The following is a 56190-nucleotide window of genomic DNA, read 5'->3' as shown; positions in this document are numbered from 1 at the left end:
TTACGCCATCAAGACCGACAAGGCGCCGTGGAACAACCCTGAACTGCGCAACGCCATCTCGATGGCGATCGACCGCGACTTCATCGCCGAAAAGGTCTGGCAGAACTCGATGCTGCCCGGCTATTCGATGGTGCCTCCCGGCATCGAGGGCTACACGCCCGCAATGGCCAAATATGCCGAGATGCCGCAGATAGACCGCGAGGACGCGGCCAAGAAAATCCTTGAGAAACTCGGCTACACGCCCGAACATCCGCTGAAGATGGAAATCCGCTACAACACCTCGGAAAATCACAAGAACACCGCGGTCGCCATCCAGGAGCAGCTGAAGCCGCTTGGCGTCGACGTCACGCTGCTCAACACCGACACCAAGACGCACTACTCCTTCCTCGAGCAGAAGGGCGACTATGACGTGGCGCGTGCCGCCTGGATCGCCGACTACAAGGATCCGGAAACCTTCCTTGGCATCTCGCGCAAGGCGAGCGGCAACAACTACTCGAACTACAACAGCCCGGCCTATGAAGCAGCGATGGACAAGGCAGCCGCCGCCGGAGGCAAGCCCGAGGAGCGCATGAAGGAACTCTCCGAGGCCGAACGCATTCTCGTCGACGATGTCGGCCAGATCCCGCTGCTCTACTACAGCTACCACGACATCGTGTCCTCGAAGCTGCATGGCTTCGTCGACAATGTGATGGATGTCCATCCGTCGCGTTTCGTCAGCAAGGACTGATCCCTGGCCAAGCCGCCGCGCACTTCGTGCGCGGCGGTGCTGGTTTGCCATCGCATCGGCCGGGACGCGCAATCGATTTTCGGAAAATCCGGTGCGAAAATTTGAAGGCTGGAGCACAATGGTCCAATCGGACAGGCGTGTTCCGGATCAAGTGGGGCACCGATGCTGCGATACGTATTCCGGCGGCTTTTGACCGCCATACCGACGCTGTTCGTCATTGTGACGATGGCGTTCTTCCTGATGCGCGTCGCGCCAGGCGGGCCATTCAACCAGGAGCGGGGGCTGAGCCCCGAGATCAAAGCCAACCTTGAAGCCCAGTTCGGCCTCAACGATCCGCTCTGGCTGCAATATGTCCACTATCTCGGCAATCTCTTACGCGGCAATTTCGGCCCGAGCTACAACATGCCGGATTTCACCGTCACCGAACTGTTCGCCAAGGGCCTGCCCATTTCGGTGCAACTCGGCGCCTCGGCCCTGATCCTGGCGCTGCTGCTCGGTTCCGTGCTCGGCTCCATCGCCGCGCTCAACCAGAACAAGCTTGGCGACTATACGGTGATTGCGCTGGCCACGGCCGGCAGCACCATCCCCACCTTTGTCATCGCGCCGGTGATCCAGCTTCTCTTCGGCCTGACCTGGAAACTTCTGCCGATCGGCGGCTGGGGCGATGGCGCCTTCATCAACAAGGTCGGCCCGGTGCTGACGCTTGCCTTGCCGCAGATCGCCATCGTCGCCCGCCTGATGCGCGGCTCGATGATCGAATCGCTGCGATCCCATCACATCCGCACCGCCCGCGCGCTCGGCCTTTCCGACTGGTCGGTTGTGGTCAAACACGCCTTGCGCGGCGCCATCCTGCCGATCGTTTCCTTCACCGGCCCGGCGGCGGCGGCCCTTTTGACCGGCTCCGTCATAGTCGAGACGATCTTCTCCATTCCCGGCGTCGGCCGCTACTTCGTCGATGCCGCGCTCAACCGCGATTACACGCTGGTGATGGGAACGGTGGTGGTGATCGCCATCTTCACCATCGTCTTCAACCTGATCGTCGACGTCATGTACGCGGTCGTCGACCCGAGGGTGCGCTATGACTGACATCGCAGCCACTGCTCCCGCTATCGTCGGCCGCTCGCTGTGGGGCGATGCCTGGGCGCGTCTCAAGGCCAACCGCGCCGCCATGTTCAGCCTCTACTACCTCGCCTTGATCGGGCTCGTCAGCGTGTTTGGCCCCTGGTTCGTGCCGCATCAGTACACGACCATCTATGCCGACTATGTGCGCATGCCGCCAAGCCTGACAGCCTATCCGAAGCCCGACATGATCGAGTCCGCGCTCAATGATGCGATCAAGCGCATGCGGGTCGATATCAAGGAATGGCACCAGGAGGGCAATCAGGTCTTCGTCACGGTCAAGTCGACCAAGCCGATCGATGACCGCAACATCCGCTACCTCGACCGCTCCGATGCCTTTGACGACACCAAGATCGAGAGCAAGTCGCCCGACGGTCTGGAAGTGACGATGAGCGCGTCGGTCAAGCAGCAATATTTTCTGTTCGGCACCGACAACACCGGCCGCGATCTGCTCTCGCGCACGCTGATGGCCGGTCGCATCTCACTGGCCATCGGCCTGCTCGCCGGCGTCGTCGCGGTGGTGATCGGGGTGGTCTATGGCGCCGCCGCGGGTTTCTCCGGCGGCAGGATCGACGAGGTGATGATGCGCATCGTCGATGTGCTCTATTCCTTGCCGTTCATCTTCTTCGTCATCATGCTGGTGGTGTTCTTCGGCCGCAACTTCGTGCTGATGTTCCTGGCGGTTGGCGCGGTGCTGTGGCTCGACATGGCGCGCATCGTGCGCGGCCAGGCGCTGTCGATCCGCCGCCAGGAATATGTCCAGGCGGCGGAAGCCATGGGCGTCGGCCAGCGCGGCATCCTGCTGCGCCACGTCATCCCCAATCTGCTCGGCCCGGTCGTCATCTACATGACCTTGCTGGTGCCGCAGGTCATCATCCTGGAGAGTTTCCTGTCGTTCCTCGGCCTTGGCGTGCAGGAGCCGATGACCAGCTGGGGCGTGCTGATTTCGGTCGGCGCCAAGAACATCGGCACCGCCAACTGGCTGCTCCTGTTTCCTGCTTTCTTCCTCGTCTCGACGCTGTTTGCGCTGAACTTCGTCGGCGATGGCCTGCGCGACGCGCTCGACCCGAGAGATCGATAAAGATGGGCACCGCTGACATGGCCACTCCCGAAACGATCCTCAGCGTCAAGGACCTGCGTGTCCGCTTCCGCACGCTCGACGGCGCGGTCGAAGCGGTGAAGGGCATCAACATCCACGTCAATGCCGGCGAGACCGTCGCCGTGGTCGGCGAGTCCGGCTCCGGCAAGAGCCAGACCATGATGGCGGCGATGAGCCTGCTCGCCTCGAACGGCGAGGCCACGGGCAGCGTCGACTATCGCGGCCGCAACCTGCTGACGCTGAGTAAATCCGACCTGAACAAGGTGCGTGGCGCCAAGATCAGCATGATCTTCCAGGAGCCGATGACCTCGCTCGATCCGCTCTATTCGATCGGCAATCAGCTGATCGAACCGATCCGCCGGCATCGCGGCCTGAATGCCGCCGAGGCGCGCGAAGAGGCGCTCAAGCTCTTGCGGCTGGTGCACATTCCCGATCCCGAACGGCGGATGAAATCCTACCCGCACGAAATGTCCGGCGGCCAGCGCCAGCGTGTGATGATCGCCATGGCGCTCGCCAACGATCCCGACATCCTGATCGCCGACGAGCCGACCACGGCGCTCGACGTGACCATCCAGGCGCAGATCCTGATGCTGCTCGCCGAATTGCAGCGCAAGCTCGGCATGGCCATCGTCTTCATCACCCACGATCTCGGCATCGTCCGGCGCTTCGCCGATCGGGTCTATGTCATGCGCCAGGGCGAGGTGGTCGAGGAGGGCGAGGCGGGAGCGATCTTCGCCAACCCGCAGCACGCCTATACCAAGATGCTGCTGGCGGCAGAGCCGACGGGAAGCAAGGCGCCCCCGCCCGCCAATGCACCCGTGGTGCTCGAAGGCAGGCATGTCGAGGTCACATTCAGGATCGGCGGCGGGTTTCTGGCCGGCGAGCCGCTGATGCTGCGCGCCGTCGACGACATTTCGATCCGGCTGCAGCGTAACCAGACCATCGGCATTGTCGGCGAGTCCGGCTCGGGAAAATCGACGCTTGGCCGCGCTCTGCTGCGGCTGCTGCCGAGCGATGGCTTGATTCGTTTTGGCGATCGCGACATTTCGACAGCCGACCGCCAGGCGATGCGGCCGCTGCGGCGCCAGATGCAACTCGTCTTCCAGGATCCTTTCGGCTCGCTGTCGCCGCGCATGACCGTCGGCCAGGTCATCACCGAAGGGCTGCTGGTGCATGAGCCCAATCTTTCGGGCAAGCAGCGCGACCAGCGCGCGGTCGAGGCCTTGCGTGAAGTCGGCCTCGATCCCAACGCCCGCAACCGCTACCCGCACGAATTCTCCGGCGGCCAGCGGCAGCGCATCGCCATTGCCCGCGCCATGATCCTGAAACCAAAGATGGTCGTGCTGGACGAACCGACCTCGGCGCTCGACCGCTCGGTGCAGAAACAGATCGTCGAACTCCTGCGCAAGCTGCAGGCGGACCATGAACTGTCCTACCTGTTCATCAGCCACGACCTCGCCGTGGTGCGCGCCATGGCCGACTACATCATCGTCATGAAACAGGGCAAGATCGTCGAGGAGGGGCCTACAGAGGCAATCTTCAGCAACCCGCAGCACGTCTACACGCAGACGCTGATGGCGGCGGCGATCGATGTCACCCGATTCCGGCTAAGCGCCTGAGACGTTTCAGGTAAGGCAATCATCTTGGCGGCGTCCGTTCGCTCAGCCCGCTGACTTGGGACAATTGCGCGCGCGCGCAGCGGCGATGGCGTCCTGCTGCTGTTTCAGCCGGTCGATCCGGGCAGTCTCACGGTTGGCGACAGCGGTCTTCACGCGCGAAACACCAAGCAGCCAACGCGGAACACTGGTGTTGACGACCTTGCCCCGGGTGATGGCGGTCTGTGAGATTTCGGTGGCCTTTTCGCCTAGCGCGCTGTTGAGTTCGGTGCAGCTCATTCTATCGTACGTCGCCGGATCGGCGGTCCTGCCGATCGACGAGCAGCCGGTAACGAGAAGCGCCGCAATCACAAGAACCGGTGTCGAGGTCGTCGTCGCGATCAAATTCATGTCCACACCGGCTCACCGTTTCACTGGCTTCATCATATCCACCGAACTATCTGGAGCCGACGATTATTTCGTCAAAGATTGGGCTCGCGAAAGAGCCCTACGGGCATGGACCACAGAGGCCAGCCGATATGGGAACGTTCCCGGTCCCTCGAAGTTGGTGTCCGTCGCGTGTCTTGATGCAATCACTGGAAACGAAGAGGGGCCGCCTCGGCTGATGCCGGGGCGGCCTTCCGTCGATTCTTGGCCGACGGTGCGACCTCGGCGGCTCGCGCTGGTTGTGGCGCCCAGCCTTCGTGCCGCCGTTCGTTCAGCCTGCCTGAAATTCAGGCTGCTTCGGCGATGAATGCGGTGGGAGCGCAACCGTCCAGCACTGCCTGGGCGATGCCGGTCTCATTTTCATCGACATGCGCCGTCACCAAGACGATGCCCTCGGCAACGCTGCGATCATCCGACCTTGCCGCTGTGGTCATGAAGGCACCGAGCAGCCTGCCGGCACCGCCGCCACAGACCGCGCAAACCAGTGCTGTTGCCGGCAGTCCGGCCGGAGGAGAACTGACGCCGTAGACCGCGAGGGCGCTCACGCAAGCCAATGCCGCACCGACGGCACAAAGGATGACGCTTGGAGACCTTAGGACTGTTAGTTCGTCCTGGTAGGGCCCGATAATGGCAATCTGAACGCGCGGAACACCGACCGCCACCAGCTCTCCAGCAACCCGGGCGGCTTCGGCGTGGGAATCAAAAAGCTTGCTGATTGTCCGCATGGTTTCAGAGCGTTTTCTCGTCCAGGAATGTGTCCGCAACGAAGGACGCGGCGATCAAATCGTCGCCATCAATGCTGCCTCGTCCGCCGACCATCATGGCCGCGACTTTTTGGAAGGTCTTCATTTCGCTCATGGTAATCCGGGCCTGCCGCATTCTGGCCTCGAGGTCAGCTACGCGCACCCCTAAGACATCGGATTGTATGGCCTCGCTGTTAGACATGGTGACGTTCATCCAGTTTCGCTTCCTCGTTTGATCGTCCCCGCGCCCAACCACTCGAAACTGAGCCGCAGCGAAAACGTTCCCTGGCTGGGCTTCGGTCCGGCGGAGCGCCGGACCTTGGTCTGGCCGCAAAATGCAATGGTCCTGCCTGTGGTGCTGCTCGGAACGGCCACCGTTCGTAGCCGTTGTCGCCTACACGTTCGGGAGGAAGCTGATGGACAACAGTGTTCGCCAGGCACGCTGGTTGCTTGCAGTGATCTTCGCCATGCCCATCACCTTCATGGCGATTGGAATAGCCTTTGGCTGACCATCCGACGAGTACGAATATTTGGCAGATTGGCGCAGCTACGTCCCTTCCTGCGCCGATAGGGTTCGTCCGCTGCGCTGGCGTGGTGGGCGAACCCAAATGTCTGCAGGCGCCGTAGCCGGCATTCCAGCCTACAAGGCGAGATTTCGCGAGGCCGAATGGCATTCTAATCGCGCGGCCGTTCGTCGATGATGCCTTGTGCCGGCACGCAGATCGCCCAGCGGCATTTCAGATTTCATGCAGAAGGCCCGGCTGTAACGAGCCGGGCCTTAGGGCCGATCAATAGTCGTTGTTTTGGATCACCACGGGGCGACGGTGATGGTGCTTGGAGACCGAGCTCGTGACAATGACGGCATCTGGACGATGGTGCCGGCGGCCATGATCGTAGAACGCTACCGTACCGTGGTGGCGGTGATGCAGGCGCTGGCCGTACTCGTTGATGATCTTGACGTTGCTGTGGTGGCGATGGTGAGTCCTGATGATGACGTCGGCTTCGGCCGCCGAAGCGACAGCCGGCAATCCGATGGAAAGCGCCAAGGCGCACATGATAATTGATTTCATTGCAATTTCTCCATTACCTTGATTAGCCCTTCGTTGGATAACTGCCGCTAGGCCCTTTGGTTCCGGGGTGTCCCAGGACAGTCGGACCGCCTCCGGCAAACCGAATGGGCCAGCCGTAGGGCTAAGGCTGAGAGGGGGCCGCCTCTCGCTGGCGGTACTTGCAAAGAACGAAGTGGCTCGATGCATCGGACGCGCTCGCGACGGGCAGCACGACGATCTGTGCCCAAAAATCGCAATACCTGGCTATCGCTTCCGGCACCTCTTTGGCGGTGACGCCGGCGATGGTGGCGATGTCGCCGTCTCTGCAGTTGGTCTTCCCGGAAAGCAGGGTTGCGGCTGCCATGATCTGGCATGACCGCTCATCGTCCGCCTGAGAAGGCGCGCAATGGCAGGCAAATGCAAACACCACCGCTGCGAAAACCAGTCTTTTCATATTGGCTCCGATGCCACCGGCATTCTGGCATTCCTCGGGAAAACATGCCGACGAGCTGTGAGCTTTCAGGAGGTTGTCCCTTCGGACCGGACCAAGGAGACTGGAGTTACCAGGCTTCAGCACTCATCGGAGGGTCCGAATGAACATCCACAAGAATGCCCGTCTCACGCCGCTGCGTCGAGAGGAGATGGCGATTCGGACATGCGTTCCATCGAGCACGATCGTGTCGCCGTCCAGAACGACCGGCCAATTGGCGAGCAGCATCGTAGGGAGCAGGAAGGACATAGGGCTACGCTCCCGCTGCGCGTAAAACGCGATCCCAAACCGTGGGCATCGGGAGAACAGATATTTAAGTATCTGTTTTTTCTGGTCGGAGTGGCAGGATTTGAACCTGCGACCCCCTCGTCCCGAACGAGGTGCGCTACCAGGCTGCGCTACACTCCGTGACCAGACGGCGGGCTTATAGCCGCCACACTTCATTCCTGCAAGCGGCAATGGCAGCGCTTCTGTCGCATTTCAGCAGCTTTCGCCGCGCAGGCCGCTGGCGCCCCAGTCGAACGCGTGCGCCCAGTCGGCAAAACCGTGCCACCGCACCTCGGGAAATTGCCTGCGCAAGGCCGCGATATCGACAGCGTAGCCGACCCGGTCGAACCATTCGAACATCAGTGCCGCGTCGTCGCTCTGCTGTTGTCTGGAGCAAAATTAGGCTCTATCTCGTTGATAATTGCCTATAATTGGAAAAAATTGTCCCACAAATAAATACAATGATCGATCTCAACGATGTCGTCGTGTTTGCCCGCGTCGTCGAAGCCGGCAGCTTCACCGCTGCCGCGCGCCTGCTGGCTATGCCCAAGACGACCGTCAGCCGCCGTGTCGACAAGCTCTACCTGATCGAGGACGGCATCGACCTTGCCTTCCGCACCGGAAGGCTCGAGGATTCGACGCTCATCGCCCGCAGGCTGGGTTCCACGCACAGGCTGCTCTGCGCCAGCCATGACTATCTCGCACGCTACGGGATGCCGGAAGGCCCGGCCGATCTTGCCCGCCATCGATGCGTCATCGCGGGCCCGTCGGCCTCAGGCGCTCATCGGGTGCTGGATGGACCACAAGGCCAGGAAACTGTCGTCGTCGCCGGGCGCTTCGCCGCCAACGAGATGCAGGCGGTGGTGGCGGCCGCGCTCGCGGGTTTCGGCATTGCCCAATTGCCCCAGCCGCTGGCCGACGGGCTGATCAACGAGGGGCGGTTGCGGCGCGTTCTGGACGGCTACACGACGCCGGCCGGCGGCCTGCACGTTCTCTTTCCCAGCAGCCGGCACCTTTCACCCCCGGTTAAGGCCTTCATCGACCTGGCGGTCGAGCGGATTTCCAATCGGGCAAACACGGCTTAAGGCATGTCTGCTACTTCCGACCAACTTCTCAGCGAGACCCGAATGAGTCAGCGCATCGTCAGTTTTGTCATGAGCGGCGGCGTCGGCTCGCGGCTCTGGCCGTTGTCGCGCGAGGACAATCCGAAGCAGTTTCACGATTTTTCGGGTGATGGCTCCATGCTGGCCAAGACCTTGCGCCGCCTGGCGGTAAGGCCCGACGGTAAAACTCCGATCTTCCTGATTGCCTCGGAGCGCCACGCCGAACGCGTTCATGCCGATCTCGCCGGCCTCGATCTTGCCGGTGGCGGTCCGCTGTTCGAACCCACAGGGCGCAACACCGCCGCGGCGGTGGCCCTTGCAACGCTGCGCACCTTGTCCGAATTCGGCGACAGCCTGATGCTGGTGGTGCCGTCGGATCACGAAATATCGACGGCAGGGCAATTCTGGCAGAGCGTCGAGGCAGGCGCCGAGGCGGCGCGCGCGGGCCGGCTCGTTGTGTTCGGCATCAAGCCGACACAGCCCGAAACCGGCTATGGCTATATCGAGGTCTCCGCCGAGAAGGGCGGAGTGTTCGACGTTTCGCGCTTCGTCGAAAAGCCGGACCTGGCGACCGCGCAGGGCTATCTCGAAGCCGGAAATTTCTATTGGAACACCGGCATCTTTCTGTTTCGCGCCGGTGCCATGCGCGACGCTTTCGCTATGTTCCAGCCGGACATCTGGCAGTCGACCGAAGCGGCCTACACAGCGGCGACATCGGATCTGTCCGGCCTCTATATGCCGCTCGAGCTCTACGCGGCCATCCCATCGAATTCGATCGACTATGCCATCATGGAGCGGGCGAGGGACATCGCGATGGTGCCGGCGGGCTTTCGCTGGAACGATCTCGGCTCCTGGCAGTCCCTGCTCGATGTCGGCCCTGCCGATGACCTGGGCAATGTCATTGTCGGCGATGTCGTCGCCATCGATTGCGAGAACTCCTACATCCGCAGCGACGGCCGCCTTTTGTCGGCGATCGGCATGAAGGATGTTGCCATCGTCTCGACATCGGACGCCACTTTCGTCGCTCCGGTAAGCCACAGCCAGCACGTCAAGAAGGTGGTCGAGCAGCTCGAGAAATCGGGCCGGCTGGAAACCAGATTCACCCCGGCGCATGATCGCGTCATCGAAAGCGGCGCCTGGCGGCGGCGCGTGCACCACTGGCTGTTCCAGGAAACCTTGCCGCTGTGGTCGACATCGGGCGTCGACGAGCGCTATGGCGGCTTCCATGAAGCGCTTGGCTTCGACGGCTCACCGCTGATAAAGCCGAAGCGCATGCGCACGCAGGCCCGCCAGGTCTATGCCTTCGCGGTTGCCAAGGAGCGCGGCTGGACTGGCCCGGCCGAGCGGCTGATCTCGCATGGCATCGACTTCATGGCAGGAAAGGGTCGCACCCAACGCGGCGGTTGGGTGCGCACGCTGAATGTCGACGGCGCTGTCGCCGACGCCACGGAAGACGCCTACGATCATTCCTGCGTGCTCTTGGCGCTGGCGCATGCGCATATGTCAGGCAATCCCGATGCCTTGCGGCTCGGTGAGGAAACCTTCGCCTTCCTCGACGCCCATCTCGAGGATCATCGCATGACTGGCTTCCTCGAGACATCGGACGGAGAGGGCGAGCGTCGCTCAAATCCGCATATGCATTTGCTGGAAGCCTTTCTCGCCTGGTATCAGGCGACCGGCGAGCGCGCCCATCTGCGCCGCGCGGCGCGCATCATCGACCTCTTCCGCAGCCATTTCTTCGATGCCGAGAGCTGGACGCTCGGCGAATATTTCGATGCCGAATGGAAGCCGGCCGCAGGCGAAAAAGGCGGCTGGACCGAGCCAGGCCATCACTTCGAATGGGCTTCGCTCCTGGTCGATTTCGCCGGACGCAGCGGCCAGGCCGAACTGAGCGGCTTCGCCAGGAAACTCTACGCCTCGGCCATCGCCAACGGCCTCAACCGGGCCACCGGCCTTGCCTATGGCGCCGTCTCCAGGCAAGGCCTGCCGCTCGACCTGATCTCGCGCAGCTGGCCGCAGGCCGAAGCCATCAAGGCGGCGATCGCGTTGGACGGCTCAGGCGGCCCCGACCTGAAGCCCGAGATCGAGGCCCGTGTCGGCCGGCTGTTCCGCTGGCACATCGACCCGGCCCCGCTCGGCCTGTGGATCGATCGCATCGACGAACGCGGCCGCTCACTGGCGTCAGATGTTCCGGCCAGCATTTTTTATCATCTGGTCTGCGCACTGACGCAGTATCTGGATGGGACGGCGGCGGAGGCGGTCTAGGCTCGGCTCAATACGGGCTCGCCACGTCCCCGGTCTCGACATAGATCGACTTCAGTTGCGAGTAGAGCGCCAATGCCGCCAGAGAATTCTCGCGGCCGATGCCGGACTGCTTGAAGCCGCCGAAGGGGATTTCCACCGGCGTCAGATTGTAGGCGTTGATCCAGCAGGTGCCGGCCTGCAGCTCGGCGATGACGCGGTGGGCGCGTGGCAGGTCGCGGGTGAAGACGCCGGCGGCAAGGCCGAATTCGGTGTCGTTGGCGCGGTCGATCACCTCGTCCTCGCCGTCGAATTTCAGCACGCTCATGACCGGTCCGAAAATCTCCTCGCGGGCGATGCGCATGGTGTCGGTGACACCGGTGAACACCGTCGGTTCGACGAAGAAGCCGCCCTGGAAACCCTGCAGCGAAGGCACGTTGCCGCCGCAGGCGAGAACAGCGCCATCCTGCTTGCCGACCGCGATATAGCCGACGACCTTGTCGTGCTGCGCCTTGGAGACCAATGGTCCCATCTGCGTTTCGGGATCGAGCGGGTCGCCGACGCGGATTTTCTTCGTCCGCTCGACCAGCCGCTCGACGAAGCGGTCATGAATGCCGCTCTGCACGAAGACCCGCGTGCCGTTCGAGCAGATCTGGCCGGTGGAGTAGAAATTGCCGAGCATGGCGCCGCCAATGGCGTTTTCGATGTCGGCGTCGTCGAAGACGATCAGCGGCGACTTGCCGCCGAGCTCCATCGTCGCGTGCTTCATCTTCGAACCGGCAAGCGACAGCACCTTGCGCCCGGTCGGCACCGAGCCGGTGACCGAAACCTTGGCGACGACATCGTGGCCGACAAGGCCCGCGCCAACATCGCCATAGCCCTGAACGACGTTGAACAGCCCGTCGGGCAGGCCGGCCTCGCTGTAGATTTCGGCGAGCGCCAGTGCCGAAAGCGGCGTGTTTTCCGACGGCTTGAACACCATGGCATTGCCCATGGCGAGCGCCGGCGCGGATTTCCAGCCGGCGATCTGGATCGGATAATTCCAGGCGCCGATGCCGACGCAGACGCCAAGCGCCTCGCGCCGCGTGTAGGCGAAGGGCCCGCCGAGATCGACGGCCTCGCCATTGTAGGCGGCAATCGCGCCGCCGAAATATTCAAGGCAGTCAGCGGCGGAAGGCGCATCTGCCACCAGCGTCTCCTGGATCGCCTTACCGGTGTCGAGCGTCTCGATGCGGGCGAGGTCGGCATTGCGGGCACGCAGAATGTCGGCGGCGCGGCGCAGGATGCGGCCGCGCTCGACCGGCTTCAGCCGCGCCCAGGCCGGCTGCGCGGTGCGTGCGGCCTCGATGGCGAGTTCCAGCACATTCGGCGTCGCCGAGCGCAGCATGGCGATGGTCTCGCCGGTTGCCGGATAGATGACCGGCAGCGGCGCTCCTTGCTCGTCGTCGATATAGCGTCCGTTGACATAGTGCGATGCCGTCGGCTGGGCGCGCATGGGTAGTCTCCGAATGTCTGCGCCCCAAGAATGGGCGGCTCGATCTAGGGACGGTTCAATCTGTCGGGTGGATCATGCTCTATCTGTCCGACTGCTGCCAGCGCGGATTGATCCAGGGCTCCTGGTTGGACGGCGCCAGCGGCGTGCGGCCGAGAATGTGGTCGGACGCCTTCTCGCCGGTCATGATCGACGGCGCGTTGAGATTGCCGTTGGTGACGCGCGGGAAGATCGAGGAATCAGCGACCCGCAGCCCGTCGACGCCGATGACCCGGCATTCCGGATCGACAACACTCATCAGATCATCGGCGCGACCCATCTTGCAGGTGCCGCACGGGTGGTAGGCGCTCTCGGCATGGTCGCGAATGAAGACATCGAGATCGTCGTCCGACTGCACATGGCTGCCCGGCAAGATTTCCTGGCCGCGAAAGGCGTCGAACGCCGGCTGGCCGAAGATCTCGCGGGTCAGCCGGATGCAGTGGCGGAACTCCGCCCAGTCGTCTGGATGCGACATGTAGTTGAAGCGGATCACCGGCTTCGCTTTCGGGTCCGGCGAACGCAGCGTCACCGAGCCGCGCGACTTCGAGCGCATCGGCCCGACATGCGCCTGGAAGCCGTGCGACTTCGCCGCCGCCTTGCCGTCATAGCGCACTGCCGCCGGGATGAAGTGGTACTGGATGTCGGGATAGTCGACGCCGGCGCGCGAGCGTACGAAGGCGGCGGCTTCGAAATGGTTTGTGGCGCCGAGACCGGATTTGAAGAACAGCCACTGTGCTCCGATCAGTGCCTTGGAGAACGGGTTCAGCACGGAATTCAGCGTGATCGGCTTGGTCGATTCCTGCTGGATATAAAGCTCCATATGGTCCTGCAGATTGCGGCCGACGCCGGGCCGGTCGGCGACCACGGCAACGCCGTTTTCGCGCAAATGCTCGGCCGGCCCGATGCCGGACAGCATCAGGATCTTGGGTGAGTTGATCGAAGACGCGGCGACGATCACCTCACGTCGCGCCTTAACGACCTGAATCTGTTTGTGAGCCTCGATCTCGACGCCGACGGCCCGTTGATTCTCGATGATCACCCGACGGGCAAAGCCCTTGACCAGACTCACGTTTTTGCGCTTGAGCGCCGGCTTCAGATAGGCTGATGCCGCCGACCAGCGGCGGCCGCCGCGGATGGTCTGTTCCATCGGCCCGAAACCTTCCTGCTTGGAGCCGTTGTAGTCGTCGGTCAGTTCGAACCCGGCCTGGCGGCCCGCTTCGACGAAGGCGCCGTAGAGCGGATTTTTACGCGAACCGCGCTGCACATGCAGCGGCCCGCCGTGTCCGCGCCAGCCGTCCTCGCCGCCGTCATTGTCCTCCATGCGCTTGAAGTAGGGGAGCACGTCGGCGAAGCCCCAACCCGTTGCACCTTCTTCGGCCCAATGGTCGAAGTCGCGGGCATGGCCGCGCACATAGACCATGCCGTTGATCGAGGACGAACCACCGACCACCTTGCCGCGCGGCGTCGCCAGCACGCGGCCGCCGAGATGCGGTTCCGGCTCGCTGGCAAAACCCCAGTCGTAAAGGCTCATATTGAGCGGGATCGACAGCGCCGACGGCATCTGGATCAGCGGTCCGATATCGCTGCCGCCGAATTCGATGACGATGACCGAATGCTTGCCGTCTTCCGACAGGCGGTAGGCCATGGCCGAGCCGGCGGAGCCGGAGCCGATGATAACGAAATCCGCTTCAAGCATGGTTCATATGCGCCATAAAATCGGCGAGCGAGACATTGCCGCCGGTAGCCACAACAAGGACGGTCTTATCAGTCACATCCACCTTGCCGCCGAGCAGTGCCGCCAGCGACGCAGCCCCGGACGGCTCCAGCACCAGCTTCATCCGCTCGAAGGCGATCCGCATGGCGCGCCGCACCGATTGGTCGTCGACGGTGATGCCGCGAACACCCGCGGTCTTGACCGCCGCGAACGGCGCGTCGCCCGGCCGCCGCGACATCAGCCCGTCGCAGATCGATTTCGGGCCGACCGGCATGGTCTCGATGCTGCCATGCGCCAATGACGAGCCCATGCCGTTGAAACCTTCCGGCTCGACGCCGATGATTTCGGTGGCCGGCGACAGATAGTGGAAGGCCAGCGAAACGCCGCCGATCAGCCCGCCGCCGCCGACCGAGCACAACAACAGGTCGGCGCTGGCACCCTTGGCCTCAAGCTGGTCGAGCGCTTCGAGGCCGGCGCCTGCCTGGCCGGCGACGATCTCCGGATCGTCGAAGGGATGCAGCAGGGCCAGCCCTTCCGTCTCGGCGATCTCGCGCGCCTTGGCCGCGGCGACCTCTTCACGCGCGCGCTCGCCATGGTCGGTCAGCACCACGCGCGCACCATAGCCCGCGGTCGCGTCACGCTTGGCGGCCGGCGCATCGATCGGCATGACGATGGTGACGGGAATACCGAGCGCCTGGCCGGCGGCCGCCAGGCCTTGCGCGAAGTTGCCGGAGGAATAGGCGACGACGCCGTTCCTCGCCTCGTCGGCCGACAGCCGCTTCAGCCGCCAATAGGCGCCGCGTATCTTGAAGGATCCGGCCCATTGCAGCGATTCCGGCTTGATGAAGACGCGCGCCGCGCCGGTCTCCCGGGCAAGCGCGGCCGATTCCAGCAGCGGCGTGATCTGCGTCGCCCGGGAGGTGACGGCATAGGCCCGCTTGAGATGATCGAGGGAGGGGACGAGAAGGTCTGCCATCATTCGCCTCGCGGAAAGCGTTTCTGCTCTTCGAGCACGTTGAGATCCATGTGGTTGCGCATATAGCGTTCCGAGGCCTTCTGCAGCGGCTGGAACTCCCAGGGATAGTGCGTGCCGTTGCGCAGCGCCGGATAGACCACCCAGCGCCGGGCCTGGCTGGCCCGCACGGCGGCGTCGAAGGCCGCCATGTCCCAGCGTGCGCGCACCTTTTCCAGGAAAGCCGCCACCAGATCCGCATGTGCCGGACCGGCGGCGAGATTGCTCAATTCATGTGGGTCGGCTTCGATATCATAGAGTTGCGGCGGATCGATCTCGCAATGGACGAACTTGTAGCGGCCTTCGCGGATCGCCACCAACGGTGCGTTGGACCCCTCGGCCGCGTATTCCATCAGCACCGGCGCGGTGCGTGGCTTCCCATTCAGCAGCGGCAACAGCGACTGGCCGTCGGTCCATGGCGCGATCGCACTCATGTCGATGCCGGCGAGATCGCACAGCGTCGGCGTCACGTCGAGGTTGGAGACCGGCGCTTCGATCATGCCGGCGGGAATGTCCTTGCCGGCGATCATCAGCGGCACCCGCGCCGAGCCCTCGAAGAAGCACATCTTAAACCACAGGCCACGCTCGCCGAGCATGTCGCCATGGTCCGAGCAGAACAGGATGATCGTGTCGTCGAGCATGCGTGTGCGCTCGAGCACGGACAGCAGCTCGCCGACCTTGTCGTCGAGATAGGAGATGTTGGCGAAATAGCCGCGCCGCGAGCGGCGGATTTGCTCTGCCGTGATGTCGAAACTGTCGTAGTCGGAAGCCTTGTAGAGCCGCTGCGAGTGCGGATCCTGGCCGTCGTAGGGGATGAAGCCCACTTCCGGTTCGAGCGCCGGGCAATCCTCATAGAGATCCCAGTACTGCCGCCGCGCCACATAGGGGTCGTGCGGATGGGTGAAGGAAACCGTCAGGCACCAGGGCCGGTGCGCCGCATCGTCGGAGATGCGCGCGAAGTCGTAGAGTTTTTGCACCGCGTGGAAGGCGACTTCGTCGTCATATTCCATCTGGTTCGAGGTTTCGGCGACGCCGGCGCCGGTCACCGAGCCCAGATTGTGATACCACCAGTCGATGCGCTCGCCGGGCTTGCGGTAGTCCGGCGTCCAGCCGAAATCGGCGGGATAGATGTCGGTGGTCAGCCGCTCCTCGAAGCCGTGCAACTGGTCCGGCCCGACGAAATGCATCTTGCCCGACAGCACGGTGTGATAGCCGTCGGCGCGCAGGTGATGGGCAAAGGTCGGGATCGACGAGGCGAATTCGGCGGCGTTGTCATAGACCTCGGTGCGCGACGGCAACTGGCCGCTCATGAACGAGGCGCGGCCCGGCGCGCAGAGCGGCGAGGCCGTGTAGTTATTCTTGAAACGGGCCGAACGCGCCGCGAGCGCCTTCAAATGCGGCGCATGCAGGAAGCCTGCCGGGCCGTCGGCGAAAAAAGTGCCGTTGAGCTGATCGACCATGACGATCAGGAAATTGGGTCGCTTCGCCGTCACTGTTTTTGCCGCTCGCCGAGTTTGGTTTCGAGATAGTCCTCGACCAGCGCGATCGCGGTCGCGGCGTTGGGCACGCCGTCCTTCAGCGCGCGCCTGATGTAGAGCCCGTCGATCATCGCCGCTGTCGCTTCGGCGGCGCGGTCGGCCTCGGCCCTGGGCAGGATGCCGGTCAGTCCGCTCATCAGGTTCGAATGCAGCCGCCGCGCGTATATCTTGAGCAATCGGCGCAACGCCGATGATTTCTGCGCCTCGACATAGAAGGCAAGCCAGGCCGCGATGGTTTCGGCCTGGAACTGGATGTCGGAGAAGTTGACGGCGACCACTGCGGCGACGCGTTCGCGCGGGGACTTGGCGGATTGCAGGGCGCGGCGCATGTCGATGGTCAGTTCGGCGAGGATGTGCCGCATCGTTGCAAACAGCAGTTCGTCCTTGGCGCCGAAATAATGATGGGCAAGGGCCGAGGATACGCCGGCGCGCCCGGCGATCTCGGACATGGTTACGTCAAGCGAGCCGCGCTCGCCGATCGCCGAGATCGCAGCGTCGATGAGCGCCTTGCGGCGCAGTGGCTCCATTCCGACTTTTGGCATGCTGTTCCCGATTTTTGCCGGAGGTTATTTTTTATTGACGCGTCAATCAACAAAAAATCGACGTGAGCACGACCTGTACCAAGCGATTGTCCTGTTCCGGCCCTTCACGGTATGGGCGAGAATGTTTATCTTTGAACAATAAAGGCGAAGTGCGCCATGAGCCCGGTATGCTAAGGTGTGTTGAGCTGCAGGGGAGGCCATTTGCAGGCCGGCATCATCTGAATCCCAATACACCTTGCATGGCGCCAAGGATGGAGATTGCAATGACCGTATGCATCGTTGGCTGGGCGCATTCGCGCTTCGGCAAGCTCGAGGGCGAGACGCTCGAAAACCTCATCGTCAAGGTCGCGACGGATGCGCTCGACCATGCCGGCATCGGCCCGGAGGAGGTCGACGAGATCGTGCTTGGCCATTTCAACGCCGGCTTCTCGGCGCAGGATTTCACCGCGAGCCTGGTGCTTCAGGCCGACGACCGGCTGCGCTTCAAGCCGGCAACGCGTGTCGAGAACGCTTGCGCCACGGGATCGGCGGCGGTCCGGCAAGGCATCCGTGCCATCGACGCCAACGCTGCCCGCATCGTGCTGGTGGTCGGTGCCGAGCAGATGACGACGACGCCGGGACCCGAGATTGGCAAGAACCTGCTGAAAGCGTCCTATCTACCAGAGGATGGTGAGACACCGGCGGGCTTTGCCGGCGTCTTCGGCAAGATCGCGCAGGCCTATTTCCAGCGCTATGGCGACCAGTCGGACGCGCTGGCGATGATCGCTGCCAAGAACCACAAGAACGGCGTCGACAATCCCTATGCACAGATGCGCAAGGATTTCGGCTATGAATTCTGCCGGCAGGAGAGCGAGAAGAACCCCTTCGTCGCCGGTCCTCTCAAGCGCACCGACTGCTCGCTGGTCTCGGACGGCGCTGCCGCCCTTATCCTTGCCGACACGGCGACCGCCCTGAAGATGCGCCGCGCCGTCGCCTTCCGCGCCAACGAGCATGTGCAGGATTTCCTGCCAATGTCGAAGCGCGACATCCTGGCTTTCGAGGGCTGCGAACAGGCCTGGACCCGTGCGCTGAAGAACGCCGGCGTGACACTCGACGACCTGTCCTTTGTCGAGACGCATGACTGCTTCACCATTGCCGAACTGATCGAATACGAGGCGATGGGCCTGGCCAAGCCCGGCGAGGGCGCGAAGCTGGCGCTTGATGGCACGACGGCCAAGGACGGCCGCCTGCCGGTCAATCCCTCCGGCGGGCTGAAGGCCAAGGGCCATCCGATCGGCGCCACCGGTGTCTCCATGCATGTCTTGACCGCCATGCAGCTTGTCGGCGAAGCCGGCGGCATCCAGGTGCCGGGTGCGAAGCTTGGCGGCATTTTCAACATGGGTGGCGCTGCGGTCGCCAACTACGTTTCCATTCTCGACCGGATCAGGTAAACCGCCCCGACATTACAGCGCGGCGCGCCTTTTGGGGCGCGCAAAGGACGCTGTAACACTTTGATTTTGCGCATGACCCCGAGAATCGATTTCGATTTTCGAGGTCATGCGCTGCGGGAGGTGGCATGGCAAATCCGGTTCTGATCGAGGTTCTGCGCGGCGCGATCGTCGAGAGCGCGCATCGCGGTGCAGTTGCGGTTTTCGACGCCGACGGCAAACCGGTGTTGGAGATCGGCGACACCTCGAAACCAGTGTTCCCGCGTTCGGCGGTCAAGGCCATCCAGGCCTTGCCGCTGGTCGAAACCGGTGCCGCCGATGCCTATGGCTTCGGCAACCGCGAGCTGGCGCTGGCCTGCGCCTCGCATTCGGGCGAACCGGAGCATGTCGAACTGGCGCGGTCCATGCTGGCCAGGGCCGGCCTCGACGGGTCCGCGCTCGAATGCGGCGCGCACTGGCCCTCGAGCCATGCCGCCGAGATTGCACTCGCGCGAGCCGGCGGTTCTCCAAATGCGCTGCACAACAATTGCTCCGGCAAACATTCCGGCTTTCTCTGCAGCTGCGTGCATTCCGGCATTGCGCACAGTGGCTACGTCAAGGCGGGCCACGCCTTGCAGGAAATGGTGCGCGACGCGATGCAGTCGGTCACGGGTGCTATCCATGGCGCCGATGAGAGGGCGACCGACGGCTGCTCGATCCCGACCTATGCGGTGCCACTCAGGAGCTTCGCGCTCGGCTTTGCCCGCATGGCCACGACAAATGGATTCGGCCCCGAGCGGGCCAAGGCGGCAAAGCGGCTGCTGGCTGCCTGCATGGCGGAGCCTTTCTTTGTCGCCGGCACTGGCCGCGAGGACGTCGCGCTGATGCAGGCAGCACCTGGGCGGATTTTTGCGAAAGGCGGCGCCGAAGGTGTCCACTGTGCGGCAATTCCGGAACTAGGCCTCGGTATTGCGCTCAAATGCGATGATGGCGCCCACCGCGCCAGTGAAGCCATGGTCGCCGCCGTCCTCGCCAAGCTACTGCGTTCGGACAAGGCCCTGGCGGCGAAACTCATCGAACTGGCAAATGCGCCGATCCAAAGCCGGATCGGAGCCAAGGTAGGCGCGGTGAGGCCGACTGCCGCCCTCAACTGACGCGGTTGCGCTCAACGGTCAAATGCGCAAAGCCGCTGCTGCTTAGCTGGGTGAGGTCTGACGTCACCGGCTCGGCCCAGCGCTGGCCGATCACGGCGCCGTTCAACGCGCCGTCGATGACGTTGTCGGAGATGACGGCCGTGCCCGCACCCTCTACCACGCTGACGACGATGCCTGTGCCGGCCTTGCGGATGATGTTGCCCGTGGCCACGACATTGCGCAGATACGGTCCCCAGCCGATCGACATGCCGTAGAGCGGCGCGTTCTCGATGACGTTGTTGGAAGCGATGGTGTCTGCCTCGACGCCGATGCCGACGCCGAAGCCTGGCGGATCGGCGGTGTAGGGCCCGCTGGTCGACAGATTGCGCACGATGTTGCCTGAGCAGACACCCATGCGGCCGCCTTCGTTGAAGTTGACGATCGAGATGCCGTTGGCCGCGCCGTCGACGATGTTGTTGCTGATGACCGCACCCTCGAACGAGAATTCGGAATAGACCGCGGTCTCGCCCGAGCGCGAGCAGGTATTGCCGGAAATCTGCAGATTGCTGGAACTGTTGGCGCGGATCGCCGAGAAAGCGCAATCCGAGACAACATTGCCCGAAATGATGACGTTGCCGGCACGGAAGGCGTTGATGCCATTGCCGTTCTGGCCGGTCCCGCCGCTGCGCGCGCCGATGCGTTCGACACGATTGCCCGTGACCATCGTGCCGTCTTCGGCCGCCTGCCAGCGATGCACGAGGATGCCGCCATTGGCGCAGTCGGAGACCGTGTTGGCTGATATCGTCAGTCCAGCCGCCTCGACCGAATAGATGCCGGCGTCCGCCGCGCCCGATATGGCGGAGCGCTCGATGCGGCCTGTCGCATGTTCCAGCGCCAGCCCGTTCTTGCCGCTGCCGGTTATCTGGCAGTTGTCGAAAACGAGATGGCCGACCCGTCGAAGATCGAGCAGTCCTTGCGCATAGTCGCCCATCGAGCGGTTCGAACCGTCGAAGACCAGCCCGCTCAGTTCGATATGGTCGGCCTGTTCGGCCATGAAGAGATGACCGTCGCCGCCATAGACGATCCGCGTCGCGCCCGGCACGCCGGAAAGGCGCACGCGGCTGGGCAGCGAGAGATTGGATACCACATAGGTGCCCGCCGGCAGGAACACCGGCATGTCCCGGCTGTTCGCGTCGCGCAGCAGCTTGGCGAAGGCCTTGCTCTGGTCGTCGAACGTGCCGGGCTGCACGCCCAGTTCGGTGGCATTGATGGAACCGCGCATCGAGGCTTTTTCGATACCGGTCAGGCCGGCGGCCGCCGCCTTGCCGAGCGCGAGGCCCACAACGGCAAAGCCGGCGGTTCCGGTTAGCAGCGTTCGTCTGTTCAACATCGGCACAGAATCCCAGCGTTCAACCTGACGTCGCAGGAATCGTGCCAAACGTTCTGTTCGTTTTCACAATGACTTGTAGAGCAGGCACTCAAGGCCTAGGTTCAGCCAATGAGCAGAGCTTTTACCCGCGAAGAAGACAGCGAGAATGCCATCGCCGGCGTCGGCGAGCGGCCGATCAGCACGCATCGCAATCTTGTGACGGAACGCGGCCTGGCGCAGATCGAGGAGAATCTGGCCGATCTGCGCGACGTTCTGGCGAAAGCCGAGAAGAAAGCCGATCGCGAGCGCATCGCGGTGGTGTCCCGCGATCTACGCTACTGGACGGCGCGGCGCGAAAACGCCGAGCTTTCCGTGCCGGAGCCCGGCAGCGACGTCGTCCGCTTCGGCATGGGCGTCACGCTGGAAGGCGACGATGGCAAGAAAGTGCATTGGAAGATTGTCGGCGAGGACGAGGCCGATCCTACCAAGGGAAGCATTTCGCATGTTTCGCCCATGGCCGTCGCGCTGTTCGGCAAGAAGGTCGGCGACGTGGCCGCGGTCAACGGCAAGGAATGGGAAATCGTCAAGCTTTCGGACAGTTAGGGCAGCATAGCCTAGTCGGCTGCCAGCAGCCTATCCATCAGCCGATCCGCTGCTTCCGGAATAACGGTTCCCGGCGGGAAGATTTCCGCGGCACCCGCCTGCAGCACCGCGTCATAGTCCTGCGGCGGGATGACGCCGCCGGCGACGATCAGCATGTCGCCGTGGCCGAGTTTCTTCAGCGCATCGCGCAATTGAGGGATCAGTGTCAGGTGTCCCGCCGCCAGCGATGAGGCGCCGATGATATGGACGTCATGCTGGACCGCCAGTTTGGCGATCTCTTCCGGTGTCTGGAACATCGCGCCGACGGTGACGTCGAAGCCGAGATCGGCGAAAGCGGTGGCGATCACCTTTTGCCCACGATCGTGGCCATCCTGTCCCATCTTGGCAACGAGGATGCGCGGCTTGCCGCCGTTCTTCTTCTCGAAGGCGCTAATCTTGTCCTGCAGCCCGTCGACCACGGGATTGTCGCCAAGCGCCTTGCGATAGACGCCGGAAATGGTCTGCACCGTTGCGACGTGGCGGCCAAAGGCCCGTTCCAGCGCAAACGAGATTTCGCCGACCGTTGCATTGGCTCGCGCGGCGCGGACGGCGAACTCCAGGAGGTTCTCATTGCCTTGCGCGGCGCGGGTCAGCGCATCGAGCGCGCTTTCCACCGCAGCGACATCGCGCGTGCCCTTCAGCCGTTGCAGCTTCGACAGTTGCCGGGCCCTGACCTCGGCATTGTCGATCTTGAGCACATCGACCTCGATGTCGTTCTCGGGGCGATGCGCGTTGACGCCGACCAGCATCTGCTCGCCCGAATCGATGCGGGCCTGCGTGCGCGCCGCCGCTTCCTCGATGCGCAGCTTCGGAATGCCTTGTTCGGTCGCGGCGGCCATACCACCGAGAGCCTCGACTTCCTCGATATGGCTCAGTGCGCGCGCTGCGAGATCATGCGTCAGCCGTTCCAGATAGGCCGAGCCGCCCCACGGATCGATGATGCGCGTGGTGCCGGACTCCTTTTGCAGGATGAGCTGCGTGTTGCGGGCGATGCGCGCCGAATGGTCGGTCGGCAGCGCCATCGCCTCGTCGAAGGAGTTGGTGTGCAGCGACTGGGTATGCCCCTGGGTCGCCGCCATCGCCTCGATCATGGTGCGGATGATGTTGTTGTAGGGGTCCTGCGCCGTCAGCGACCAGCCGGACGTCTGGCAATGGGTGCGCAGCGACAGCGAGCGCTCGTCCTTCGGCGCGAAATTCTTCTTCATCAGCGTCGCCCACAGCAGGCGCGCGGCCCTGAGCTTGGCCACTTCCATGAAGAAGTTCATGCCGATCGCCCAAAAGAAGGACAGGCGCGGCGCGAAGCGGTCGATGTCGAGGCCCGCCGCGACACCGGCGCGGGCATATTCGATGCCGTCGGCGATCGTATAGGCGAGCTCCAGGTCGGCTGTCGCACCGGCTTCCTGCATGTGATAGCCGGAGATCGATATCGAATTGAACTTCGGCATGTTCTTCGACGTGTAGGAGAAGATGTCCGACACGATCCGCATCGAGGGTTTTGGCGGATAGATGTAGGTGTTGCGGACCATGAACTCCTTCAGAATGTCGTTCTGAATGGTGCCTGCCAGATCCTTCTGCGCAACGCCCTGTTCTTCCGCCGCGACGATGTAAAGCGCCATGATTGGCAGCACAGCGCCGTTCATCGTCATCGACACCGTCATGTCGCCGAGCGGAATGCCGTCGAACAGCTGCCGCATGTCGAGGATGGAATCGATGGCGACGCCCGCCATGCCGACATCGCCGGCAACGCGCGGATGGTCGCTGTCATAGCCGCGATGCGTGGCGAGATCGAAGGCGACCGACAATCCTTTCTGGCCGGCGGCGAGATTGCGCCGGTAAAAGGCATTGGACTCTTCGGCCGTGGAGAAGCCGGCATATTGCCGGATCGTCCAGGGCTGCTGGACATACATGGTCGGGTAGGGGCCGCGAACGAAGGGCGGCAGGCCCGGATAGGTGTCGAGATGCGGCAGGCCCTTGAGGTCGCCCTGATTGTACAGATGCTTGACGACAAGCCCTTCCGGCGTCGTCCGCTGGCCCTTGACCTCGACAGGCGCGCGGCGCGGCGGCGCCCAGCCGATTTGACTGAAATCCGGAATCAAGAGGCGGCCCCGATGGATTGGTCGATGCGGACCGGAAACAGCGGTTCGCACAGCACGACGCCTTCGGTGAAGGCAGGCCGCTGCTTTGCATCCAGCGTCTCGACCGGGCGCTCGCTCTTCTGCGGATAAAGTGTGGTGCCGATGATGGCCCGCTCACCCGCCTTGAAGGCGGCGTCGCGCCGGGCGGCCGCGGCGTGAACGCGCTGTTGGATGTGTCCGTCCCTCAGGCTCGACAATACGCCTCCTTCGGCCTCGATCGCCTGCAGCTCCGCCCAGGCGGCTTCGCAAAGGTCTGCCGTAAGCGCGTCGACCGCGCCGGACCCATAGGCGGGATCGGCGACGTGATCGACATGGCTTTCATTGGCTATGATCAACTGGGCGTTGCGCGCGACGCGGCGGGCAAAAGGCGCCGGCAGGCCGTGCGCCATCGTGTGCGGCAGAATGGAGATCGAATCGGCTCCTCCAGCCGCCGCCGCGAAGCAGCTGATCGTCGTGCGCAGGATGTTGGTTTCGGGATCCAGCGCCGTCATCATGCGGAATGATGTCTCCGCATGGATGTTGGCCGTGGAGTTGGGGATCGAGCAGGTCTCCTGCACACGTGCCCACAGAACGCGCAAGGCCCGCACTTTGGCCATCGAGAGGAACTGGTCCTGGTCGACGCTGAGCGCGAAGCCGATATGCGGCGCGGCATAGACCAGCGGTTGCCGTGCCTTCTCGAACATTCTGAGATATGAGACCGCCGAAGCCAGCATGATGCCGAGTTCCTGCGCTTCCGTGGCGCCGGCATTGTGGAAGACGCGGCCGTCCGCTTCCAGCAGCACGCCGGGAACGCCCATCGAGAAGAAATGCGCCAGCGACTGGGGCATCGATTCCTGCAGCGCCTCGATCGACATGCGCAGCCGGCCGGTGCCGGCAAGGATCGCCGCCGGATCGATGCCGAAGGACAGGTTGAGCTTTGCCGGATCGGAGCGGCGCTTGCTGAGGAACGCCACCAGCCAGTCGGCCATGGGGCGGCTCCACGGGTGCGTGTCGATGCGGATCTGGATCCGAGTGAGAGGCACGCCCTCCAGCACTGTTTCCAGCGCCTGAGCAGTCCTCGGCAGGCCGTAGCCGAATGCGTTCGGGGCGCCTTCGAAGACGAGCGACAGTCCTGTCGCGCCCTGCGCGATATCGTCCAGAACCTGGGCCTTGGCGCGATCGACGTTGGGATCGTCGACGCGTTGGCTGACAATCCAGGGCGATCGGGGATTCGTGCGCACGAGCGGTTCGGCCCCGGTCGCGCGGTCATAAAGGGGCTCGATGCGGATGGCGTCGTCGGTGTGCGAAACCAGCTTTTCCTCGAAGGACGCGCCTGCCAGTGCCTTTTCCGCCAGGGCCAGCCATCGCTGGCGCTCGGCGCCAACTGGTTCAACATCCTTGGTCAAGGCTCCGGCGCCCATCCATCTTCCTCGTTCATATGGCCGCACCAGCCGGGCGGTTCAGTCTACGGTTCCCGGTCGGTTATCGCAATGCGCATCCCGAGCCTGAATTCGATCCACCTGATATAGGTCGGCTTGCATGGACGAACCATGAACGATTGCCAAACACCAGCAAAATCCGCAAGTTCCAAAATCCGATTTCGACGATAGGCCTGATCGGGACGGTTGGCCCCGCTCTGGACAATTGGCATTGTCGCTGTGCAACAGCCTCACTATACCTTCGGGCAAAAGGCTGGCTTTTGACACATCAGTTTGCGGAGACCCGACATATGGCTGACGACACCAGTATTTTCATCGGCGCCAGCCGCAAGCCCGACGACAGCTATCAGCGCCCGGAGCAACTGCTGCTGCAATATGGGAATCGCCACGGCCTGGTGACCGGTGCCACCGGCACCGGCAAGACCGTCACCTTGCAGATCCTGGCCGAAGGTTTTTCGAATGCCGGCGTGCCGGTGTTTTGCGCTGACATCAAGGGCGACCTGTCCGGTATCGCGATGATGGGCACGGCGCAGGATTTCCTGGTCAAGCGGGCCGCGCAGGTCAAGCTCGACCCTTACGACTTCCAGGAATTCCCCGTCATCTTCTGGGACCTGTTCGGTGAACAGGGCCACCCCATTCGCGCCACCATTTCGGAAATGGGACCGCTTCTCCTGTCGCGGCTGATGAACCTGACCGACGCGCAGGAGGGCATCATGAACATTGCCTTCCGCATTGCCGATGAAGAAGGCCTGCTGCTTCTCGATCTCAAGGACCTGCAGGCTTTGCTTGCCAACATCGCCGAGCGCGCCGAGGAGATCAGCGCGCGCTACGGCAACGTCACCAAGCCATCGGTGGGTGCCATCCAGCGCACGCTGCTGGTGCTGGAGCAACAGGGCGCGGCCAACTTCTTCGGTGAGCCGGCCCTGCGCATCTCCGACATCATGCGCACCACGCGTGACGGCCGGGGCGCCGTCAGTGTGCTGGCCGCCGACAAGCTGATGATGAATCCGCGCCTCTACGCGACCTTCCTGCTTTGGCTGATGTCGGAGTTGTTCGAGGAACTGCCCGAAGTGGGAGATCCCGACCAGCCGAAGCTGGTGTTCTTCTTCGACGAGGCGCATCTGCTGTTTGACGAGGCGCCGAAGGTGCTGATCGACCGCGTCGAGCAGGTGGTCCGCCTGATCCGCTCGAAAGGCGTCGGCGTCTATTTCGTCACGCAGAACCCCCTGGATATCCCGGAAAAGGTCCTGGCCCAGCTCGGCAACCGCGTCCAGCACGCGCTGCGCGCCTATACGCCGCGTGAGCAGCAGGCGGTTCGAACGGCGGCGGAAACATTCCGCCCCAATCCCGATTTCGACTGCGCCATCACCATCACCCAGCTCGCCACCGGCGAGGCGCTGGTCTCGACGCTGGAGGCCAAGGGCGTGCCGTCCATGGTCCAGCGCACGCTGATCAGGCCGCCGTCGTCGCGGCTTGGACCCATAACCCCCGCCGAGCGGCAAAAGCTGATCGCGGAAAGTCCGGTCACTGGCCAGTATGATCAGGTCATCGACCGCGAATCGGCCTTCGAGATCCTGCAGAAAAAGGCCAAGGACGCACAGGACGCCGAGCAGCAGGCGCAGCAGGCAGGCACAGGCGGCTCGCGCTGGACCATACCGGGTTTCGGCAATGACGATCCCGCGCCGCAGTCCGGTGGCCGACGCGCGCCGGCGCCGCGCCCCTCCAATCGCCAGACCGTGGCGGAGGCCGCGATCAAGTCGGTGGTGCGCTCGGTGGGCTCGTCGGTCGGACGCGCGATCGTGCGCGGGATTTTGGGAAGCCTATCGAGAGGCCGTTAGACCTTAGCGCCGCGCGTTCCCTTGAACGCGGGGTGCTAAGCATCTGTATAGGCGCTGTCGGATCAGAAGATCGCGTCCGTCACCGCCTTGACCGGGCCGAGCAGCACCGATCCGTCCGGCACGCCGGCGTCGATCGGGATCGCCTTGTGGTTCGCCGTTGCCGCCGCCGCCATTGGCTGGCTGGCATCGCTGGTCACGATCACAGGGGTTTTCGAGGGCACGCGGTCATAGAGGTCGATGATGTCCTGGTTTATCAGGCGCACGCAGCCCGACGACACCGACTTGCCGATCGACTTCCATTCCGGCGAGCCGTGTAGGCGGTAAAGCGTGTCCACATTGCCCTGGAAGAGATAGAGCGCGCGCGCGCCGAGCGGGTTCTTCAGCCCGCCAGGCATGCCGCCATTGTCGGCGCTGTATGGCTTCAATTCCGGCTGCCGGGCGATCATCTCATCCGGCGGCGTCCATTTCGGCCATTTCTGCTTCCACTGGACGACGGCGTCGCCCGACCATTCGAAGCCGGCACGGCCGAGACCGACGCCGTAGCGGATGGCCTGGCCGCCCGGACGAACCAGATAGAGGAAATGGCCCGTCGTATCGACGACGATGGTTCCCGGCTTCTGCCCGGTCGGGTCGGGAACGATCTGGCGCAGGAACTGCGGATCGATCCTGTCGAAGGGGATGGCCGGCAGGTCGAAGCCGCCATCGCTGACGGCCGCGTACATCGACGCATAGTCGGCGAGCGGCGGCTCGACATAGGTCGGCGGCGGAGGCTCGACCGGTCCCGGCCCGGTGGTGGCGCATGCAGAAACCGCGATCGATGCGGCGCCCAATGCTGCGGCGTTGAGAAAGCCGCGACGGCTCAGGCGATAGGATTCGATTTCGGTTATGGACATGGCTGCCTTCTTTAGGACTCAAACTGCAACAAAGCGTGAATACGCTTGCCGCCACGCGGGTGCCTGACAACACCTGAGGCGATAGGTGGTTCCGATTCTGGCCCGAACGTGGACAAACAAAGGCGAAGCTGTGACTGCGCCGCCACTGTGGCGCCTAGGTCACAGCTCGACAGCTCAGGCGGTGACCAACGCCTCGAGGGTCGGCAGGATCAGGGCCGGCGGAAAATCCCGGTATTCCTCGGGCTGGTTGGAGCGGTTGATCCATACGGTGCGGAAGCCGAATTTGGTGGCGCCGGCAATGTCCCAGCGATTGGAGGACTGGAAGGACACCGCGCCGGGATAGAGGCGCCAGCCTGTGGCAACCATGTCATAGACCGCCGGGTCGGTCTTGAAGCGCCGCACCGTATCGACCGAATAGATGTCGTCCAGAACCTGATCGAGCGCGGCCGATTTGACCGCCGCTTCCAGCATTTCGGGCGAGCCGTTCGAGAGGATCGCCAGTCTGGCTCCGGAGGCCTTGAGTGCCTTCAGCACGGCCGGTACCTCCGGGTAGCAGTCCAGCCGCCAGTAGGCTTCCAGCAGTTTTGTCCTGAGGCCGGGATCGGCGGAGGGGACCTTGCGCAAGGCGAAGTCGAGCGCCTGCTCGGTCAGCTGCCAGAAATCGGCATAGGCGCCCATCAGCGAGCGCACCCAGGAATATTCGAGCTGTTTGGCGCGCCAGATTTCGGACAGCAATTGGCCGTCCGGGCCGATCCGGTCGGCATGCCGGCGCACGGCGGCATGCACGTCGAACAACGTGCCGTAGGCGTCGAAAACATAGGCGGCGTATTGCATGGCGACAGTTTTGAGGCGAGGCGAGGCAAGGTGCAAGCCTTGATTGCACCGCTGCGCCGCTGGCATCAACAAAACTCCCCAATGCCCGTTGACGGCGACGGCCAAAGCATCATCCAATGTTGTCACACAAGATTGATCGGAACGGGATAACGCGATGACACTGGCGGCAGCGGCGCAATCCGCGACATGGACTTTCGTCGACGGCGACTGGTACGAGGGCAATGTCGCCATTCTAGGCCCGCGCAGCCACGCCATGTGGCTCGGCACCAGCGTGTTCGACGGGGCACGCTGGTTCGAGGGCGTGGCGCCCGACCTCGACCTCCATGCCAGGCGGGTGAACGCCTCGGCGATCGCGCTCGGCCTCAAGCCGAACATGTCGCCCGAACAGATCGTCGGGCTGACCTGGGACGGGTTGAAGAAGTTCGATGGCAAGACGGCGGTCTATATCAGGCCGATGTACTGGGCCGAGCACGGCGGCTACATGGGCGTGCCGGCCGATCCCGCTTCGACCCGTTTTTGCCTCTGCCTCTATGAATCGCCGATGATCTCGCCGACCGGGTTTTCGGTGACGGTGTCGCCGTTCCGGCGCCCGACAATCGAAACCATGCCGACCAATGCCAAGGCCGGATGCCTCTATCCCAACAATGGCCGCGCCATCCTCGAAGCCAAGATGCGCGGCTTCGACAATGCTTTGGTGTTGGACATGCTGGGCAACGTCGCCGAGACCGGAAGCTCCAACATCTTCCTGGTCAAGGATGGACACGTGCTGACGCCGGCGCCGAACGGCACCTTCCTGTCCGGCATCACACGCTCGCGCACAATGACGCTGCTGGGCGAGTACGGATTCAAGACGACGGAAAAGACGCTGTCGGTGCGCGATTTCCTTGAAGCGGACGAAATCTTTTCGACCGGCAACCACTCCAAGGTGGTGCCGATCACCCGCATCGAGGATCGCAATCTGCAACCCGGCCCGGTGGCCAAGAAGGCGCGCGAGCTTTATTGGGATTGGGCGCATTCGCCGTCGGCCGGCTGACGCGCTGGTTCGGCCTTTTGTGGCTGCGCGCTTCGCCGCAGGAAAACCGTGTGACAGTTTTCCGGAACCCGCCTAGAAAGGGAACCGGCGCTTCACTTCCGGAGTTGTTCCAGCTCAATCCAGTCCTATCTTAATCCGGTATCCACACCGGATTTTTCCACGAGGGAGTACTACCCATGGCTTTTGAATTGCCCGCTCTGCCCTACGACTATGAGGCCTTGCAGCCTTACATGTCGAAAGAGACGCTGGAATATCACCACGACAAGCATCACAAAGCCTATGTCGACAATGGCAACAAGCTGGCTGCCGAGGCCGGAATGGGCGATCTGTCGGTCGAAGAGGTGGTCAAGCAGTCGTTCGGCAAGAATGCCGGTCTCTTCAACAATGCCGCGCAGCACTACAATCACATCCATTTCTGGAAGTGGATGAAGAAGGGCGGCGGCGGCAACAAGCTGCCGGGCGCGCTGCAGAAGGCTTTCGACAGCGATCTCGGCGGCTACGACAAGTTCAAGGCTGATTTCATCGCAGCCGGCACGACGCAGTTCGGTTCGGGCTGGGCCTGGGTTTCGGTCAAGGACGGCAAGCTGGCGATCTCGAAGACCCCGAACGGCGAAAACCCGCTCGTTCATGGCGCGTCGCCGATCCTCGGCGTCGACGTCTGGGAACACTCCTATTACATCGACTACCGCAACGCCCGCCCGAAATATCTCGAGGCATTCGTCGACAGCCTGATCAACTGGGATCATGTGCTGGAGCTCTACGACAAGGCGAAGTAATCGACAATCAGAAAGGCCCCGGCAATCCCGGGGCTTTTCTTTTTCTGTGCCGATATCAGTGGCTGCGAAGGCCCGGAAAAACCATCCAAGCAGAGGGAATATTCCCTCCGCCGCATCCGTTAACGTCGTGTCCCAAATACCTTCATCACGGAGCCAAATGAATGAGAAAGCTTGTCATCGCCATCTCAATGCTCGCCTTCGCCGGTTCGGCGGCCTTTGCCGATCCGATCATCGACCGGCAGGCTCTGATGAAGGAACGCGGAAAGATCGTCGGCGGCTTGGCGAAGGTCGCCAAGGGCGAGGACTCCTTTGATGCCGGCGCCGTGCTGACGCAGCTGCAGGCGTTGCAGGCGAATGCCGAGAAGTTCGACGTCGATGCGTTGTTCCCGAAAGGCAGCGATGCCGGCGACACCACGGCGGGGCCGAAAATCTGGGAAGACACGGCCGGCTTCAAGGCCGCCGAGGACAAGTATCTGTCCAACGTCAAGGCCGCGGTCGCGGCGGCTCCCGCCGATGTCGACGCGCTGAAGGCGCAAGTCGGCGCCATCGGTTCGGATTGCGGCACCTGCCATCAGGGCTACAGGGTCAAGAAGGGCTGATTGCCTGATATGGCATGGCTGAAGAAGCTCGTCGGCACGGCCATCATTCTGGGCGGCGTCGGCGCGGTCGGCGGTTGGCTGCTGTCGGCGCCGGTCAAGCTCGATGCCGCGGCCCTGGCGCAACTCGGGCCGGGCGACGCGATCAAGGGCAAGCGCATTTTCTATGCCGGCGGCTGCACCTCCTGCCATGCGAAGCCGGGCTCGCAGGGCGATGCCCGGCTTCAGCTGGTCGGCGGCCTCCAACTCAAGACGCCGTTCGGCACCTTTGTCCCGCCCAACATTTCGCAAGACCCCAAAGATGGCATCGGTGCGTGGTCGGTCGACGATCTCGCCAACGCCATGCTCAAGGGCGTTTCGCCGTCCGGTGAGCATTTCTATCCGGCCTTTCCCTACGCGTCCTATGCCCGCATGAAACCGTCGGACATTGCCGATCTCTATGCCTTCCTGAAGACGCTGCCCGCCATCGCCGGCAAGGCGCCGGACAATTCGCTCGGTTTCCCCTTCAACATCCGTCGCGGCATCGGCCTGTGGAAACGGCTCTATCTCAACAACCAGCCTGTTGTTGCCTTGGCCAGTAGCGCACCTGATCCGGTGGTAGCCGGCCGCTATCTGGTCGAGGGGCCGGGTCATTGCGGCGAATGCCACACGCCGCGTGACTTCGCAGGCGGGACGAAGAAAGGCGACTGGCTGGCGGGTGCCGTGGCGGCCGAGGGCTCAGGCATCGTGCCCAACATCACATCGGGCAAGGGCGGCCTCGCCAATTGGTCGGAAGCCGACATCGCCAACTACCTCGAAACCGGCTTCACGCCCAATTTCGATTCCGTCGGCGGCGCGATGGTCGACGTCCAGCGCAACATGGCCGAGCTGACAGCAGGGGACCGGGCCGCGATCGCCGCCTACCTCAAGGCTGTGCCGCCGCATCCAAACGGTTATCCCCCGCGCAAGCCGGCGAGTTGATTGTCGATTAGAGGTGCCGATCGCCGAGGAAATCGAATCCTGTCTCGAAGAAGTGGTTGTAGTTGCAGGTCAGTTCCTCACCGGGTGCGATGTCGCGCAAGGCATAGGTCTCCTCGGGTGAGGAGACATCGCAATTCGGCTCGTCGTCATGGTTCATGTAGCGGGCGTCGTCGGCTTCGAAGACGATATAGGCCGGATCGCGCCGGTCCGGGTAGGAATAGCGGTCGAGATAGTTCTTCACCGGCCCGCTCTCGCCCTCATAGGTTTCGACGTCGATGATCCGGTCGAAGCGGGGGTCGAGCTTCCAGATCAGCGTGCCCTTGGGGATGTGGTGCTTGGCAAAGACGCCAATGCCCTGGATCGGCGATTTGTCGAGATAGACGTCGACGAGCAGCATAATGGACCCTTGTGCGAGTGCGGGCTTCGTCGCCCGGGAAAGTCGTGCCTTGGGTTAACGCGCGACCATCGCAATTGCGAGTGGAAATGAGCAATGCGGAATTCAAAAAGTCATGATTGCCAAATCCAAAAGTGAACGTGCTGTCCGGAGCCTCAGCGTTGCTGCAAGGCCAGGCGGACGCCCAAGGCACAGTAGATGCCGCCGACAACCTTGCCCTGCCATTTCAGCACGGTCGGATTTCGACGCAGGAAGGAGCCGAGGCGACCGGCGCTCACGGCAAAGACGACCGTGCTGAAAAGACCGAGCACGACAAAGACAATTCCCAATACGGCCAATTGAAGCATCACCGTTCCGTTTTCGGGCCGCACGAACTGAGGCAGGAATGCCAGGAAAAACAGCGCGGTCTTGGGGTTGAGCACTTCGGTCAGGACAGCCTGCCGAAACGCCTTGCCGGCCGAGATCGCGAGCGCGCCGGCAGAGGGGTCGGTCGGCGTTTTCTCGATGATGGCGCGAATGCCGAGGTAAACGAGGTAGGCCGCGCCGATGTATTTTACGATGCTGAAAAGCGTCGCCGACGTGGCGATGATCGCCGAAATGCCGACCATCGCCATGACAGTGTGAAATATGTCGCCAGCCGCGATCCCGGCGCCGGTCGCGATCCCGACCTTCGTTCCCGAACTCGTCGCCCGGGCGATCGTCAACAGCGTGGCCGGACCCGGGATAAAGACAAAGCCGAGCACGACGGCGATATAGGCAATCAGCGTGGACAGATCGATCATTTGAGCGTCTCCTCGGCAAGCCGCGCCTTTCCCGTCACCTTCAGCGCGAAGGAATAGGTATAGGCGATTTCTTCCAGGCGTGAGAACCGGCCGGACGCGCCGGCATGGCCGGAATCCATGTTGATCTTGAACAGCACCGGATTGTTGCCGCTCTTGCGGTCGCGCAGCCGCGCCACCCATTTGGCCGGTTCCCAATAGGTGACGCGCGGATCGGTGAGGCCGGCGAGCGCCAGGATCGGCGGATAGTCGAGGGCCGCGACATTGTCGTAGGGCGAGTAGGCGGCGATGGTGCGGTAGTCATCGGCCGACGCGATCGGATTGCCCCATTCCGGCCATTCCGGCGGCGTCAGCGGCAAGGTCGCGTCGAGCATGGTGGTGAGCACGTCGACGAAGGGAACTTCGGCGACGATGCCGCCAAAACAGTCCGGCGCCATATTGGCGATGGCACCCATCAGCATGCCGCCGGCCGAGCCGCCTTGCGCGACCATGCGGTCATGCGCGGTATAGCGCTCGGCAACGAGATGGCGCGCACAGGCGATGAAATCCGTAAACGTGTTCATCTTGTGCGCCCGCTTGCCGTCATCATACCAGCCGTAACCCTTGTCCTTGCCGCCGCGGACATGAGCGATGGCGTAGACGAAGCCGCGGTCGACCAGCGACAGGCAGTTGGTGTTGAAGGCGGCCGGCACGGTGATGCCGTAGGAGCCGTAGCCGTAAAGCAGGCAAGGTGCCGATCCATCGAGCGGCGTGTCGCGATGATGCAGAAGCGAGATCGGCACCAACTCGCCATCGGCGGCGGGCGCCATCAGCCGCCTGGTGACATAATGGTCCGCATCATGGCCGGATGGGACTTCCTGGGTCTTGAGCAAGGCCCGTTCGCGGGTGCGCATATTGTAGTCGAACACCTGCGCCGGCGTCGTCATCGACGAATAGGAAAAGCGCATGATCTCGGTGTCGTATTCATAGGAGCCCGACAGGCCGAGCGAGAAAGCCTCCTCATCGAGAGACAGAAGATGCTCTTCGCCACTGGTGCGGTCGCGCACGACAATGCGCGGCAGTCCCTCCTTGCGCTCCAGCCGGACCATATGGTCCTTGAAGCCGATCACCGACAGGATCAGCCGGCCCGGTTCATGCGGCACCAGCTCCCGCCAGTTGGCGCGGACCGGATCGCTTGCCGGCGCCGTCATGATCTTGAAGTCCTTGGCGCCGTCCGCATTGGTCAGGATGAAGAAGATGTCGCCGCCTTCCTCCATCTCATATTGAAGGCCGGTCTCACGCGCCGCAACCAGTCTGGGTTCGGCAAACGGATCGCTGGCGCTCAACAGGCGATATTCCGAGGTCTCGTGATCGTTGATGCCGATCATGATCCATTGGTTGTCGCGGGTGCCGTCAACATTCATGAAGAAGCCCGGATCGGTTTCCTCATAGATCAGGCGGTCGGCTTCAGGGTCTTGTCCAAGCGCGTGGAACAGCACCTTCGAGGGCCGGTGGTTGGGGTCGAGGCGCGTATAGAAGAACCCGTCATTGCCAGCGTCCCACACGCCCGAGCCGCCTGTCGCGGGAATCCGGTCCGCCAGGTCCTTGCCATCGGCAAGGTCGCGCACGCGCAGCGTGTAGAACTCGGAACCCTTGTCGTCGAAGGCCCACAACAGCCTGCGGTGATCGGCCGAATGGTCGACACCGCCGAGCCGGAAATAGGGCTTGCCTTGCGCCTCGAGGTCGCCGTCGAGCAGGATCTGCTCGGTTCCGCCCGCGCGCGGCATGCGGAAATAGCGCGGCTGCTCGCCGCCGAGCTTGAAGGAAGACCCATAGGCATAGGCCCCGTCCTTCATCGGAACGGAAGAATCGTCTTCCTTGATGCGGCCCTTCATCTCCTTGAAAAGCTGCTTCTGCAGGTCTGAAGTATCGGCCATCAACTTTGACTGGTAGGCATTCTCGGCTTCGAGTTCGGCGCGGATGCCGGCATCGAGCAGGGAAGGGTCCCGAAACATCTCCTGCCAGTTGTCGGCCCGCAGCCAGGCATATTCATCGGTTCGCGTGATGCCGTGATGCGTGTCGTAAACCGGCCGCTTCTGCGGTGTCGGCGGGCTGACGATCGGAAATCGGGAAGTCTCGGTCATTGCGTCTCGCTTGGGAGCTATCTTGAATGATGAATGAACACGCCGATCAGCGTGGGTTCAAGGGTCCGTAACGTGGAGGTGTGTCGGCTCCATGAGGTGGGCCGGGAGGAAGGATGATGACTGATCTCGGATCGCTGCGACTTTCGCCGTTGCTTCGCTGACTCTGGTCTTTGCCGGCCAGTCTCATGCGACCGTATTCGCGGCTTGGCAAGTGGCCAATGTGCCGTTCGGCGACACGCTCAACGTGCGCAAATATCCCTCCGGCATCTCCCAGAAGCAGGCCGCATACCCGAACGGGGTCATCCTGCAGATGACCGGGCGATGCACCGGCGGCGTAAACCTGCTCGACATCGCCAATCAACCGGCATGGAAGCCACCAGACGGTTCGCTATCGCTGGTGCGAGGTCTGGCACGACCCGGCCAAGAACGGCGCTTTCGTCATCGGCTGGGCCTATGGCAAGTACATCGCCCCGTATTGATCGACGGTCGTCGATTGATCGTGATGCGGCCGGCGGGACATGTCGCCTGGTTGTCCGCGAAAAAGATGAGAGGCAACCTATGGTTTTGTGGACAGATGTGAACAACCAAGATTGACGGCGCCCTGGCAAAGCAAACCAGAGCATTGAAAATTGCTTTGTGAGTTATCGCGAATGTAACGCTCAGCTGACGTAACGTCAGGCGGAACCGGTTTGGCGAACGAAATATCGAAAAATTACATGATGCACGAAAGATTGAAGCTGACTGGCGAATAGTTGATCAACTTTCCTAAATATAATGCAAAGGGAGAATTGACTTACTTGCTCCATGGTCGCATTGATGTGCCCACGACACGAATCGTAGAAACACTACCTGCTCAAAATTCGTGCGATGCCCTGCCTGTAAAAAAGGGCGCATACCGACGTAACTCTTGTTGGGGCCTGAAGACCATGGATATTGTCGAAACACCTTCCAGAAACAACGATGCGCTGATCGAGCTGACCGCCGATGTGGTGGCCGCTTATGTCAGCAACAACCCCGTGCCGGTCGGCGAATTGCCGAACCTCATATCCGATGTCCATGCCGCTCTCGGGCGTGTGGGCGGAACCGCCGAACAGCCCCCTGCCGACAAGCAGAAGCCGGCTGTCAACCCGAAGCGCTCGGTTCATGACGATTACATTGTCTGCCTTGAAGACGGCAAGAAATTCAAGTCGCTCAAGCGTCACCTGATGACCCACTATGATCTGACGCCGGAGCAGTATCGCGAAAAGTGGAATCTCGACCCGAGCTATCCGATGGTTGCTCCGAACTATGCGGCAGCCCGCTCGCAGCTCGCCAAGAAGATGGGCCTTGGCCGCAAGCGCAAGGCGCGGTAGTCGCTGTTCCCTCAGGTCGAACCGACATCGACGGCGCCTTCGGGCGCCGTTTGATTTTGCGGAACAGGCTGGCCGGAGGGCGTCAGGCGGTCTGCTTGAGTGCCATCTCGGCATCGCGCTTGATGCGCTTGACCATGGAGCGAAGGCCATTGGCGCGCTGCGGCGACAGGTGCTCGTCCAGGCCAAGTGCCTTCAGCGTCGCTTCCGCATCGGTTTTCTGGATTTCGCTGGCGGTCCGTCCGGAAAACAGCGCCAGCATGATGGCGACCAGACCGCGCACGATATGGGCGTCCGAATCCCCCGTGAAGGTGATGACCGGATCGCTGCCCGGTCCCTGTTCGGTGGTCAACCAGACCTGGCTGACGCAACCCGGGACCTTGTTGGCGGCATTGCGCTCCTCATCGGGAAAGGGAGGCAGCGCCTCGCCGAGCTCGATGACGTAGCGATAGCGGTCCTCCCACTCGTCAAGGAAGGAGAAGTCGTCGCGGATCGTCTGGATCGTGGTCGTCATAACCCGGATATAGTCACGCGGCGGCCCCGCGTCACGGAAAAAACAAGGACACCGCGGGCGTCGAGAGGGCAGACGGCCCCGCGGTGCGCCGCCGAGACGGCTTAATTCTTGACCGGCAGGTTGACAGTCTCGGGCAGGACGATCTCTTCCGCCACGCTGCCCGTCATTGTCGAGGTATCGGGGCCGCTGGACTTGTCGTCCAGCATGGCTGCCGCGATCTTGGCGGTTTCCTTGGCACGCGCGGTGATGGTGTGCATCGCCGACTTGCCCGTTTCACAGACGTCGGGCTTGCGCTCGCAGATGCCGGCAATGTCGCCCACCGCGTCGCGTGCCGCGAACAGGGCCTGGATCGGCCCGACGCTTTCCTGCCCCGGCTCGTCGGAACCGACACTCAGCGGCAGCGCCAGCAGCACCAGTGAAAACCAGAAAGCCATTCTTATCAGGAAGAACATGCCTTGCCTCTCGTCGTGACCGGATCATGCATCATATGGCATGACCTCTTTTATGGGCAGGATGTTGGCACACAGGCGCAAAGGACGGCTTGCGCGCACAGCGACAATTTTCCTCAAATTTTAGGCAAATTCGAAACGAACCGTTTTGCCATGGATTTGTTTCATATCGGGACGATTTTGGTTACCTCTTGATAACTATGTATCCTGCTGTTTCCATTGGATTCTTTTGGAATTCGGCCGGTTCTCTTCTAGTCCATGATCCGGTGACGGCAGGCGTTCGCAGATAACCCTCCATTTACTATGGCGGCATTTGCCCGGGTTTTCGGCCGCCGCGATCCCGATATTTGCCACGGGCCGGGCTTTGGTCGGCCCTGCCTTATCCATTCCTTAAACGCTGGATGAGAGTTTCGGAGCCAATCAAAACAATCTGCATAAGCAGAGCTGTTCACGACGAGTGCGAGTGCGTTGAGTTGATGCCGATCAAGGCCAGATACGCTGAATTGCCTGGCGCGATTGCCGCCGGTTGCGAACGTATGGTCCATCCCTCCATTCTCGGGCAGAGCGGCCGCGAGCGCCAACGCCGTTTCATCGGTGTCATGCTGGCAGCGCCATTCTTCGCCGCCGGTGCCGCTGTCACGCTGGTCACATCAGGCATGGGCGCCGCTGTGACCATGGCCGCCATCTTCGCCGCCTTCGGTCTGTGCTGGTTCGTCGCCTTGCTGGTGGCGGCTACCGGCAAGATGCCCGTGGCGGCACCGATTGTCCTGGCGATGGCGGCTGTTGCCCTTGGCGGTCTGATCGCGGCCGCCGGCGGGTTGAGTTCTCCCGTCGCCGTGCTTGCCGTGGCGCTGCCCTTCGAAGCTTGGTGGATCGGCGCTTCGCGGCGTGCGGCCCTGTGGGGAGCGGTCTCGGCCATTCCCGCCATTGCCCTTCAGCCTCTGGCTGCGGCCTTCTTGCCCTTCGCGGGCGCGCAGATCGCGGCCTGGCACTGGCTGGTGCCGCTGGCCTGGGCGCTGACGCTGATCCCGCGCCTGTCGCCGTTTCGCGATGGCGCCGGTGCGGCCGATACACTCGATACCGGCGATCGGCTGGAAGACATCATCGACGCGGTGATCCTGCGGGTCGCCCGCCATGGCGAGGTGCTCGATGCGTCCGCCAAGGCACGCACGCTTTTGAAACTGCCGCCGGAACTGCTTTCCGGAACCGGCTTCTTCGACCGTGTCCATCTGTCGGACCGTGTCTCCTATCTCAGCGCCCTGGCCGACATGCGCGATGGTGCTGCTGCGCGCCGCCTCGAATTGCGCGTCAGGCTGCCCCAGAACGGCAATGGCCAGAATGACACGCGCTCGATGGCCGACAATTACCGGCCATTCCTGCTCGAACTGCTGCGTGGCGAGGAGCAGAGCGACGTCTTCACGCTGGTGCTGCGGGAGAATGACGAGACTGCCCGGCTGCGTGAGGAACTGGCGCAGGCCAATGAGGCGGCGGCCGCCGCGGAAGTGGCCAAGGGCCGGTTCCTGGCGGTGGTCAGCCATGAGTTGCGCACGCCGCTGAACGCCATCATAGGCTTCTCGGACATGCTGCTGCATGAGATGTTCGGCGCCTTCAAGGATCCGCGCCAGAAGGAATATGTCACCCTGGTGCGGGATTCAGGGCAGCATCTTCTGGCCGTCGTGACATCCATACTCGATGTCTCGAGGATCGAATCGGGTGCCTACACGGCGGACCCGGAGCCATTCCGGTTCATGGAAGCCGTCGACATGTGCCAGTCGATGATGCGGCTGCAGGCGCAGGCCAAGAACATCGACCTGCAGACGCAGATCGCTCCCGACGCCGGCGACATCAATGCCGATCGCCGCGCCGTGCAGCAGATGCTGATCAATCTCGTCTCCAATGCGATCAAGTTCACGCCCGACGGCGGCAATGTCGTCGTTGGCGCCAAGCGGATCGGTTCGCGCCTGCATTTCTGGGTCAGGGACACCGGCATCGGCATTGCCGAGGAGGATTTCGCCAATCTCGGCAAGCCCTTCACGCAGATCCAGAACGACTATACGCGCCGTTTCGAGGGGACCGGGCTTGGCCTTTCACTGGTGAAGGGGCTGGTGGCGCTGCACGAAGGCACCATGTCGATCGAAAGCATGCCGGGCGAGGGCACCACGGTGACCATCAGCCTGCCGGTCAACGGGCCGAAGGGTCGCCCGGCGAACGAGGCAGGGGTGCTGACGATGCCGGTGACGAGGGCGAAAGGGGACAGAAATGGCTCGCTCCGCAAAACAGCCTAAACCGGTCAAACGCCGCAGCAACGCCTTCCAGGACGGCGCCATTGCCGTCGGCGGGATGATTTCGCGCAACCCCGTCCTGGTGGGCGGATCGACGGCATTCCTGGTGACGCTGTTCTATGTCTCGGCGAATGCGCTGTGGTATCAGCCTTTCCCGCATGCCGGGGCGTTCTTCGCCACCCGCAATTTCCAGGGGTTTCCGCACACTGCCTCCGACGAGCCGGAGACGACGATCAACATCGTGCGGCCCAATGCGGCGCCCGCACCGATGAAGGGCGATCCGGTGGTCGAGCAGGTGCAAGGCATATTGAAGGACCTCGACTTCTATTCCGGCACGGTCGACGGCATTTCCGGCCCCAACACGCGCAAGGCCATACAGGCCTACCAGCAGAAGGTCGGTCTCAACGCTTCGGGCGAGATCGATGCCCTGTTGCTCGATCAGCTTGGTGCAACGCCGAAGACCGCCTCCGTGCCCAAACCGCAGCCGCGCCCCGATACGCAGGCCGCCGTTCCGGTGTCCCTGCAGACAAATTCTGGACAAACGAATTCCGGGCAGGCGAATGCCGGGCAGACGGATGCCGCCCAGGCCCAGGGACCTGACCCCCGCATCGTCAAGATCCAGGCCGGGCTCAAGGCGTTCGGAAATGACGACATGCGGCTGGATGGTGTCGTCGGCGCGCGCACCAAGGCGGCGATCAAGGAATTCCAGTCGCTGTTCGGCCTGCCGCAGACCGGCGAGCCCGACGAGATCGTCTACGTCAAGATGCGCGAGATCGGTCTGACCAATTGAGGTCCGACCAACGAGGCCGAAACGACGGCTCGCCGAGCGGCGGAATTATCGCTAGATAGCCCGCACGCTTTCGGAGCTTTCTCATGCGCGTCACATCGGATCTGTGGGTTTCTGCCTTGCTGCGCCGCGTTTTCGGCGCCGGCGGATTTGCCGCCGTGGTCAACCGCGGCGCGACCGAGGCCGGTGCTGTTTTCGTGCTGACGCGTGGTAGGCTGGGTGACGTCGCCCTCTACGGGCCGGCGCCGCAGACAAGCTACGATTCGGCCAAGCCCGACGACCGTTTCTTCAGCCTTCTCACCGCCGGCGATGATCCGGCCGTGCTCGATGCCCGGCTTGAAAGGGAAAAGAAATTCGATCCCGATATCTGGGTGGTGGAGATCGAGGCCGGCACCGTTCCCGTCGAGGAGCTTATTTCCGTGAAGACGCCCTGAGGGTGGGAGCGGTGGCATCGTCGCTGTACGACGCCTGGCGGCTGTCGCTGTTTGCGGGCGACGCATCACGAACCATTCTGGAGAGGGCCTCGGCCTTCCATCCCCGTACCCGGTCCAGAGCCACATCGCGATGTAGCAGGCGATAGCGGTCGAGATAGGTACGGATGGCCTGGGGATGCGGGAACAGGCTGGGATAGATGGCAACCGTGATCAGGAAGGCCCTGTCTTCGCTGAAGTCGAGCGAGCGCAGCGCCGCGAGCAATGATGCATAGTTCTGGCCGGCAGTCAGCGAGCGTGCGGTCGAGAAATCAATGTCGAGTGCGTCCGCAAGCGCGGTCTGGAAAAACGCGGCGTTTCCCGTCAGCGCCGTCTCGCGCAGTTTGACATAGGTATCCGAGCCGGGAAACGCATCGACCCTCGCCGCCGATGCTTCGTCGCCGGTGCGCATCATCGAGCGCAGCCTGCGCCGCGCATTCTCGGCGGCAATGCCGGGAGACTGTTGGCTTGAAGCATTGTCCTCGGCAGCTTCCGCATCCGCGGCTGCGACGGTTGGCGGCGTCGAGGCTTGCACGTCCGGTTCTCGCACCCGCACCAGTGTCGGCCGTTCGAGCGCCCTGATCAGGTCGGCAATGGTCGGGTTCAGGCCCTTGCGGCGCGCTATGGCGCGCGCATGCGGCAGGCCGTGCCTGCCGATCAGCGCGATGAGGTCGATATCGCTGACGGCGCGTGAGCGGATCAGCAGCGGCGCGGCAATGTCGACCGGTTCCTCGCAGAGGCGCCGCACGAGTGCTGCGGGCGCATATTCGCATTCGGAAAGGGCGGCGGCGACGTACCGTCGCGATTCGACGGACACATCGTCGAACAGCGGCAGCGTCAGGTCTTCGAGCTGGCCGATCTCGCGCCGTGACGGGCGGGTCAGCGAGCAGAACGCCGACACCGCGGCGCGGAACAGCCTCTCGGCCTTGCCCGATTCCGTCCGTATCGCGATTTGCCTGAAGTCCGAAGATGACACGAAGGATACCCGATACTCGATACACAGCCTTGGCCACGCTCAACCGGGACCGTGTCGGTTTCGCGATTGCTCCGGTCAGAACCGCCTGACCTCAAGACAAAGTTCAAGTTAGCGGTGATCCGTTAGCGCTCCGTTAACCCTCTGCCGGCCTTAATGATATTTGGAGGCGTTGCGTTGTGCTCCGGGGAAACCGAGAGGAATGCGCGAATCATGGGCATGGTACTGTCTTTCGTGCCGCGTGCGGCACCGACCAATCGAGCCAAGCAAACCACCGAAATACCGGCGGCGGTGATCATCTTTCCCGGCATCCGTTATGAGCGGTCCAGCACCGGCGAAGTTCGGCCCGCCGGCCCCGACAAGCCGGGATCGCCACGGACGCCGGTGCCGCACCACTGAAGCCGCGGCCTAGTCCGTCAGGCCGTCAGTTCTGCGCCTCTGGCCAGACCAATTCCAGGAAAAGTGTGGAGAGGCTTTCCCGGGAAAAGCGCGCAGTGCTTCCCTGGGGAATTGCGCCAAAGACAAAGGGTCTAGAAATCCTGCAGCTCGCAGGAACTCTGGTCGAGAAAGCGTGACACGATCGGCTTCCAGCTGTCGTCCGGAACGAAGCTTCGGATGACGAAGATGCCCTCGTCGATCGGCGCTTCGACGAAGATCGCTCCCTGTAGGTCCTCGGGCAAATCCTTGCGCACATCGATCATCTGCGCCGGCGTCAGCACCACGGCATCAAGCTTGCCGTCGGTCGCCGTATGATCGTTGAAGGAATAGATGTTGTGGCCGTTGCGGTCATAGACCGACACCGACCAGAAGGGGACGTTCCCCGGCGCCTTGATCCGGACCATGCCTTCCTCGAGATCGAACCGGCAGGCCGCGGCGTAGAACAGCGGGTCGACCGATTTCACCACCGGCGCGCCGCCCGCCTCGGCATCGAGCCGGTTCATCCGGTAGAGGTCGGATGCCATGGACAGTCGCGACCAGGCATCGCGTTCCGAAAATTCCGGCACCAGAAGCAGCACCACGATGTGGACGATGCCGGCACCGACCAGACCGAGCAGGACGGCGTGAAAAAGACGGCGCAGCGCGGCCAGGACATTACGCATCGCAGCCGGCCTTCACGATCCTGGGCAGCGAGACGTCCGACAGGCCGGTGCTGCTGGCGATCGGCGTGTCGTAGAAGGTCAGGACGAAATACATCCGTCCGGAACCATTGGTCAGAAGCCAGTTGCCGGGCATGGGGTGATGGCCGACCGAGATGGTCACCGAATTGTCGGCCTGGCGCAGTACCTCGTAGGATTGAAGCGCGGCAAGCCGCGGCTTGCCGGTTTCGACGACGCCGAGCGATTGATCGGCGGCATAGAGCGTCCAGAAGCGGGCGGTCGGGAATCCACCCTCTATCCTGTAGCTGCATTCCCGCTTGAGCTGGTCGCCGGCAGCGTCATTTTCCGCGACGAATGACAGGCCTTCGGCGCGGCCGAGCGCAAGCACGCCCTCGCGCGCCACGCGAGCCTTCGAATAGGGATCGGCTGCTGGCGTGCCGATGTCGGGGAAGGCCGTCCATTGGCCGATGCGGATGGCGCCGACACCGTCCTGGATCTTCAGCGCATACCAGACGCTGGCGCCGCCGCCGCCAATGGCTATGGCAAGCGAAAGCAGCATCAGGAAGGCGTTCTTGAGCATGAAGGGCCGCGTGCGCGAAGGATTACCGTTCGGGGATATCGCGGCGCGGGGCCTCGTGGCAAGCGGGCGCGATGGATTTGCCTGTTGGCTTGCTCTGCGCCGAGGCCGAAGTCACAGCGCCGAGAGCGTTTCGGGCGAGGCGGCGTCGAGTTTGGGCGCGGATTGGAACAACTGCGTCATGTCCCTCAGCGTCTGCGTGGTCCGGCTGGACAGCACCGCCGGGCGTTCGGCGGCCGCGTCGGCCGCGGCCTGTTCCTCGCCCTTCTTCTGCGCTTCGGCCGCCTTGGCCGCGATCTCCTCGTCGATGAACGGCTTGTCGATGCCGGGGATCGGCTTCAGGTCGATGTTCTGGTGCGCGTAGACCATCAGGCGCTGCCACACCATCGCCGGCAGCGAGCCGCCCGTCATGTTCTTGGTCGGGGTGAAATCGTCGTTGCCCAGCCACACGGCCGCCGTGTAGTTGCCGGTGAAGCCGACGAACCAGGCATCACGATAGGATTGCGTCGTGCCGGTCTTGCCGGCGACGACGATGTTGGGAATTTGCGCGCGCCGCGCCGTGCCCATCACCGGCACGGCCGCCAGCATGGTGTTCATGGATTTCAGCGCCTGCTCGGACAGCACCCGGTGCGGGGGCGGCGCATCCTTGGTCCAATCATACACCACGTCGCCGGTGCGGGTGACAAGCTGGGTGATGCCATGCCTGGAACCGACGAAGCCGTTCTGGGCGAACACGCTGTAGCCCGTCGCCTGGTCCATCACGGTCATGCCCGAAGTGCCGAGCACCATCGTCTTGTGCGCCTCGAGCGGCGATTCCACGCCCATCGCCTCGGCCATCGCCTTGATCGGCGCGATGCCGAGATGGTCCTTGGCCAGCCGCACCGGTACGGTGTTGATCGACTTGGCCATCGCCATGATCAGCGTGATGTTGCCGGCCGATTCGCCGCTGTAATTGTGCGGTGACCAGTTGCCCCAGCTGATTGGCCCGCCTGAAATGATCGAATTGGGCGTAAAGCCGTGTTCCATCGCCGTGGCGTAGACATAGGGTTTGAAGGACGAGCCGGTCTGACGCAGCGCCTTGGTGGCGCGGTTGAACTGGCTGGCGCCGTAGTCGCGGCCGCCGACGATGGCGCGGACCGCGCCATTGGTCTCGATGACCACCACGGCACCTTCGGTGACGTTGTACTCCTTGCCGAACTGGCGCAGGTGGAACTCGACGGACTCTTCCGCGGCCTTCTGGATGTTGGCGTCGAAGGTGGTGTGGGCAACCAGCGAATGCTGGCCGGGCTTGGCGATCTTCTTGACCTCGTCGAAGGCCCAGTCGAGGAAATAGTCGGGGCTTTTCTGTTCGCCGCGGTCGACGACGTCGGCCGGATGCAGCCTTGCCTGCAGCACCTGGCCTTCGGTCATGAAGCCGGAATCGACGAGGTTCGACAGCACCACATTGGCGCGTGCGCGCGCCGCCGGCAGGTTGATGTGTGGCGCGTATTTGGTCGGCGCCTTGAACAGGCCGGCCAGCATCGCCGCCTCGGCGAGATTAAGATCCTTGACGCTCTTGCCGAAATAGAAGTCCGCCGCCGCCTCGATGCCGAACGTGCCGCCGCCCATATAGGCGCGGTCGAGATAGAGCTGCAGGATTTCCTTTTTCGACAGATTGGCTTCGAGCCACAGCGACAGGAAGGCTTCCTTGATCTTGCGCTCGAAGGTGCGCTCATTGGTCAGGAACAGGTTCTTGGCCAGCTGCTGGGTGATACTTGAGCCACCCTGGACGACCGAATTCGCCCGCACATTCTCGAAGATCGCGCGTGACAGGCCGAGTACGTCGATGCCGTAGTGGTCGAAGAAGCGCCGGTCCTCGGTGGCCAGCACCGCCTTGATGACATGGTCCGGCATCTCGTCGACCGGCACGGAATCGCGCTGGATGATGCCGCGCTGGCCGATCTCGTTGCCATAGCGGTCGAGGAAGGTGACGGCGAAGTCGCCTTGGGCGCGCCAGTCGCCGGCCGTGTCCTGGAACGCCGGAATGGCCAGCGCCAGCATCACCACCACGCCGCCGGCGCCGAGCGTGAAACCCTCACTCAAGATCTCGATGATGCCGCGCCGCCAGCCCTTGAGACGGAAGCGCCGCGAGAAGATCGTCGCCGCTTCCCAGAACTGCCGGGCCTTGAACCCGATCTCGTAGAGCGAGGAATCGATCCAGGCGTCCAGCGCCAGAAGGCGCGACGCGATCGGACCTCTTCTCTTGCGCGGTTCAGGGCTGACCATTCAAAAACCCGGCTCGGCTGTGGCGTGACCTGAAAACCGCAAGCCGGCAATTTCAGGGCAGCGCCCTGTCCCGACTATTCATCCATTTTGTGGGTGCCACAAGGGCTGCGAGGACACAGCTGCAAGGTTTGTCGACGAGAGGGCAGGGGCAGCCATGATTGGCGCCACCTCGAAACCGCGCTTCGTCGACTGACTGCGATCAGCCTGTCATAGACGGGTGCTATGAATGGTCATCGCGGCGAGGCGGCCATGATGGCCGTCCGTAGCAGGACGTGCGCGCCGATCACTGCGTCGCCAGGTTCCACATACTCCGCCTCGTTGTGGCTAAGCCCGTCACGGCACGGCACGAATATCATTGCGGCAGGCGCGACGCGGGCGAGGAACAGCGCATCATGGAAAGCGCCCGATATCATCTGCTTGTACTGAAGCTGCAGGGAACTGGCGGCCTCCTCGACGGTGTTGACCATATCCGGCGAGAAGGCCGCCCCGGGCATATCGAACGATCGCTTGATCACTGCCGTGCAATGCTGGGCCTCTGCTTCCGCCGCGCAGACCTGGCGGACCTCGGCTTCTATGACATTGAGCTGCTCTGCCCGCGGATGCCTGATATCGACGGTGAAGGCCACCGATTGCGGTATGGCGTTGATCGATCCCGGCCTGGCGGCGATCCGGCCCACCGTCAGCCGCGCGCTGCTGTCGAGCGGCATGATTGTCGTTTGCAGCCTGTGTATCGCGGCAATCGCGGCGACCATCGGATCCCTGCGGTAGGCAAGGTCTGTCGTGCCCGCATGACCGGCAGTGCCCTGGATGGAGACTTCCAGCCAGCGCGTACCCTGGACGGCGGTCACGACACCGATCGGCAACTGCTCCTTTTCCAGTGATGGGCCCTGTTCGATATGCAGCTCGAGATAGCCTGATATCGGCATGCCGGTTGGACGAAGGGCAGCCTCCGGCAAGGCGGTGATCGTCGCCTCCAACTCAACTGCGAGGAGTGCACCGTCGGCGCCGACAATGGATTTCCACGCGGCGGTATCCGCACCGGTGAAGGCCATGGAGCCCATGACGCCCGGCGCGAAGCGGCTGCCTTCTTCATTGGCCCAGGCGACGACCTCGACCGGCATTCGGGTTTCAGCCCGTGCGTCCTCCAGCGCCTCGAGCACCTCGAAGGCGGAAAGCGTGCCGAGCGCACCGTCGAAGCGCCCACCTGTCGGCTGGCTGTCGAGATGGCTGCCGATCAGGAGCGGTGGCAGCGTGGCATCCGTACCCTCGCGGCGAATGAAGAGGTTCGCGATATCGTCCTGAAAGACCGTGAAGCCACGCTCCAGGGCCAGGTCAGCCAGGAGGCGCCGGGCCCTGCGATCCTCGACGCTGAACGCCTGCCGGTTGACACCGCCGGCTGGTGTCGCCCCGATCCTGGCGAAAGCGTCAAGCCGCCCGAGCAGTCTGTCGCCGTCAATCCGAGGCGTCAAACTCATCGCTTGAGGCCGCTGATGAAGGCCTTCACCCGCAGCGGATCGACTTGGTTCCACCAGACGCCATCATGTTTCAGCGAGCTGGCGACGATGACGCCGTCGACAATGTCGAGAATGTCGTTGGCATTTTCGGGCGTCACGCCGCTGCCGACAAGCGTCGGCAGCCCGGCCGCGTCCTTGATCATCCTGATGTAGCCGAGGTCGGCGGCGTGGCCCGTGCGCTGGCCGGTGGCGATCACCGCATCGGCATCGAAGAACACCAGGTCCTTGACCTGTTCCTCGACCGGCCGGTCGCCGACGATCGCATGGGCGCCATGCTTGACATGCGCATCGGCGAAGATGCGGATGCCGTTGGCGCGAAGCCTGGCACGGAAGCGCATGGCGCGCGCAGCCTCGCCTTCGATAAAGCCCTCATTGGCGACATAGGCATTCGCCCACTGATTGACGCGCACGAAGGAGGCACCCGAGGCGCTGGCGATCGACAGCGCGGGGATGGAGGCATTGGCGAGCACATTGATGCCGATCGGCCGGCCGAGTTCCCTGCGGATGCGGTCGGAGACGACGGACATGTAAGCGGAGGTCTCGGGGCCGATATCGTCCGGCTTGGCGAAGGGCACGTCGCCATGGTTCTCGACGATCACGCCGTCGCAACCGCCATCGAGATAGGCTTTGGCATCGTCGAGGCCGCGCTGGTAGATGGCCTCGACCGCCTCGCCATCGTAGCGCGGCGCGCCCGGCAGGGGCGCCAGATGCACGACGCCGATCACCACTTTCTTTCGACCGAAGATCGATTGCAGCGCGTCATCGGCGACCTGCTTGGAGCCGATGGAGTTGGGGGATTTTGTCATGCGGTTTCCGCTTCCGTCGTTTCCATGAGTATCTTCATCTCTTGCCTGTCGGGGCAGGAGCCGAGCGTGCCGGGGCGACCGACCGAAATGGCCGCGGCTCGTACCGCGATCCGCGCTGCCGCGGCGAGGCCGATCCCGGCCGCAAGGCAGCCTGAGAGGCAGCCGCAAAAGACATCGCCCGCGCCGCTGGTGTCCACCACGTCCACCTTGGGCGCCGCGAACCGGTCGATCCGTCCTTCACGGTCGGCAACCAGGCAGCCGGCCGCGCCAAGTGTCACGATCGCGCTGTCGGCGCCTTGACGGATCAATTCGCGGGCCGCCGCGGCTGCATCGCCGGTTCCGGTCAGTTGCTCTGCTTCGCCTGCGTTGACGACAGCGAGGCTGACGGCACCCAGGCACGGTGTCGAACCGACCGCAAGCGGACTCGGATTGAGGATTGTCATGGCGCCCGCGCTGCGCGCCGCTTGCAGGCAGGCTGTCGTTATATCGGGAAGAAGATTGCCTTGCATCACCGCGATGTCGCCGCGTTCGATCGACGTCGCGAAACCGCTGTCGGCCAGCGGATCGAAGGCGGCGGCGCAGCTGGCGCCGGTGACGATGAGGTTTTCGCCCCGCTCATCGACGATGATCGTCGACCGGTCGCTGGGCAGCGCCAGCATTGTCAGATGGCTGGCGTCGAGGTCGCGGCTCAGCTGTTCCCGTATCCAAAGGCCGGCGGCATCGTCGCCGATCGCCGCATGGAAACGGACATCGGCTCCGGTGCGGGCGGCGGCCACTGCCTGGTTCGCCCCTTTGCCGCCAAGTCCGTCAACATGACTGGACGCGTTCAGCGTCTCGCCAGGCCGCGGAAAGCGGCCCAGCTGAAACGTCGTATCGACGCAGACATTGCCGACGACGTGGACGCGCATGGGCTAATCCCTGGCTGTCGCCCAGCCCAGCATCTGTTCGAACAGCGTCTTGTAGCCATTCCAGGCGATGAAGCCCGGCGGCAGCCAGTGCGGCCCGACATCCGATGTCCAGGCGACGGTGCGGCCCTTGCCATATTTGCCGGTCACCAGCAGGGGCATGGAACGGTAGTCGGAAGACACGGTGGCAAGGATTTCGGCGCCCTCCTTGACAGTGACCTCGTTGAAGCCGAGCAGGATCGGCCAATCCTTGCCCAGGCCCTTCAGGATCGGATGGCTTTGAGGGCCGACAACGACCGGCGCATAGCCCTCGGGCACCTCGACGCGATCGTCCACCGGCAGGCAAGTCACCGGCAGGACGTCCTCGACCGGCGTCTTGTGGTAGCGTGCGCCGCCGTTGATGCCCTGGAAGCTGTAATAGCCGCCGAACATCAGGAGGCCGCCGCCATTGCCGACATAGTCGCGCAGCAACCGCAGCCGGTTCGGCGTCGGCTTGGAGTGGACCCAGGTGTCGGGGTGAAGCAACAGCGTATTGGCGCCAAGGTCGGAAAGCACCACGGCGTCATAGGCCGAAAGCGTCTCCATGGTCTGGGGAAAATTCCGCTGCGCTTCGTGCGCCGGCATGAAGGTGACGTCGAACGGACCATCCTTCAGCGCCGCCAGCAATTCATCGGCGCCGGTGTGATAGGTCACGGTCGGGAACTGGTCGAAGCCCTTGATGTGGGTCGCGGTCGAGACCCAGGACTCGCCGGCGAGAAGAACTTTCTTCCTGGACATGTATACTCCCTGTTTTTTGCTGTGGCCGGCAGCTCAGAGGCTCGCGGCGAACACGGTCTTTGGGTTGTCGATGAGCATGCGGTCGATTGCCGATTGCTCGACACCGTGGCGTTTCAGCCTTGGCACGAAATGCTTGAGGATGAAGCCGTAGCCGAAGCCGCCGAAGCGCGTCAGCATGATCTTCAGGAAGACGTCCTGCGACAGCAGGATCCTGTCGACCAGCCCCATGTCGATCAACGAACGGATCGCCTGCGCATTCTGCTCGTCGGAAGGCGATTGCGCATCCTGGTCGGCATAATAGAAATCCATGCCGATCATGTCGTATTCCAGGAAGGCGCCACGCGCGGCGAGGCTTGTCTGATAGCCAAGATCATTGTGGCTCGGATTCATATGGCAAAGGACCGTGTGTCTCAGATCCGCGCCTTCGGCCTCGACCACGTCGAGCACGTCATGCGCCAGCCGTTCCCAGCCGGGCAGATGGATGGTCAGCGGTACGCCGGTGATCCTGGCCGCGCGCGCTGAAGCCCGCAGCGACTTGCGTTCCTCTTCGGTGAAATCCTTGCTGACGCCGACTTCGCCGATGATGCCGGCCATGATTTCGGGCTGCGTCGAGCCGCCGCCGACATCGTTGACGAGAAATTCCGTGACGGCATCGACGTCCATCGCCTTCAGCCAGTCGGGATGGGTGTGCTGCAGGTAGAAGCCTGTGCCCATGACGATGCGCAATCCGGACGCGCGGGCAATACGCGCCAGTTTCACCGGATCGCGGCCGATGCCGATATTGGTCGCGTCGACAACCGTGTGGCCGCCCAGCGCCCGGTACCTGGCGAGCTCGGAAAGCGCCAGGTCGCTGTCGTCGAGCGAGACATTGTCGCGGTTCATGTAGGGGTTCATCCGCAACTCGCCGATGATCTCCATGCTGACCGGCTGCTCGGCGATCTTCCTGTCGTCGGGATGGCAGGGGCATTTCCAGGATGTCGAGCCATCGAGCAGGATATGCTCGTGCATCAGCGTCACGCCCATGTCGGCGATCGCGACCGGGCCGGTAACGGTCATCACGGTCCCGGAGCGAACACCGATCGGCACCCTTTGCCTTGGCGTGTTGTCGAACAAATGATCCATGTCAGCGGCTCCGCGTCGCGCCCTTGAACAGGCGGAAATTCAGCCAGATGGCAACGAGGATGATAGTGCCGGTGACAATCGGCGTCAGGAAGGGCGACATGTGCGCCAGGATCAGGCCGTTGCCGATGACCGCGACGGTCAATGCACCGAGCACGGTGCCGATGATCGTACCGCGCCCGCCGAACAGACTGGTGCCGCCAAGCACCACGGCGGCGATGACATCGAGCTCGAAACCCTGGCCGGAATTGGACGAGCCGGAGCCCAGCCGCGCGGCCAGAATGACGCCGGCCGACGCTGCCGCCATGCCCGATAGGACATAGACGAAGAGCGTCATGAAGCGCGTATCGACGCCGGCGCGGCGCACAGCCTCGGCGTTGGCCCCGATGCCGGTCACATAGCGGCCGAACGGCGTCTGGTTGAAGGCGAGATAGGCGATGGCCAGGACGACAAGGGCGAGCAAGGCGGGTACCGGCACACCGAGGAACCAGGCCCTGCCGATGTTGACGAAGAAGCTCGTCGGCTCGACCGGGATCGAATAGCCGCCGGTGATCAGCAGCGCCACGCCACGGATGACCGAGAGCCCGGCAAGCGTGACGATGAAGGCCGGGATGCGCTCATAGGCGATGAAGAAACCATGCAAGGCGCCGATCGCCGCGCCAAGCGCCAGCATGCCGACAATGACCAGCGGCCATGGCAGGCCGGCCTGCAGCGCAACGGCCGAAAGTGTCGCCGTCAGCGCCAGCACGGACCCAACCGAAAGATCGATGCCTCCGGTGGTGATGACGAAGGTCATCGCCGCCGCAACGATCAGCAGCGGCGCCGATTGGCGCACGATGTTGAGCAGATTGGGCGTGGTCAGGAAGGATCCGGTGACCAGCGAGAAGACCACGCAGACGACGATGAAGAACAGCGCGATGGAAACGACGCTGCCATTGGCTGCCGCCACATCCTTCCAGGTGCTGATGTGGGCGCGTTTGGGCGGCGAGGCGCCAACACCGGCGGAGGTGACGTTCATGGCTGTACCCCCTCGTCGCGGCTGGCGCGCGCCGATCGTGCGGTGAATTTCCGGCCGACGATCAGGTTGACGACCTCCTCGATGCTGGTGTCGCCGATCCTGCGTTCGGCGACGTTGCGGCCCTCATACATGACCTGGATGCGGTCGCAGACCAGGAACAGGTCTTGCAACCGGTGCGTGATGAGGATGACGCTGACGCCGCGGGCGCTGACGGCGCGGATGAGGTCCAGCACCGCCTCGACTTCCGCCACCGCGAGGGCGGCTGTCGGTTCGTCCATGATCAGCACCGATGGATCGAAGGAGGCGGCGCGGCCGATGGCGATCGACTGGCGCTGGCCGCCGGACAGGTTCTCGACCTTGAGCCTGGTATCGGCGATGACGATGCCGAGCCGGTCGAGCATCTCGCGCGTCTGTTCATGCATGCGCCTGTTGTCGAGAAAGGGGACGCCGAGCACGTGGCGGCGAGGCTCGCGGCCGAGGAAGAGATTGCCGGCCACATCCACCGTGTCGCAGAGCGAAAGGTCCTGGTAGACCATCTCCACCCGTGCCGCGCGGGCATCGGCCGGCGAGGAAAAGGACACGGCCTTGCCATCGATCTCGATCGTGCCGGAATCCGGAATGACCGCGCCGGACAGAACCTTGCTCAAGGTGGATTTGCCGGCGCCATTGTCGCCGACCAGGCCGAGCACCTCGCCAGGTTTCAGGTTCAGCGAAACATCATCCAGCGTCTGGATCGGGCCGAATCGTTTGGAAATACCGGTCATCCTGACGCGGCAGGTTTCGCCATCGCTCATCATGGTTCCAGTTCTCATGCGGCATGTTCAATCGGTCGCCGGGCTGCGCGACGACCACAAAGTCGATGCGCGGCCCGGCGGTCTGGGGAGGATCTTACTTGAACATGTCCTTGAACTGGCCGACATTTTCCTTGGTTACGATGGTGATCGGAACGTTGATGATCGGATCGATCTTCTCGCCCTTCTTGAGTTTGCCGAAGGCTTCGATGGCAGCCTTGCCTTCACCGGCCGGATCCTGCTGGACGACGGCGATTACCCAGCCCTCTTCGAGGCCTTGCACCGCGGATTTGGTCAGGTCCCAGCCGAACACCTTGACGTCGCCGGTACGGCCCTGGCTGGTGACGGCCGAAACGGCGCCGAGCAAGGCCGGCTCGCCGGTCGCATAAAGCGTCGTCATGTCGGCATTGGCCGTCATCAGGTTTTCGGAGGCCGACAGCGCCACGTCCTGCACGTTCTGGCCATCGACCGTGTCGAGGAAAGTCACCTTCTGGCCGCTCTCGGTGACAGCCTTCTTGAAGCCGTCCAGGCGCTGGTTCTGGATGAACGAATTGAGCGCGCCGACAACGCCGATCTTTGCGGTTCCGTTCAGCTTGGTCTTGACGTATTCGGCGTAGAACTTGCCGATATCCTCGCCGGCCTTGGTGTTGTCGACGCCGACGAAGGCGACATTGTCGCCATTCGGGATCTGCGCATCGATGGCAATCACTGGAATACCGGCGGCCTTGGCCGCGGTGATCGCGGGCTTCACGCCGTTGACATCGATGGCGACGAGAATGATGCCGTCGACCTTCTGGGTGATGTAGTTCTCGATCGCGTCGTTTTGCGCGCTCGGCACATTGTTGGCGTTGAAGATGACGAGGTCGACGCCGGCGGCCTTTGCCGCGGCCTTGGCACCGTCATTGATCTGGTTGAAGAACAGGGCCTGCTGGTTGATGGTGACCAGCGCATAGGTTTCGGCCATGGCCGAGGCGGAGCCAAGCGCGAGGGTCATGGCGATGGCTGCGGCGCAGCCTGAAAGGATCTTGGTAAGACGCATTCCGGTTCCCCTTGGTTTTGCGGAAAAGGCCCTTGATCGGGCTCATCTGGCGCTGGGCGCAGACGCATAATTCAAGATACTTGATTTCTTGTCAAGTGACTTGAATTAGCGCTGCCGAAAGGAGATGGGGGCCGGCGAGATCAGAATGTCGCCGGCGTATTTACCCAGAAAATGCTGGCGCGTTCGTCGCCGACATTGCGGTACCAATGCGGCAGTTCGGAGTTGAAAACGAAGGAATCGCCGGCGGACAGGCGAAACGTCTTTTCACCGACCATCAGTTCGATGGCGCCTTCCAGGAGATAGCCGACTTCCTCGCCGGCGTGCTGGATCGGGCCGGCGCTTTCACCGCCCACCTCGATATGATGGATATTGCACTGCAGAAGGTGGCCCGGCGAATAGGGAATGACGCGCTCCAGCGATATGCCTTCGCCGCGCCTGAGCGGATCGAGCGCGATCAGCGGCCGTGCTCCGGCGCGAAAGACGATGCCTTCCTCGCCATCGGCTTCCTCGAACATCCAGCCGATGTTGGTGCCGAGCACCTCGACCAGCCGGTGAAGCATGGGCAGCGAGGGTGAGACCTTGCCGTTCTCGACCTTGGAAAGCAGGCTTTCAGAGCAGTTGGCGGCAGCCGCGAGCGCCTTCAGGGTCAGGCCACGCGTCTGCCGGGAGAGCTTCAACCTTGTGCCGAGCCGCAGCAGGCTGGTTGCGGTAGAGCGCTCGTCGGCGCCCTTGCTGTTGTGGGTATCGATCTTGTTCATTGGGGGGCGCGAACATCTCCGCTGGTTGGGCTGACTCGTAAAACCGATCCCGGGCGTTGTCCATCCTGTGAAAACGGACGATGCATCGGATCGAGCCTAGAACCCGTCCAGGGCAGTCTCCGCGCCCCGCCGTATAACAACCGGCGGGGCAGTGATCTCTTACGCTGCTTCGCGCTTCAAGGCCTGCGCCATGCAGTGGATGCCGCCGCCGGTCTTGGAGATCTCGCTCATGTCGACGGCCGCGACCTCGAAGCCGCGCGCCTTGAGCTGGCCGATCAGCGTCTGGCTGGAGGTCGGCGCGATCACCCGGTCCTTGCCGAGCGACATGAAGTTGCAGCCGAGCGCCATCGTGTCCTGGAAGGGAACATCGATGATCTCGTGGCCCTTGCCCTTCAGCCAGTCGACGATGCCGGGCTCTGTGCAGGCGAGGCACACTGCAGTGAGCTTTTCGGCGATCGGCACCACCATCAGGTCGATATGGACATAATATTCGTCGATGAAGGCGATGCGGGTTTCCCAGCCCTCCTTCTCGAACCAGGCCTGCACCTGGCGGGCGCCTTCTTCCTGAGTGCGGGCGCCGCCGCAGCCGATCAACACCACGCCGTCCTCGATGACGTTGAAGTCGCCGCCCTCGAATGTGCCTGCCGTGACCATGTCGTAGATCGGGATGCCGAGCTTCTCGTAGGTGCGGATGGCGGCATAATTTTCGCCGCGCCGCCACCAATTGGCCATGGCGGTAATGATCGCACCGTAGGGCGTCATGACGCTGGAATCGCGGGAATAGACCTGCATCGGCAGTTCCGGCGTCGGCTCGTGCCAGTGGATGTTGACGCCGAAATGCTCGTAGGCGGCGACCAGGTCCTTATGCTGCGCCTGCGCGATCTGGATGTTGCAGGGCGCCTCGCGCAGGTGCTTGCGCGACAGCGAGCTGGTCGACAGATGCCGCAGGAAATTCGGCGATCCCAGCAGCACGTCGGTCAACATGTCGGTTTCGTTGGCGAAGCCCCACGATGTCAGCGGCTTGGTGCCGCCGGCCGGATTGCGGCGCTGCAGCGAAAACGGCTCGGCGACGATGCGATCATGAATGGTCATGCGGTTCTCCTCGTGGGCTTGTTCTCAAGAGTTGGTCGGGACCTGTCTTGCTTGGGATCCAC

54 protein-coding genes, 1 tRNA gene and 2 pseudogenes (2 of these 57 only partly in view) are annotated in these 56190 nt (G+C 63.1%); 20 read left to right on the top strand and 37 right to left on the bottom strand.

Features of this window, described 5'->3' with window-relative positions; translation table 11 throughout:
- The 4 genes from CK227_RS22580 to CK227_RS22565 all read left to right on the top strand — a co-directional run.
- Window positions 1–727, top strand: the final stretch of a protein-coding gene (locus tag CK227_RS22580) for a peptide ABC transporter substrate-binding protein (RefSeq protein ID WP_095770815.1). The gene continues 866 nt to the left of window position 1, outside the view; 727 of the gene's 1593 nt are visible here — the last part of the coding sequence; the start codon falls outside the window, past its left edge; its stop codon occupies window positions 725–727.
- Window positions 728–889: 162 nt separating this feature from the next.
- Window positions 890–1813, top strand: coding sequence for an ABC transporter permease subunit (locus CK227_RS22575; RefSeq protein ID WP_095770814.1), 924 nt, complete (start codon window positions 890–892; stop codon window positions 1811–1813).
- On the top strand, window positions 1806–2927 hold the full coding sequence (locus tag CK227_RS22570) for an ABC transporter permease subunit (protein ID WP_095770813.1): 1122 nt from the start codon (window positions 1806–1808) through the stop codon (window positions 2925–2927). Before CK227_RS22575 ends, CK227_RS22570 begins: the two co-directional genes overlap by 8 nt.
- A gap of 17 nt (window positions 2928–2944) precedes the next feature.
- The gene (locus CK227_RS22565) at window positions 2945–4564 is read left to right on the top strand and encodes an ABC transporter ATP-binding protein (protein WP_095770949.1); all 1620 of its coding nucleotides are present in this window, start codon (window positions 2945–2947) and stop codon (window positions 4562–4564) included.
- Between the two features lie 42 nt (window positions 4565–4606).
- On the opposite strand, the gene CK227_RS22560 is transcribed toward CK227_RS22565, so the two are convergent.
- The 7 genes and pseudogenes from CK227_RS22560 to CK227_RS22530 all read right to left on the bottom strand — a co-directional run.
- The gene (locus CK227_RS22560) at window positions 4607–4951 is read right to left on the bottom strand and encodes a hypothetical protein (protein WP_095770812.1); all 345 of its coding nucleotides are present in this window, start codon (window positions 4949–4951) and stop codon (window positions 4607–4609) included.
- 323 nt (window positions 4952–5274) lie between these two features.
- Complete coding sequence (locus CK227_RS36825) at window positions 5275–5712, bottom strand: hypothetical protein (RefSeq protein ID WP_179296332.1); 438 nt, start codon at window positions 5710–5712, stop codon at window positions 5275–5277.
- A gap of 4 nt (window positions 5713–5716) precedes the next feature.
- Window positions 5717–5932, bottom strand: a complete 216-nt coding sequence (locus tag CK227_RS22550) for a hypothetical protein (RefSeq protein ID WP_095770948.1) — start codon at window positions 5930–5932, stop codon at window positions 5717–5719.
- Between the two features lie 586 nt (window positions 5933–6518).
- Window positions 6519–6800, bottom strand: a complete 282-nt coding sequence (locus tag CK227_RS37035) for a hypothetical protein (RefSeq protein ID WP_095770810.1) — start codon at window positions 6798–6800, stop codon at window positions 6519–6521.
- Between the two features lie 121 nt (window positions 6801–6921).
- A complete protein-coding gene (locus CK227_RS22540; protein WP_095770809.1) occupies window positions 6922–7233 on the bottom strand; it encodes a hypothetical protein in 312 nt (103 codons plus the stop codon).
- A 367-nt stretch (window positions 7234–7600) separates the two neighbouring features.
- Window positions 7601–7677 (bottom strand) — tRNA-Pro (locus tag CK227_RS22535).
- A 72-nt stretch (window positions 7678–7749) separates the two neighbouring features.
- A pseudogene (locus CK227_RS22530) lies at window positions 7750–7929 on the bottom strand (NmrA/HSCARG family protein); the annotation flags it as partial.
- Window positions 7930–7997: 68 nt separating this feature from the next.
- Here CK227_RS22530 and CK227_RS22525 point away from each other — a divergent pair.
- Both CK227_RS22525 and CK227_RS22520 read left to right on the top strand, forming a co-directional pair.
- Window positions 7998–8621: a LysR family transcriptional regulator gene (locus CK227_RS22525; protein WP_095770808.1), complete on the top strand. Its 624-nt coding sequence runs from the start codon at window positions 7998–8000 to the stop codon at window positions 8619–8621.
- Window positions 8622–8663: 42 nt separating this feature from the next.
- Window positions 8664–10904 carry an AGE family epimerase/isomerase gene (locus CK227_RS22520; protein ID WP_095770807.1) on the top strand — a complete coding sequence of 747 codons (2241 nt, stop codon included), beginning with the start codon at window positions 8664–8666 and terminating at the stop codon, window positions 10902–10904.
- 7 nt (window positions 10905–10911) lie between these two features.
- Here the strand turns inward: CK227_RS22520 and betB are convergent, their stop codons facing one another.
- From betB to betI, 5 genes are all read right to left on the bottom strand, one after another.
- Window positions 10912–12375, bottom strand: coding sequence for a betaine-aldehyde dehydrogenase (gene betB / locus CK227_RS22515; protein ID WP_095770806.1), 1464 nt, complete (start codon window positions 12373–12375; stop codon window positions 10912–10914).
- A 79-nt stretch (window positions 12376–12454) separates the two neighbouring features.
- Window positions 12455–14107, bottom strand: a complete 1653-nt coding sequence (gene betA / locus CK227_RS22510) for a choline dehydrogenase (RefSeq protein ID WP_095770805.1) — start codon at window positions 14105–14107, stop codon at window positions 12455–12457.
- On the bottom strand, window positions 14100–15104 hold the full coding sequence (locus CK227_RS22505; protein ID WP_179296331.1) for a threonine/serine dehydratase: 1005 nt from the start codon (window positions 15102–15104) through the stop codon (window positions 14100–14102). Before CK227_RS22505 ends, betA begins: the two co-directional genes overlap by 8 nt.
- Window positions 15101–16630 (bottom strand): choline-sulfatase, encoded by a 1530-nt coding sequence (betC, locus tag CK227_RS22500; RefSeq protein WP_095770803.1) that lies wholly within the window; start codon window positions 16628–16630, stop codon window positions 15101–15103. Before betC ends, CK227_RS22505 begins: the two co-directional genes overlap by 4 nt.
- The gene (gene betI, locus CK227_RS22495) at window positions 16627–17217 is read right to left on the bottom strand and encodes a transcriptional regulator BetI (protein WP_095770802.1); all 591 of its coding nucleotides are present in this window, start codon (window positions 17215–17217) and stop codon (window positions 16627–16629) included. The genes betC and betI overlap by 4 nt, the downstream gene beginning before the upstream one ends.
- Window positions 17218–17480: 263 nt before the next feature.
- On the opposite strand from betI, the gene CK227_RS22490 reads away from it, so the two are divergent.
- Together CK227_RS22490 and CK227_RS22485 are read left to right on the top strand one after the other, a co-directional pair.
- Window positions 17481–18647 (top strand): acetyl-CoA acetyltransferase, encoded by a 1167-nt coding sequence (locus CK227_RS22490; protein ID WP_095770947.1) that lies wholly within the window; start codon window positions 17481–17483, stop codon window positions 18645–18647.
- Window positions 18648–18772: 125 nt separating this feature from the next.
- Window positions 18773–19777 (top strand): asparaginase, encoded by a 1005-nt coding sequence (locus CK227_RS22485; protein WP_095770801.1) that lies wholly within the window; start codon window positions 18773–18775, stop codon window positions 19775–19777.
- Here CK227_RS22485 and CK227_RS22480 read toward each other — a convergent pair.
- Window positions 19770–21146, bottom strand: a complete 1377-nt coding sequence (locus CK227_RS22480) for a TIGR03808 family TAT-translocated repetitive protein (RefSeq protein WP_095770800.1) — start codon at window positions 21144–21146, stop codon at window positions 19770–19772. The two genes, CK227_RS22485 and CK227_RS22480, sit on opposite strands and share 8 nt — an antisense overlap.
- Window positions 21147–21254: 108 nt before the next feature.
- Between CK227_RS22480 and greA the strand changes: the two genes are divergently transcribed.
- Window positions 21255–21728, top strand: a complete 474-nt coding sequence (gene greA, locus CK227_RS22475; RefSeq protein ID WP_064982947.1) for a transcription elongation factor GreA — start codon at window positions 21255–21257, stop codon at window positions 21726–21728.
- Window positions 21729–21739: 11 nt separating this feature from the next.
- Here greA and scpA read toward each other — a convergent pair whose 3' ends face one another.
- Together scpA and CK227_RS22465 are read right to left on the bottom strand one after the other, a co-directional pair.
- Window positions 21740–23863, bottom strand: coding sequence for a methylmalonyl-CoA mutase (scpA, locus tag CK227_RS22470; RefSeq protein WP_095770799.1), 2124 nt, complete (start codon window positions 23861–23863; stop codon window positions 21740–21742).
- Window positions 23860–25302, bottom strand: a complete 1443-nt coding sequence (locus tag CK227_RS22465; protein WP_095770798.1) for a methylmalonyl-CoA mutase — start codon at window positions 25300–25302, stop codon at window positions 23860–23862. The genes scpA and CK227_RS22465 overlap by 4 nt, the downstream gene beginning before the upstream one ends.
- A gap of 308 nt (window positions 25303–25610) precedes the next feature.
- Here CK227_RS22465 and CK227_RS22460 point away from each other — a divergent pair, with 308 nt between their 5' ends.
- Window positions 25611–27158: a helicase HerA-like C-terminal domain-containing protein gene (locus CK227_RS22460; RefSeq protein ID WP_095770797.1), complete on the top strand. Its 1548-nt coding sequence runs from the start codon at window positions 25611–25613 to the stop codon at window positions 27156–27158.
- 62 nt (window positions 27159–27220) lie between these two features.
- On the opposite strand, the gene CK227_RS22455 is transcribed toward CK227_RS22460, so the two are convergent.
- Window positions 27221–28051 (bottom strand): L,D-transpeptidase, encoded by an 831-nt coding sequence (locus CK227_RS22455; protein WP_095770796.1) that lies wholly within the window; start codon window positions 28049–28051, stop codon window positions 27221–27223.
- 174 nt (window positions 28052–28225) lie between these two features.
- A complete protein-coding gene (locus CK227_RS22450) occupies window positions 28226–28885 on the bottom strand; it encodes a haloacid dehalogenase type II (RefSeq protein WP_095770795.1) in 660 nt (219 codons plus the stop codon).
- 154 nt (window positions 28886–29039) lie between these two features.
- Here CK227_RS22450 and CK227_RS22445 point away from each other — a divergent pair, with 154 nt between their 5' ends.
- The 4 genes from CK227_RS22445 (at window position 29040) to CK227_RS22430 (ending at window position 32250) form a co-directional block, all read left to right on the top strand.
- Window positions 29040–29918: a branched-chain amino acid aminotransferase gene (locus tag CK227_RS22445; protein WP_095770794.1), complete on the top strand. Its 879-nt coding sequence runs from the start codon at window positions 29040–29042 to the stop codon at window positions 29916–29918.
- Between the two features lie 176 nt (window positions 29919–30094).
- Complete coding sequence (locus CK227_RS22440; protein WP_095770793.1) at window positions 30095–30694, top strand: superoxide dismutase; 600 nt, start codon at window positions 30095–30097, stop codon at window positions 30692–30694.
- Between the two features lie 161 nt (window positions 30695–30855).
- Entirely contained in the window at window positions 30856–31293 is a 438-nt protein-coding gene (locus CK227_RS22435) for a cytochrome c (protein ID WP_095770792.1), read from the top strand.
- 9 nt (window positions 31294–31302) lie between these two features.
- Window positions 31303–32250, top strand: a complete 948-nt coding sequence (locus tag CK227_RS22430; protein WP_095770791.1) for a cytochrome c — start codon at window positions 31303–31305, stop codon at window positions 32248–32250.
- A 7-nt stretch (window positions 32251–32257) separates the two neighbouring features.
- Here CK227_RS22430 and CK227_RS22425 read toward each other — a convergent pair whose 3' ends face one another.
- The 3 genes from CK227_RS22425 to CK227_RS22415 form a co-directional block, all read right to left on the bottom strand.
- On the bottom strand, window positions 32258–32647 hold the full coding sequence (locus tag CK227_RS22425; protein WP_027046644.1) for an SET domain-containing protein-lysine N-methyltransferase: 390 nt from the start codon (window positions 32645–32647) through the stop codon (window positions 32258–32260).
- Window positions 32648–32799: 152 nt separating this feature from the next.
- Window positions 32800–33426 carry a LysE family translocator gene (locus CK227_RS22420; RefSeq protein WP_095770790.1) on the bottom strand — a complete coding sequence of 209 codons (627 nt, stop codon included), beginning with the start codon at window positions 33424–33426 and terminating at the stop codon, window positions 32800–32802.
- Window positions 33423–35546, bottom strand: a complete 2124-nt coding sequence (locus CK227_RS22415; protein ID WP_095770789.1) for a S9 family peptidase — start codon at window positions 35544–35546, stop codon at window positions 33423–33425. The genes CK227_RS22420 and CK227_RS22415 overlap by 4 nt, the downstream gene beginning before the upstream one ends.
- 157 nt (window positions 35547–35703) lie before the next feature.
- Between CK227_RS22415 and CK227_RS22410 the strand changes: the two are divergent.
- A pseudogene (locus tag CK227_RS22410) lies at window positions 35704–36025 on the top strand (SH3 domain-containing protein).
- 447 nt (window positions 36026–36472) lie between these two features.
- The gene (locus CK227_RS22405) at window positions 36473–36898 is read left to right on the top strand and encodes a MucR family transcriptional regulator (protein WP_019857114.1); all 426 of its coding nucleotides are present in this window, start codon (window positions 36473–36475) and stop codon (window positions 36896–36898) included.
- A gap of 82 nt (window positions 36899–36980) precedes the next feature.
- Here CK227_RS22405 and CK227_RS22400 read toward each other — a convergent pair whose 3' ends face one another.
- Together CK227_RS22400 and CK227_RS22395 are read right to left on the bottom strand one after the other, a co-directional pair.
- Window positions 36981–37409, bottom strand: a complete 429-nt coding sequence (locus CK227_RS22400; RefSeq protein WP_095770788.1) for a SufE family protein — start codon at window positions 37407–37409, stop codon at window positions 36981–36983.
- Between the two features lie 101 nt (window positions 37410–37510).
- A complete protein-coding gene (locus tag CK227_RS22395) occupies window positions 37511–37861 on the bottom strand; it encodes a DUF5330 domain-containing protein (RefSeq protein ID WP_095770787.1) in 351 nt (116 codons plus the stop codon).
- Between the two features lie 533 nt (window positions 37862–38394).
- Between CK227_RS22395 and CK227_RS22390 the strand changes: the two genes are divergently transcribed.
- The 3 genes from CK227_RS22390 (at window position 38395) to CK227_RS22380 (ending at window position 41361) form a co-directional block, all read left to right on the top strand.
- Entirely contained in the window at window positions 38395–40143 is a 1749-nt protein-coding gene (locus CK227_RS22390) for a HAMP domain-containing sensor histidine kinase (RefSeq protein WP_095770786.1), read from the top strand.
- Window positions 40118–40930: a peptidoglycan-binding protein gene (locus CK227_RS22385; RefSeq protein ID WP_095770785.1), complete on the top strand. Its 813-nt coding sequence runs from the start codon at window positions 40118–40120 to the stop codon at window positions 40928–40930. Before CK227_RS22390 ends, CK227_RS22385 begins: the two co-directional genes overlap by 26 nt.
- Before the next feature lie 83 nt (window positions 40931–41013).
- Complete coding sequence (locus tag CK227_RS22380; RefSeq protein ID WP_095770784.1) at window positions 41014–41361, top strand: DUF1491 family protein; 348 nt, start codon at window positions 41014–41016, stop codon at window positions 41359–41361.
- Here the strand turns inward: CK227_RS22380 and CK227_RS22375 are convergent.
- Window positions 41339–42373 carry a hypothetical protein gene (locus CK227_RS22375; protein ID WP_095770783.1) on the bottom strand — a complete coding sequence of 345 codons (1035 nt, stop codon included), beginning with the start codon at window positions 42371–42373 and terminating at the stop codon, window positions 41339–41341. The two genes, CK227_RS22380 and CK227_RS22375, sit on opposite strands and share 23 nt — an antisense overlap.
- Window positions 42374–42583: 210 nt before the next feature.
- Here CK227_RS22375 and CK227_RS22370 point away from each other — a divergent pair, with 210 nt between their 5' ends.
- On the top strand, window positions 42584–42769 hold the full coding sequence (locus CK227_RS22370) for a hypothetical protein (protein WP_095770782.1): 186 nt from the start codon (window positions 42584–42586) through the stop codon (window positions 42767–42769).
- A gap of 131 nt (window positions 42770–42900) precedes the next feature.
- Here the strand turns inward: CK227_RS22370 and CK227_RS22365 are convergent, their stop codons facing one another.
- From CK227_RS22365 to CK227_RS22300, 14 genes are all read right to left on the bottom strand, one after another.
- Complete coding sequence (locus CK227_RS22365; protein WP_095770781.1) at window positions 42901–43470, bottom strand: DUF1254 domain-containing protein; 570 nt, start codon at window positions 43468–43470, stop codon at window positions 42901–42903.
- Window positions 43463–44047, bottom strand: coding sequence for a DUF1214 domain-containing protein (locus CK227_RS22360; RefSeq protein WP_095770780.1), 585 nt, complete (start codon window positions 44045–44047; stop codon window positions 43463–43465). Before CK227_RS22360 ends, CK227_RS22365 begins: the two co-directional genes overlap by 8 nt.
- Window positions 44048–44158: 111 nt before the next feature.
- Window positions 44159–46309, bottom strand: a complete 2151-nt coding sequence (locus CK227_RS22355; RefSeq protein WP_095770779.1) for a penicillin-binding protein 1A — start codon at window positions 46307–46309, stop codon at window positions 44159–44161.
- A gap of 230 nt (window positions 46310–46539) precedes the next feature.
- Window positions 46540–47784: a Zn-dependent hydrolase gene (locus CK227_RS22350; protein ID WP_095770778.1), complete on the bottom strand. Its 1245-nt coding sequence runs from the start codon at window positions 47782–47784 to the stop codon at window positions 46540–46542.
- On the bottom strand, window positions 47781–48629 hold the full coding sequence (locus CK227_RS22345; RefSeq protein WP_095770777.1) for a BtpA/SgcQ family protein: 849 nt from the start codon (window positions 48627–48629) through the stop codon (window positions 47781–47783). The genes CK227_RS22350 and CK227_RS22345 overlap by 4 nt, the downstream gene beginning before the upstream one ends.
- Window positions 48626–49537 carry a ribokinase gene (locus CK227_RS22340; RefSeq protein ID WP_095770776.1) on the bottom strand — a complete coding sequence of 304 codons (912 nt, stop codon included), beginning with the start codon at window positions 49535–49537 and terminating at the stop codon, window positions 48626–48628. Before CK227_RS22340 ends, CK227_RS22345 begins: the two co-directional genes overlap by 4 nt.
- A 3-nt stretch (window positions 49538–49540) precedes the next feature.
- Window positions 49541–50311 (bottom strand): glutamine amidotransferase, encoded by a 771-nt coding sequence (locus CK227_RS22335; RefSeq protein ID WP_095770775.1) that lies wholly within the window; start codon window positions 50309–50311, stop codon window positions 49541–49543.
- A 33-nt stretch (window positions 50312–50344) separates the two neighbouring features.
- Window positions 50345–51433 carry a phosphotriesterase gene (locus CK227_RS22330; RefSeq protein WP_095770774.1) on the bottom strand — a complete coding sequence of 363 codons (1089 nt, stop codon included), beginning with the start codon at window positions 51431–51433 and terminating at the stop codon, window positions 50345–50347.
- Between the two features lies 1 nt (window position 51434).
- Complete coding sequence (locus CK227_RS22325; RefSeq protein ID WP_095770773.1) at window positions 51435–52448, bottom strand: ABC transporter permease; 1014 nt, start codon at window positions 52446–52448, stop codon at window positions 51435–51437.
- Window positions 52445–53242, bottom strand: a complete 798-nt coding sequence (locus CK227_RS22320; protein ID WP_095770946.1) for an ATP-binding cassette domain-containing protein — start codon at window positions 53240–53242, stop codon at window positions 52445–52447. The genes CK227_RS22325 and CK227_RS22320 overlap by 4 nt, the downstream gene beginning before the upstream one ends.
- 94 nt (window positions 53243–53336) lie before the next feature.
- A complete protein-coding gene (locus CK227_RS22315; protein ID WP_095770772.1) occupies window positions 53337–54278 on the bottom strand; it encodes a substrate-binding domain-containing protein in 942 nt (313 codons plus the stop codon).
- A 140-nt stretch (window positions 54279–54418) separates the two neighbouring features.
- Window positions 54419–55036: a cupin domain-containing protein gene (locus CK227_RS22310; protein ID WP_095770771.1), complete on the bottom strand. Its 618-nt coding sequence runs from the start codon at window positions 55034–55036 to the stop codon at window positions 54419–54421.
- A gap of 159 nt (window positions 55037–55195) precedes the next feature.
- Window positions 55196–56128 (bottom strand): dimethylarginine dimethylaminohydrolase family protein, encoded by a 933-nt coding sequence (locus CK227_RS22305; RefSeq protein WP_095770770.1) that lies wholly within the window; start codon window positions 56126–56128, stop codon window positions 55196–55198.
- Window positions 56115–56190, bottom strand: partial view of an amidohydrolase gene (locus CK227_RS22300; RefSeq protein WP_245318011.1) — the final stretch only. Its footprint extends 1565 nt past the window's final position; 76 of the gene's 1641 nt are visible here — the last part of the coding sequence; its start codon lies beyond the right edge, outside the window; the stop codon is at window positions 56115–56117. The genes CK227_RS22305 and CK227_RS22300 overlap by 14 nt, the downstream gene beginning before the upstream one ends.

Source organism: Mesorhizobium sp. WSM4308, assembly GCF_002294905.1.
GTDB lineage: Bacteria > Pseudomonadota > Alphaproteobacteria > Rhizobiales > Rhizobiaceae > Mesorhizobium.
The sequence above is the reverse complement of the archived record's forward strand: the minus strand, read 5'-3'. Positions and strand labels throughout refer to the sequence as shown.

Bases quoted from the DNA above. Each gene is read 5' to 3' on its own strand.
- CK227_RS22575 (WP_095770814.1), top strand. From the start codon at position 890: ATGCTGCGATACGTATTCCGGCGGCTTTTGACCGCCATACCGACGCTG.
- CK227_RS22570 (WP_095770813.1), top strand. From the start codon at position 1,806: ATGACTGACATCGCAGCCACTGCTCCCGCTATCGTCGGCCGCTCGCTG.
- CK227_RS22565 (WP_095770949.1), top strand. From the start codon at position 2,945: ATGGCCACTCCCGAAACGATCCTCAGCGTCAAGGACCTGCGTGTCCGC.
- CK227_RS22560 (WP_095770812.1), bottom strand. From the start codon at position 4,951: ATGAATTTGATCGCGACGACGACCTCGACACCGGTTCTTGTGATTGCG.
- CK227_RS36825 (WP_179296332.1), bottom strand. From the start codon at position 5,712: ATGCGGACAATCAGCAAGCTTTTTGATTCCCACGCCGAAGCCGCCCGG.
- CK227_RS22550 (WP_095770948.1), bottom strand. From the start codon at position 5,932: ATGTCTAACAGCGAGGCCATACAATCCGATGTCTTAGGGGTGCGCGTA.
- CK227_RS37035 (WP_095770810.1), bottom strand. From the start codon at position 6,800: ATGAAATCAATTATCATGTGCGCCTTGGCGCTTTCCATCGGATTGCCG.
- CK227_RS22540 (WP_095770809.1), bottom strand. From the start codon at position 7,233: ATGAAAAGACTGGTTTTCGCAGCGGTGGTGTTTGCATTTGCCTGCCAT.
- CK227_RS22525 (WP_095770808.1), top strand. From the start codon at position 7,998: ATGATCGATCTCAACGATGTCGTCGTGTTTGCCCGCGTCGTCGAAGCC.
- CK227_RS22520 (WP_095770807.1), top strand. From the start codon at position 8,664: ATGAGTCAGCGCATCGTCAGTTTTGTCATGAGCGGCGGCGTCGGCTCG.
- betB (WP_095770806.1), bottom strand. From the start codon at position 12,375: ATGCGCGCCCAGCCGACGGCATCGCACTATGTCAACGGACGCTATATC.
- betA (WP_095770805.1), bottom strand. From the start codon at position 14,107: ATGCTTGAAGCGGATTTCGTTATCATCGGCTCCGGCTCCGCCGGCTCG.
- CK227_RS22505 (WP_179296331.1), bottom strand. From the start codon at position 15,104: ATGATGGCAGACCTTCTCGTCCCCTCCCTCGATCATCTCAAGCGGGCC.
- betI (WP_095770802.1), bottom strand. From the start codon at position 17,217: ATGCCAAAAGTCGGAATGGAGCCACTGCGCCGCAAGGCGCTCATCGAC.
- CK227_RS22490 (WP_095770947.1), top strand. From the start codon at position 17,481: ATGACCGTATGCATCGTTGGCTGGGCGCATTCGCGCTTCGGCAAGCTC.
- CK227_RS22485 (WP_095770801.1), top strand. From the start codon at position 18,773: ATGGCAAATCCGGTTCTGATCGAGGTTCTGCGCGGCGCGATCGTCGAG.
- CK227_RS22480 (WP_095770800.1), bottom strand. From the start codon at position 21,146: ATGTTGAACAGACGAACGCTGCTAACCGGAACCGCCGGCTTTGCCGTT.
- greA (WP_064982947.1), top strand. From the start codon at position 21,255: ATGAGCAGAGCTTTTACCCGCGAAGAAGACAGCGAGAATGCCATCGCC.
- CK227_RS22465 (WP_095770798.1), bottom strand. From the start codon at position 25,302: ATGGGCGCCGGAGCCTTGACCAAGGATGTTGAACCAGTTGGCGCCGAG.
- CK227_RS22460 (WP_095770797.1), top strand. From the start codon at position 25,611: ATGGCTGACGACACCAGTATTTTCATCGGCGCCAGCCGCAAGCCCGAC.
- CK227_RS22455 (WP_095770796.1), bottom strand. From the start codon at position 28,051: ATGTCCATAACCGAAATCGAATCCTATCGCCTGAGCCGTCGCGGCTTT.
- CK227_RS22450 (WP_095770795.1), bottom strand. From the start codon at position 28,885: ATGCAATACGCCGCCTATGTTTTCGACGCCTACGGCACGTTGTTCGAC.
- CK227_RS22445 (WP_095770794.1), top strand. From the start codon at position 29,040: ATGACACTGGCGGCAGCGGCGCAATCCGCGACATGGACTTTCGTCGAC.
- CK227_RS22440 (WP_095770793.1), top strand. From the start codon at position 30,095: ATGGCTTTTGAATTGCCCGCTCTGCCCTACGACTATGAGGCCTTGCAG.
- CK227_RS22435 (WP_095770792.1), top strand. From the start codon at position 30,856: ATGAGAAAGCTTGTCATCGCCATCTCAATGCTCGCCTTCGCCGGTTCG.
- CK227_RS22430 (WP_095770791.1), top strand. From the start codon at position 31,303: ATGGCATGGCTGAAGAAGCTCGTCGGCACGGCCATCATTCTGGGCGGC.
- CK227_RS22425 (WP_027046644.1), bottom strand. From the start codon at position 32,647: ATGCTGCTCGTCGACGTCTATCTCGACAAATCGCCGATCCAGGGCATT.
- CK227_RS22420 (WP_095770790.1), bottom strand. From the start codon at position 33,426: ATGATCGATCTGTCCACGCTGATTGCCTATATCGCCGTCGTGCTCGGC.
- CK227_RS22415 (WP_095770789.1), bottom strand. From the start codon at position 35,546: ATGACCGAGACTTCCCGATTTCCGATCGTCAGCCCGCCGACACCGCAG.
- CK227_RS22405 (WP_019857114.1), top strand. From the start codon at position 36,473: ATGGATATTGTCGAAACACCTTCCAGAAACAACGATGCGCTGATCGAG.
- CK227_RS22400 (WP_095770788.1), bottom strand. From the start codon at position 37,409: ATGACGACCACGATCCAGACGATCCGCGACGACTTCTCCTTCCTTGAC.
- CK227_RS22395 (WP_095770787.1), bottom strand. From the start codon at position 37,861: ATGTTCTTCCTGATAAGAATGGCTTTCTGGTTTTCACTGGTGCTGCTG.
- CK227_RS22390 (WP_095770786.1), top strand. From the start codon at position 38,395: ATGGTCCATCCCTCCATTCTCGGGCAGAGCGGCCGCGAGCGCCAACGC.
- CK227_RS22385 (WP_095770785.1), top strand. From the start codon at position 40,118: ATGGCTCGCTCCGCAAAACAGCCTAAACCGGTCAAACGCCGCAGCAAC.
- CK227_RS22380 (WP_095770784.1), top strand. From the start codon at position 41,014: ATGCGCGTCACATCGGATCTGTGGGTTTCTGCCTTGCTGCGCCGCGTT.
- CK227_RS22370 (WP_095770782.1), top strand. From the start codon at position 42,584: ATGGGCATGGTACTGTCTTTCGTGCCGCGTGCGGCACCGACCAATCGA.
- CK227_RS22365 (WP_095770781.1), bottom strand. From the start codon at position 43,470: ATGCGTAATGTCCTGGCCGCGCTGCGCCGTCTTTTTCACGCCGTCCTG.
- CK227_RS22360 (WP_095770780.1), bottom strand. From the start codon at position 44,047: ATGCTCAAGAACGCCTTCCTGATGCTGCTTTCGCTTGCCATAGCCATT.
- CK227_RS22355 (WP_095770779.1), bottom strand. From the start codon at position 46,309: ATGGTCAGCCCTGAACCGCGCAAGAGAAGAGGTCCGATCGCGTCGCGC.
- CK227_RS22350 (WP_095770778.1), bottom strand. From the start codon at position 47,784: ATGAGTTTGACGCCTCGGATTGACGGCGACAGACTGCTCGGGCGGCTT.
- CK227_RS22345 (WP_095770777.1), bottom strand. From the start codon at position 48,629: ATGACAAAATCCCCCAACTCCATCGGCTCCAAGCAGGTCGCCGATGAC.
- CK227_RS22340 (WP_095770776.1), bottom strand. From the start codon at position 49,537: ATGCGCGTCCACGTCGTCGGCAATGTCTGCGTCGATACGACGTTTCAG.
- CK227_RS22335 (WP_095770775.1), bottom strand. From the start codon at position 50,311: ATGTCCAGGAAGAAAGTTCTTCTCGCCGGCGAGTCCTGGGTCTCGACC.
- CK227_RS22330 (WP_095770774.1), bottom strand. From the start codon at position 51,433: ATGGATCATTTGTTCGACAACACGCCAAGGCAAAGGGTGCCGATCGGT.
- CK227_RS22325 (WP_095770773.1), bottom strand. From the start codon at position 52,448: ATGAACGTCACCTCCGCCGGTGTTGGCGCCTCGCCGCCCAAACGCGCC.
- CK227_RS22320 (WP_095770946.1), bottom strand. From the start codon at position 53,242: ATGAGCGATGGCGAAACCTGCCGCGTCAGGATGACCGGTATTTCCAAA.
- CK227_RS22315 (WP_095770772.1), bottom strand. From the start codon at position 54,278: ATGCGTCTTACCAAGATCCTTTCAGGCTGCGCCGCAGCCATCGCCATG.
- CK227_RS22310 (WP_095770771.1), bottom strand. From the start codon at position 55,036: ATGAACAAGATCGATACCCACAACAGCAAGGGCGCCGACGAGCGCTCT.
- CK227_RS22305 (WP_095770770.1), bottom strand. From the start codon at position 56,128: ATGACCATTCATGATCGCATCGTCGCCGAGCCGTTTTCGCTGCAGCGC.